The organism is Streptomyces sp. NBC_00019, assembly GCF_045041015.1.
Classification (GTDB): Bacteria; Actinomycetota; Actinomycetes; order Streptomycetales; family Streptomycetaceae; genus Streptomyces.
Genome location: NZ_CP108302.1, coordinates 9,100,361 through 9,156,945, shown reverse-complemented (window position 1 = coordinate 9,156,945; position 56,585 = coordinate 9,100,361). Strand labels below are relative to the sequence as shown.

Annotated in this window: 53 protein-coding genes (2 of these 53 running past the window's edge); 29 read left to right on the top strand and 24 right to left on the bottom strand. The window is 70.9% G+C overall.

What is annotated here, in order from left to right:
- The 7 genes in view from OHU89_RS42405 to OHU89_RS42375 are tightly spaced (at most 23 nt apart) and all read left to right on the top strand, a layout consistent with a single transcriptional unit that may run on beyond the window.
- Positions 1-183, top strand: partial view of a fumarylacetoacetate hydrolase family protein gene (locus OHU89_RS42405; protein ID WP_405650512.1) — the end only. Its footprint begins 801 nt before the window's first position; 183 of the gene's 984 nt are visible here — the last part of the coding sequence; its start codon lies beyond the left edge, outside the window; its stop codon occupies positions 181-183.
- Entirely contained in the window at positions 180-1,142 is a 963-nt protein-coding gene (locus OHU89_RS42400; protein WP_405650510.1) for a cyclase family protein, read from the top strand. Before OHU89_RS42405 ends, OHU89_RS42400 begins: the two co-directional genes overlap by 4 nt.
- A 23-nt stretch (positions 1,143-1,165) precedes the next feature.
- The gene (locus OHU89_RS42395; protein ID WP_405650508.1) at positions 1,166-2,296 is read left to right on the top strand and encodes an FAD-dependent oxidoreductase; all 1,131 of its coding nucleotides are present in this window, start codon (positions 1,166-1,168) and stop codon (positions 2,294-2,296) included.
- Positions 2,293-3,291, top strand: coding sequence for an amidohydrolase family protein (locus tag OHU89_RS42390; RefSeq protein WP_405650506.1), 999 nt, complete (start codon positions 2,293-2,295; stop codon positions 3,289-3,291). Before OHU89_RS42395 ends, OHU89_RS42390 begins: the two co-directional genes overlap by 4 nt.
- A gap of 4 nt (positions 3,292-3,295) precedes the next feature.
- Positions 3,296-4,228, top strand: a complete 933-nt coding sequence (locus tag OHU89_RS42385) for a VOC family protein (protein WP_405650503.1) — start codon at positions 3,296-3,298, stop codon at positions 4,226-4,228.
- Between the two features lie 7 nt (positions 4,229-4,235).
- Positions 4,236-5,165 (top strand): fumarylacetoacetate hydrolase family protein, encoded by a 930-nt coding sequence (locus tag OHU89_RS42380; RefSeq protein WP_405650502.1) that lies wholly within the window; start codon positions 4,236-4,238, stop codon positions 5,163-5,165.
- Positions 5,162-5,899 carry an SDR family NAD(P)-dependent oxidoreductase gene (locus OHU89_RS42375; RefSeq protein ID WP_405650501.1) on the top strand — a complete coding sequence of 246 codons (738 nt, stop codon included), beginning with the start codon at positions 5,162-5,164 and terminating at the stop codon, positions 5,897-5,899. Before OHU89_RS42380 ends, OHU89_RS42375 begins: the two co-directional genes overlap by 4 nt.
- A 383-nt stretch (positions 5,900-6,282) precedes the next feature.
- On the opposite strand, the gene OHU89_RS42370 is transcribed toward OHU89_RS42375, so the two are convergent.
- Positions 6,283-7,074: an SAM-dependent methyltransferase gene (locus tag OHU89_RS42370; RefSeq protein WP_365399044.1), complete on the bottom strand. Its 792-nt coding sequence runs from the start codon at positions 7,072-7,074 to the stop codon at positions 6,283-6,285.
- A gap of 145 nt (positions 7,075-7,219) precedes the next feature.
- Between OHU89_RS42370 and OHU89_RS42365 the strand changes: the two genes are divergently transcribed.
- Positions 7,220-7,420, top strand: a complete 201-nt coding sequence (locus OHU89_RS42365; RefSeq protein WP_405650500.1) for a hypothetical protein — start codon at positions 7,220-7,222, stop codon at positions 7,418-7,420.
- 210 nt (positions 7,421-7,630) lie between these two features.
- Here OHU89_RS42365 and OHU89_RS42360 read toward each other — a convergent pair whose 3' ends face one another.
- Positions 7,631-8,110 (bottom strand): SRPBCC family protein, encoded by a 480-nt coding sequence (locus OHU89_RS42360; RefSeq protein ID WP_405650499.1) that lies wholly within the window; start codon positions 8,108-8,110, stop codon positions 7,631-7,633.
- Between the two features lie 113 nt (positions 8,111-8,223).
- The gene (locus OHU89_RS42355; RefSeq protein ID WP_405650498.1) at positions 8,224-8,658 is read right to left on the bottom strand and encodes a hypothetical protein; all 435 of its coding nucleotides are present in this window, start codon (positions 8,656-8,658) and stop codon (positions 8,224-8,226) included.
- Positions 8,659-8,746: 88 nt separating this feature from the next.
- On the opposite strand from OHU89_RS42355, the gene OHU89_RS42350 reads away from it, so the two are divergent.
- Both OHU89_RS42350 and OHU89_RS42345 read left to right on the top strand, forming a co-directional pair.
- Positions 8,747-9,421 carry a helix-turn-helix transcriptional regulator gene (locus OHU89_RS42350; protein ID WP_405650497.1) on the top strand — a complete coding sequence of 225 codons (675 nt, stop codon included), beginning with the start codon at positions 8,747-8,749 and terminating at the stop codon, positions 9,419-9,421.
- Between the two features lie 50 nt (positions 9,422-9,471).
- Positions 9,472-11,025 (top strand): FAD-dependent oxidoreductase, encoded by a 1,554-nt coding sequence (locus OHU89_RS42345; protein ID WP_405650496.1) that lies wholly within the window; start codon positions 9,472-9,474, stop codon positions 11,023-11,025.
- 65 nt (positions 11,026-11,090) lie between these two features.
- Here OHU89_RS42345 and OHU89_RS42340 read toward each other — a convergent pair whose 3' ends face one another.
- The 3 genes from OHU89_RS42340 to OHU89_RS42330 all read right to left on the bottom strand — a co-directional run bounded on the left by OHU89_RS42340 (position 11,091) and on the right by OHU89_RS42330 (position 14,493).
- Positions 11,091-11,489, bottom strand: coding sequence for an SseB family protein (locus OHU89_RS42340; protein ID WP_405650495.1), 399 nt, complete (start codon positions 11,487-11,489; stop codon positions 11,091-11,093).
- 116 nt (positions 11,490-11,605) lie between these two features.
- Positions 11,606-12,097 carry a hypothetical protein gene (locus OHU89_RS42335; protein WP_405650493.1) on the bottom strand — a complete coding sequence of 164 codons (492 nt, stop codon included), beginning with the start codon at positions 12,095-12,097 and terminating at the stop codon, positions 11,606-11,608.
- Entirely contained in the window at positions 12,094-14,493 is a 2,400-nt protein-coding gene (locus OHU89_RS42330) for a molybdopterin oxidoreductase family protein (protein ID WP_405650492.1), read from the bottom strand. Before OHU89_RS42330 ends, OHU89_RS42335 begins: the two co-directional genes overlap by 4 nt.
- Positions 14,494-14,640: 147 nt before the next feature.
- Between OHU89_RS42330 and OHU89_RS42325 the strand changes: the two genes are divergently transcribed.
- Positions 14,641-15,204 (top strand): hemerythrin domain-containing protein, encoded by a 564-nt coding sequence (locus OHU89_RS42325; RefSeq protein WP_405650491.1) that lies wholly within the window; start codon positions 14,641-14,643, stop codon positions 15,202-15,204.
- A 503-nt stretch (positions 15,205-15,707) separates the two neighbouring features.
- Here the strand turns inward: OHU89_RS42325 and OHU89_RS42320 are convergent.
- Positions 15,708-16,823: a HoxN/HupN/NixA family nickel/cobalt transporter gene (locus OHU89_RS42320; protein WP_405650490.1), complete on the bottom strand. Its 1,116-nt coding sequence runs from the start codon at positions 16,821-16,823 to the stop codon at positions 15,708-15,710.
- Between the two features lie 236 nt (positions 16,824-17,059).
- On the opposite strand from OHU89_RS42320, the gene OHU89_RS42315 reads away from it, so the two are divergent.
- From OHU89_RS42315 to OHU89_RS42305, 3 genes are read left to right on the top strand one after another with little or no spacing between them, the layout of a single operon-like run.
- A complete protein-coding gene (locus tag OHU89_RS42315) occupies positions 17,060-17,998 on the top strand; it encodes a metal ABC transporter solute-binding protein, Zn/Mn family (protein ID WP_405650489.1) in 939 nt (312 codons plus the stop codon).
- Positions 17,995-18,846 (top strand): metal ABC transporter ATP-binding protein, encoded by an 852-nt coding sequence (locus tag OHU89_RS42310; protein ID WP_405650487.1) that lies wholly within the window; start codon positions 17,995-17,997, stop codon positions 18,844-18,846. Before OHU89_RS42315 ends, OHU89_RS42310 begins: the two co-directional genes overlap by 4 nt.
- A complete protein-coding gene (locus tag OHU89_RS42305; RefSeq protein ID WP_405650486.1) occupies positions 18,843-19,718 on the top strand; it encodes a metal ABC transporter permease in 876 nt (291 codons plus the stop codon). The genes OHU89_RS42310 and OHU89_RS42305 overlap by 4 nt, the downstream gene beginning before the upstream one ends.
- A 372-nt stretch (positions 19,719-20,090) precedes the next feature.
- On the opposite strand, the gene OHU89_RS42300 is transcribed toward OHU89_RS42305, so the two are convergent.
- Genes OHU89_RS42300 through OHU89_RS42285 form a run of 4 tightly spaced genes read right to left on the bottom strand, consistent with a single transcriptional unit; the run spans position 20,091 to position 23,858 of the window.
- Positions 20,091-20,753, bottom strand: a complete 663-nt coding sequence (locus OHU89_RS42300) for a response regulator (RefSeq protein WP_405650484.1) — start codon at positions 20,751-20,753, stop codon at positions 20,091-20,093.
- Entirely contained in the window at positions 20,750-22,075 is a 1,326-nt protein-coding gene (locus OHU89_RS42295; RefSeq protein ID WP_405650483.1) for a sensor histidine kinase, read from the bottom strand. The genes OHU89_RS42300 and OHU89_RS42295 overlap by 4 nt, the downstream gene beginning before the upstream one ends.
- A 26-nt stretch (positions 22,076-22,101) precedes the next feature.
- Positions 22,102-22,929, bottom strand: a complete 828-nt coding sequence (locus OHU89_RS42290; protein ID WP_405650481.1) for an ABC transporter permease — start codon at positions 22,927-22,929, stop codon at positions 22,102-22,104.
- Positions 22,929-23,858: an ABC transporter ATP-binding protein gene (locus OHU89_RS42285; RefSeq protein ID WP_405650480.1), complete on the bottom strand. Its 930-nt coding sequence runs from the start codon at positions 23,856-23,858 to the stop codon at positions 22,929-22,931. Before OHU89_RS42285 ends, OHU89_RS42290 begins: the two co-directional genes overlap by 1 nt.
- Before the next feature lie 425 nt (positions 23,859-24,283).
- On the opposite strand from OHU89_RS42285, the gene OHU89_RS42280 reads away from it, so the two are divergent.
- From OHU89_RS42280 to OHU89_RS42230, 11 genes are all read left to right on the top strand, one after another.
- Positions 24,284-24,883 (top strand): acyltransferase, encoded by a 600-nt coding sequence (locus OHU89_RS42280; RefSeq protein WP_405650479.1) that lies wholly within the window; start codon positions 24,284-24,286, stop codon positions 24,881-24,883.
- Positions 24,884-25,153: 270 nt separating this feature from the next.
- Positions 25,154-26,317: a hypothetical protein gene (locus OHU89_RS42275; RefSeq protein ID WP_405650477.1), complete on the top strand. Its 1,164-nt coding sequence runs from the start codon at positions 25,154-25,156 to the stop codon at positions 26,315-26,317.
- On the top strand, positions 26,314-27,084 hold the full coding sequence (locus tag OHU89_RS42270; protein ID WP_266885011.1) for a WecB/TagA/CpsF family glycosyltransferase: 771 nt from the start codon (positions 26,314-26,316) through the stop codon (positions 27,082-27,084). Before OHU89_RS42275 ends, OHU89_RS42270 begins: the two co-directional genes overlap by 4 nt.
- Positions 27,084-28,343, top strand: coding sequence for a nucleotide sugar dehydrogenase (locus OHU89_RS42265; protein ID WP_405650476.1), 1,260 nt, complete (start codon positions 27,084-27,086; stop codon positions 28,341-28,343). Before OHU89_RS42270 ends, OHU89_RS42265 begins: the two co-directional genes overlap by 1 nt.
- A gap of 3 nt (positions 28,344-28,346) precedes the next feature.
- A complete protein-coding gene (gene wecB, locus OHU89_RS42260; protein WP_405650475.1) occupies positions 28,347-29,480 on the top strand; it encodes a non-hydrolyzing UDP-N-acetylglucosamine 2-epimerase in 1,134 nt (377 codons plus the stop codon).
- A 51-nt stretch (positions 29,481-29,531) separates the two neighbouring features.
- Complete coding sequence (locus OHU89_RS42255; RefSeq protein ID WP_405650474.1) at positions 29,532-30,398, top strand: Wzz/FepE/Etk N-terminal domain-containing protein; 867 nt, start codon at positions 29,532-29,534, stop codon at positions 30,396-30,398.
- On the top strand, positions 30,361-31,908 hold the full coding sequence (locus tag OHU89_RS42250) for an oligosaccharide flippase family protein (protein WP_405650472.1): 1,548 nt from the start codon (positions 30,361-30,363) through the stop codon (positions 31,906-31,908). Before OHU89_RS42255 ends, OHU89_RS42250 begins: the two co-directional genes overlap by 38 nt.
- 10 nt (positions 31,909-31,918) lie before the next feature.
- Entirely contained in the window at positions 31,919-33,043 is a 1,125-nt protein-coding gene (locus OHU89_RS42245; protein WP_405650471.1) for a hypothetical protein, read from the top strand.
- A complete protein-coding gene (locus tag OHU89_RS42240; protein ID WP_405650469.1) occupies positions 33,040-33,849 on the top strand; it encodes a glycosyltransferase family 2 protein in 810 nt (269 codons plus the stop codon). Before OHU89_RS42245 ends, OHU89_RS42240 begins: the two co-directional genes overlap by 4 nt.
- A 66-nt stretch (positions 33,850-33,915) precedes the next feature.
- Complete coding sequence (locus OHU89_RS42235) at positions 33,916-34,587, top strand: class I SAM-dependent methyltransferase (protein ID WP_361557709.1); 672 nt, start codon at positions 33,916-33,918, stop codon at positions 34,585-34,587.
- A complete protein-coding gene (locus OHU89_RS42230; RefSeq protein ID WP_405650468.1) occupies positions 34,587-35,570 on the top strand; it encodes a class I SAM-dependent methyltransferase in 984 nt (327 codons plus the stop codon). The genes OHU89_RS42235 and OHU89_RS42230 overlap by 1 nt, the downstream gene beginning before the upstream one ends.
- A gap of 95 nt (positions 35,571-35,665) precedes the next feature.
- On the opposite strand, the gene OHU89_RS42225 is transcribed toward OHU89_RS42230, so the two are convergent.
- Complete coding sequence (locus tag OHU89_RS42225; RefSeq protein WP_405650466.1) at positions 35,666-36,565, bottom strand: glycosyltransferase family 2 protein; 900 nt, start codon at positions 36,563-36,565, stop codon at positions 35,666-35,668.
- Complete coding sequence (locus OHU89_RS42220; protein WP_267014191.1) at positions 36,562-38,595, bottom strand: O-antigen ligase family protein; 2,034 nt, start codon at positions 38,593-38,595, stop codon at positions 36,562-36,564. Before OHU89_RS42220 ends, OHU89_RS42225 begins: the two co-directional genes overlap by 4 nt.
- A 77-nt stretch (positions 38,596-38,672) precedes the next feature.
- Here OHU89_RS42220 and OHU89_RS42215 point away from each other — a divergent pair, with 77 nt between their 5' ends.
- Positions 38,673-39,344 carry a hypothetical protein gene (locus tag OHU89_RS42215; RefSeq protein WP_405650465.1) on the top strand — a complete coding sequence of 224 codons (672 nt, stop codon included), beginning with the start codon at positions 38,673-38,675 and terminating at the stop codon, positions 39,342-39,344.
- A 56-nt stretch (positions 39,345-39,400) separates the two neighbouring features.
- Here the strand turns inward: OHU89_RS42215 and OHU89_RS42210 are convergent, their stop codons facing one another.
- The 8 genes from OHU89_RS42210 to OHU89_RS42175 all read right to left on the bottom strand — a co-directional run bounded on the left by OHU89_RS42210 (position 39,401) and on the right by OHU89_RS42175 (position 50,679).
- Complete coding sequence (locus OHU89_RS42210) at positions 39,401-40,447, bottom strand: glycosyltransferase (RefSeq protein ID WP_365410938.1); 1,047 nt, start codon at positions 40,445-40,447, stop codon at positions 39,401-39,403.
- A gap of 56 nt (positions 40,448-40,503) precedes the next feature.
- Complete coding sequence (locus OHU89_RS42205) at positions 40,504-44,109, bottom strand: DUF4082 domain-containing protein (protein WP_405650464.1); 3,606 nt, start codon at positions 44,107-44,109, stop codon at positions 40,504-40,506.
- Positions 44,110-44,177: 68 nt separating this feature from the next.
- Positions 44,178-45,296, bottom strand: a complete 1,119-nt coding sequence (locus OHU89_RS42200; protein WP_405650462.1) for a DegT/DnrJ/EryC1/StrS family aminotransferase — start codon at positions 45,294-45,296, stop codon at positions 44,178-44,180.
- A 1-nt stretch (position 45,297) separates the two neighbouring features.
- On the bottom strand, positions 45,298-45,999 hold the full coding sequence (locus OHU89_RS42195) for an acetyltransferase (protein ID WP_405650460.1): 702 nt from the start codon (positions 45,997-45,999) through the stop codon (positions 45,298-45,300).
- Positions 45,996-47,135, bottom strand: coding sequence for a DegT/DnrJ/EryC1/StrS family aminotransferase (locus tag OHU89_RS42190; protein ID WP_405650459.1), 1,140 nt, complete (start codon positions 47,133-47,135; stop codon positions 45,996-45,998). The genes OHU89_RS42195 and OHU89_RS42190 overlap by 4 nt, the downstream gene beginning before the upstream one ends.
- Positions 47,132-48,148 carry an NAD-dependent epimerase/dehydratase family protein gene (locus OHU89_RS42185; RefSeq protein WP_266885046.1) on the bottom strand — a complete coding sequence of 339 codons (1,017 nt, stop codon included), beginning with the start codon at positions 48,146-48,148 and terminating at the stop codon, positions 47,132-47,134. The genes OHU89_RS42190 and OHU89_RS42185 overlap by 4 nt, the downstream gene beginning before the upstream one ends.
- 12 nt (positions 48,149-48,160) lie before the next feature.
- The gene (locus tag OHU89_RS42180) at positions 48,161-49,216 is read right to left on the bottom strand and encodes a Gfo/Idh/MocA family protein (RefSeq protein WP_405650456.1); all 1,056 of its coding nucleotides are present in this window, start codon (positions 49,214-49,216) and stop codon (positions 48,161-48,163) included.
- Positions 49,217-49,239: 23 nt separating this feature from the next.
- Positions 49,240-50,679 (bottom strand): sugar transferase, encoded by a 1,440-nt coding sequence (locus tag OHU89_RS42175; protein ID WP_405650455.1) that lies wholly within the window; start codon positions 50,677-50,679, stop codon positions 49,240-49,242.
- A gap of 254 nt (positions 50,680-50,933) precedes the next feature.
- Between OHU89_RS42175 and OHU89_RS42170 the strand changes: the two genes are divergently transcribed.
- The 3 genes from OHU89_RS42170 to OHU89_RS42160 are packed head-to-tail and all read left to right on the top strand — an operon-like array spanning position 50,934 to position 54,257.
- The gene (locus OHU89_RS42170) at positions 50,934-51,788 is read left to right on the top strand and encodes a glycosyltransferase (protein WP_405650453.1); all 855 of its coding nucleotides are present in this window, start codon (positions 50,934-50,936) and stop codon (positions 51,786-51,788) included.
- A gap of 25 nt (positions 51,789-51,813) precedes the next feature.
- Complete coding sequence (locus OHU89_RS42165; protein ID WP_405650452.1) at positions 51,814-53,184, top strand: MFS transporter; 1,371 nt, start codon at positions 51,814-51,816, stop codon at positions 53,182-53,184.
- A 23-nt stretch (positions 53,185-53,207) separates the two neighbouring features.
- The gene (locus tag OHU89_RS42160; RefSeq protein ID WP_405650450.1) at positions 53,208-54,257 is read left to right on the top strand and encodes a TolB-like translocation protein; all 1,050 of its coding nucleotides are present in this window, start codon (positions 53,208-53,210) and stop codon (positions 54,255-54,257) included.
- A 27-nt stretch (positions 54,258-54,284) separates the two neighbouring features.
- On the opposite strand, the gene OHU89_RS42155 is transcribed toward OHU89_RS42160, so the two are convergent.
- The 3 genes in view from OHU89_RS42155 to OHU89_RS42145 are tightly spaced (at most 35 nt apart) and all read right to left on the bottom strand, a layout consistent with a single transcriptional unit that may run on beyond the window.
- Positions 54,285-55,790: a tripartite tricarboxylate transporter permease gene (locus tag OHU89_RS42155; RefSeq protein ID WP_405650448.1), complete on the bottom strand. Its 1,506-nt coding sequence runs from the start codon at positions 55,788-55,790 to the stop codon at positions 54,285-54,287.
- 35 nt (positions 55,791-55,825) lie between these two features.
- Positions 55,826-56,326, bottom strand: a complete 501-nt coding sequence (locus OHU89_RS42150; RefSeq protein WP_405650447.1) for a tripartite tricarboxylate transporter TctB family protein — start codon at positions 56,324-56,326, stop codon at positions 55,826-55,828.
- Positions 56,326-56,585, bottom strand: the end of a protein-coding gene (locus OHU89_RS42145) for a tripartite tricarboxylate transporter substrate binding protein (RefSeq protein WP_405650446.1). 748 nt of this gene lie beyond the right edge of the window; only the last 260 of its 1,008 coding nucleotides appear in the window; the start codon falls outside the window, past its right edge — the gene reads right to left on this strand; its stop codon occupies positions 56,326-56,328. The genes OHU89_RS42150 and OHU89_RS42145 overlap by 1 nt, the downstream gene beginning before the upstream one ends.

The window sequence follows — 56,585 nt, the reverse complement described above, 5'->3', positions numbered from 1 at the left end:
CGGATCGTGTCGTACGCCTCCCAGACCTCGCAACTCCTCCCGGGGGACCTGGTGTTGACGGGTTCCCCGGCCGGAAACGGCATGCACTGGGGCCGGTTGCTGCGGGACGGCGATGTGATGGACGGGTCGATCACGGGTCTGGGCGCCCAGCGCACGCGCTGTACCGCGGAGGTTCCCCGGTGACGCTCGACCGGACCGACCCCGAGGGCGCGATCGCCGAGGCCGCCAAGGCGTACTCCAACTGGGGGCGTTGGGGCGAGGACGACGTGCTCGGCACCCTCAACTTCCTCGGCGAGGCCAAGCGGCGCGAGGGTGCCGCGCTCGTCCGGCGGGGCGTGAGCTTCTCCCTCTCGCAGTCCTTCGACGTGAACGGCCCGCAGAAGGGGTGGCGGCGGCGCACGAACCCGGTGCACACCATGCTCGACACCGGTACTGACGCGGCTCTCGGCAACCAGGGCTTCCCTCATGGCATCGGCGGCGCCGACGACGTGATCGCGATGCCGTTGCAGTGCTCGACGCAGTGGGACGGGCTCGGGCACATCTTCGACCACGGCAACGCCTGGAACGGACGGCGGGCCGAGAAGGTCGTCACCTCCGACGGTGACCTCGTCACCGGCATCGAGCACATGGCACCGCATGTCGCCGGCCGGGGCGTACTCCTCGACGTGGGCCAAGTGATCGGCACCGACGGCGAGTTGGCCGACGGTTTCGCCATCACCGAGGACCACCTGACCGCGACCGCCGAAGCCCACGGCGTGAGTGTCGGCCGCGGTGACATCGTCGCCGTCCGCACCGGACGCCTCGCCCGGGCCCGGCGCGAGGGCTGGGGGGACTACGCGGGCGGTGGCTCCGCCGGGCTGTCGTTCACCACGGCCGGCTGGCTGCACCGCACCGAGATCGCCGCGATCGCCACCGACACCTGGGGCTTCGAGGTACGGCCCAACGAGTTCGAGCACGCCTTCCAGCCGCTGCACCAGGTCGCCATCCCGCACATCGGCCTGCTGATCGGTGAGATGTGGGACCTCGACACGCTCGCCGCCGACTGTGCGGCGGACGAAGTGTACGAGTTCTGGCTCACCGCCGCGCCCCTGCCCATCACCGGGGCCGTCGGCTCCCCGGTCAACCCGATCGCCGTCAAGTAACCGGCGGAACAAGGGAGTTCCCCATGAGCACACCCCACAGAGTCCTCGTCATCGGCGGCGGCGCCTCCGGCAACGCGGTGACGATCCTGCTGCGCCGCGCCGGCCTCGCCGTGGAGTTGATCGAGGCCAGGCCGGACTGGAACGCCACCACCGGCTCCGGCATCACCCTCCAGGGCAACGCCCTGCGCGTGCTGCGCGAACTCGGCGTGTGGGAGGAGGTGTCGGCCTCCGGGTACGCCTTCGGCTCGCTCGGTGTGACCATCCCCGACGGCACCGTGATCCACGAGATCGAGGACATCCGCACCGGCGGTGAGAATCTGCCCGCCACGCTCGGCATGCAGCGGCCCCGGCTCCAGCAGATCCTCATCGACGCGGTCCGCGCCTGCGGAGCCACGGTCCGACTGGGCACCACGGCCAGGACCCTGGAGCAGGACGACGACGGTGTCTCGGTGCGCTTCAGCGACGACACGACCGGCCGCTACGACCTGGTGATCGCCGCCGACGGTCTGAACTCCACCACCCGCGCCGCGATCGGCATCGCCGACAAACCGGAGCCGACCGGCATGGCCATCTGGCGCACGCCGGCCCCGCGCCCCGAGGGCGTCACCCGCACCGACCTCGCCTACGGCGGCCCGGCATACATCGCCGGCTACTGCCCGACCAGCGAGAACACCATCTACGCGTACGTCGTCGAGGCCAACCGCGACCGCGCCTCCATCCCACCGGAGACGTACGCGGACGAGATGCGTCGGCTCGCGCAGGCGTACGGCGGTGTCTGGCCGGAGATCGTCGAGCACATCACGGACCCGGCGAAGGTCAACTACACGTGGTTCGACAAGCTGCTGGTGGAGGGCTCCTGGCATCGCGGCCGGGTCGTCCTCGTCGGCGACGCCGCCCACTGCTGCCCGCCCACCATCGCCCAGGGCGCGGCCCAGTCCCTGGAGGACGCCTCCGTCCTCGCGGAGCTGCTCTCGAGCGGGCGCGACTGGGACGAGGACCTGTTCCAGGCGTACTACGAGCGCCGTATCCCCCGGGTGCGGACCGTCGTCGAGGCGTCCGTGCAGATCGGGCAGTGGCAGCTCGACGGCGTGCGGGACGCCGACGTGCCCGGGTTGATCGGCCGCACGATGAACATCCTCAAGGAACTGCCGTGACCCCACCCACCGTCGACGTGCACGCCCACCTCCTGGTCCCCGAGGTCGAGGAGGCCGTCGCCGGACTCCCCGGCCTGGCCGAGGCCAAGGCACTGGACGCCCGCCGCAACGGCGCCGCGTCCCTCGCGGTCAGCGGCCCGATGGTCCGCTCCATCGTCCCGAAGGCGACCGACGTCTCGCTGCGGCTGGCCGCGATGGACGCCCAGGGCGTGGACATCCAGCTGGTCAGCCCCTCCCCCTCGCACTACCACTACTGGGCGGACGAGGAGACGGCCGAGAAGGTGTACCGCCTCGCCAACGAGGCGACGGCCGCGCACTGCGCGCAGGCCCCCGACCGGCTCCGCGGGCTGGGCATCGTCCCGCTGCAACATCCCGAACAGGCGGTGCGCGCCCTCGCCCACGCCCTGGATCAGGGCCTGTCGGGAGTGGAGATCTCGTCCCACGCCCCCGGCAGGGAACTCTCCGACCCGGCCTACGCCCCCCTGTGGGCCCTGGCCGAGACGACCCGCGCCATCCTCTTCCTGCACCCCTTCGGCTGCACCCTCGACGAGCGCCTGGACCGGTGGTACCTGTCCAACGTCGTCGGCCAGCCCACGGAGAACGCCGTCGCACTCTCGCACCTCATCTTCTCCGGAGTGCTGGACCGCCACCCCGGCCTGAAGATCGTCGCCGCGCACGGCGGCGGCTATCTGCCGACCCACATCGGCCGCTCGGACCACGCCTGGTCGGCCCGCTCCGACGCGGGCGCCGGCTGCGCACACCTGCCGAGCAGCTACCTCAGGCGGATCTGGTTCGACTCCCTCGTCCACGACCCGCACGTGCTCCGGGAGTTGATCCGGGCCGTCGGCGCCGACCGAGTGGTGCTCGGCTCCGACTTCCCCTTCGACATGGGCACCGAGGACCCCGTCGGCGCCCTGCGCGCGGCCCGGCTCTCCGACCCCGACTTCCACGCCGTACGGGGCGGCAACGCCGCCGCCCTCCTCCGGAAGGACTGACCTCATGCGTCTGCTCACCCACCTGCGGCACGTCGACCTCGCCGTGCCCGACTACGACAAGCAGCTCGACTTCTACGCCGGCGTCTGGGGCCTGACCAAGGTCGCCGAGGACTCCGGGATCTCCTTCCTCGCCGCCGAGGGCTCGCCGGAGCAGTACGTGGTCCGGCTGCGCAAGGCCGAGGAGAAGCGGCTCGACCTCGTCTCGTACGGCGCCGCCTCCACGGCCGACGTGGACACGCTCGCGGAGGAACTGCTCGCGGGCGGCGTCCGGTTGATCTCCCGGCCCGGCAAGGTCGACACCCCCGGCGGCGGTTACGGCTTCCGCTTCTTCGACGTCGACGGCCGCACCATCGAGGTCTCGGCGGACGTCGAGGTCCGGCAGCACCGCAGGATCGAGGAGAAGGAGGCGATCCCGGTCAAGTTGTCGCACGTCGTCCTCAACTCCCCCGATCTCAACGTCACCCGTGAGTGGTACGAGCGGCACCTGGGCTTCCGGCTCTCCGACACCCTCATGCACCCGCGCATGGGCGAGGCCATGCACTTCATGCGGATCAGCAACCAGCACCACTCCATGGCCATCGCCCAGGGCCCGCACACCGCCCTGCACCACGTCTCCTTCGAGATGCGCGGCATCGACGAGTACCTGCGCGGCTCCGGCCGGGTGATCCGGGCCGGCCACAAGAAGCTCTGGGGCCCGGGCCGGCACACCGCGGGCGACAACACCTTCACGTACTTCCTGGACCCGCACGGCAACACGGTCGAGTACACGACGGAGCTGGAGCTGCTGGACGAGGACACCTGGCATCCGCACGTCTACGACTTCTCCCAGCCCGAGATCGCCGACCAGTGGGGGACCGCCAACCCGATGAACGAACTGGTCGCCAAGGAGTCGTTCAACGACGTCGACCGCGGCGTGTTCGTCGCCCCGCCGGTGTGAGGCCCCCGTGCGCATAGCCACCTATCTCCACGAAGGCCGCCGTCGGGTCGGTGTCGTCGAGGACACCGTCGTACGTCATCTGCCCGACGGCATCTCACCGGTCGAGGCCGCGTTCGGCGTGCGCCCGACCGGAACCGCCGTGCCGCTGGCCGACGTACGCCTGCTGGCACCTCTCCAGCCCCCCACCGTCCGGGACTTCGTCACCTTCGAGGAACACGTCGAGGGCGTACGGCGCTCCATCGACGGCAACGCCGGGGTGCCGGAAGCCTGGTACGACGCCCCGACCTTCTACTTCACCAACCCCTACGCGGTCATCGGGCCGTACGACGACGTGCCCGTGCCCCCCGGTTCGCGAGTCCTGGACTTCGAGCTGGAGGTCGCCGCGGTCATCGGCCGCGAGGGCCGGGACCTCACGCCCGAGCAGGCCCGGGACCACATCGTCGGCTACACGATCCTCAACGACTGGTCCGCCCGCGATCTGCAGTCCCGTGAGATGCAGGTCAACCTCGGCCCCTGCAAGGGCAAGGACACGGCCGCCACGCTCGGGCCGTACCTGGTGACCGCCGACGAGTTGGAGCCGTACCGGGACGCGAACGGGTTCCTGCGCCTGTCCCTGACGGCCTCCGTGAACGGTGAGGTCATCGGCAAGGACCTGCTCTCCAACATGAGTTGGACCTTCGAGGAGATGGTCGCCTACGCCTCACGCGGCACCGTCGTCCGACCCGGTGACGTCCTCGGTTCGGGCACCTGCGGCAACGGCGGCTGTCTGGCGGAGCTCTGGGGTGTGAAGGGCCGCCAGGAGCCTCCGCCGCTCAAGCCCGGCGACACCGTGACGCTCACCGTCGAGGGCATCGGCACCGTCTCCAACACCGTGGTCGCCGGTGTCGACCGGGTGCCGCTGCCGACCGGCCGTCGCCGTACCCGGGAGCGGCCGTGAAGCGGCTCAAGGGCAAGGTGGTGGTCGTCACCGGCGCCGCTCGCGGCCAGGGCGCCGCCGAGGCCGAGACCCTCACCCGGGACGGCGCCCGGGTCATCGCCACCGACGTTTCGGACGCCCCGGGCTGTCGCCGCCTCGACGTCACCAGCGACGAGGACTGGGCCGAACTCGCCGCGGAACTGCGGGAGTCGTACGGCCAGGTCCACGGCCTGGTCAACAACGCGGGCATCACCTGGCGCGCCCGCATCGACGACGTACGCCCCGAGGACTTCGCCCGCGTCCATGCCGTCAACGTCACCGGCCCATTGCTCGGCATCCAGCATCTCGCCCCGCTGATGCCGCCCGGCTCCTCCATCGTCAACGTCGGTTCGACGGCCGCGCTCACCGGCCACTACCCGGTCGCCTACACGGCCAGCAAATGGGCCCTGCGCGGACTGTCGAAGGCGGCGGCCACGGAGCTTGGCCCGCGCGGCATCCGCGTCAACACCGTGCATCCCGGCTTCATCGAGACCGAGATGACCGCCTCCGCCGCCCCCGCCTTCCGTGAGGCCAACATCCGCGAGACCCCTCTCGGCCGCACCGGCACGGTCGCCGAGATCGCCCCGCTGGTGGCGTTCCTGCTCTCCGACGACGCCTCCTTCATCACCGGCGCCGAGATCCCCGTCGACGGCGGCCTCACCGCACACGGCGGCGTCAAGTCGATCTCCGACGCCCTGCGGGACGGGGCGGCATGAGGCGGCTCGGGCGGCGGCCCGCTGCATGAGTGCTCCCGCGCGGCGGCCGCTCCGTTCTCGTCGAATCCTCCTCGCGGGACATCCGTTTGACCGCGACCGCCGAACAGGAGGGCACGGGAAGCACCGGACAGGCTCCTGGCGGGTCGGCGGCCGGGAGCCCGTTGGGCTGCTGCGATGCCGTGTGCCGGATCCGGGGCGACGACCGACCGGACGGACGGCGGGCGGGCGGGCGGATGCCGTAGGGCGACTCGGACTGCCCACCTGCCCGCCAGTCGAGCACCGCGGCCAGGTCGTCGGTCGTCCCCCAACGGTGTGCTGCCATGCGCCGGCACCTCGCAGCATGCGGTGACCACTCCCTCCATCGAGGAAGAGGCGCGCCGCTGTCACGGCTTGCGGCCCACACCCCCGAAGTCGTCGACCTCCGGCCCCTCGCTCCCGGCCGGTCCCGGGCGCCAGCGGGACACCGAGACCACCCCTGGGTCGACCAGCTCCAGGCCGTCGAAGAAGCGGGCCAGCTCCTCGGGGCTCCGGTTGACCCGCGGGTTGTCGCCCGCCTCGTTCCACTGCTCGATCATGGTGCGCATGGCCTCGGGGTCGAGCACCTCGGTGTCGTCGCAGAGCACGACGTGGCTTCCGGAGGGCAGTGCCTCGACCAGGCGTCCGACGATGTCGTACGCCTGGTCGTCGACGATGTGGGCGGTGATCCCCAGCAGCACGAGCGCGATGGGCTGGGTGAAGTCCAGCGTCTCGGCGGCGGTCCGCAGGATGCCCTCGGGGTCGCGGATGTCGGCGTCGATATAGGCGGTAACACCCTCGGGCGAGCTGGTGAGCAGGGCCTCGGCGTGGGCGAGCACGACGGGGTCGTTGTCGACGTAGACGATCCGGGTCTCCGGGGCGATCCGCTGGGCGACCTCGTGGGTGTTGTCGGCGGTGGGCAGGCCCGTGCCGACGTCCAGGAACTGGCGTATGCCCACCTCGCGGACGAGGTGTTCCACCGTACGGACGAGGAAGGCCCGCTGGGCCCGGGCTATGTCGAGGATCTGCGGGTTCGCCTCGACGATCTGGTCGCCGACGAGGCGGTCGATCTCGTAGCAGTCCTTGCCGCCCAGCCAGTAGTTCCAGATCCGGGCGGAGTGGGGCACGTCGCTGTTGATGAGCTTGGCGTCAAGTGGCATGCGAACTCCCGGAGTTGATCTGATCTGGCCTCACCTCACCGCCTGCCGGTACGGCACGTCAAGCGCTGTCAGGAAACGGCCGGGTCAGAGGTGCGGGCAATGCATTAGTTGCACACATTTGAGCAATAACCTAAGTTGCACACCAGTGGGCAATCAGGCGCAGGCGGTGCTCGACACCGTGCACGAGTCCTTCGCCCACGGCGCCGCCCGGACCAGCCTCATCGGCGGGATCATCATGGCCGCCGGCACGCTGATCGTCCTCGCGGTCCTGCCGGGCCGCCGCAAGGCCGGCGCGGACGGCCATGCGGAGCCGCGGACCGCGCCGGAGGAGCGCGCGGGCGTCTGAGCGGACGCCACTGGAGACCGGAGCCTCGCCCCCGGTCTCCTCACCCCGATACGGGCCGTGCCTTGTGCGGCACACGGTCCCGGACGGTGCCGGGAAGGGACACCCGGCACCGCCCTGTTCCGCCGTCGGACAGCTGATCGCCGCTCCCGCGCGATCGATACGCTGCGACCGTGGAGAACAGGACCGGTGACTCCCGGGCTCACGAGCGGCTCAGGTGAGAGGTGAACCGGGCTCGTCGGGCCGGATACGGCCGCGCCAGGCACCGGACTCGCCGCCGCGGTGCTCGATGTAGTCCTTGAAGCGCCGCATGTCTCCCTTGATACGGCGGTCGAGCACACCCAGCATGTCCGCGCCCTTCTCGGCGACACCGCTGGGCTCGACGTCCATCGTGAGCTCCACGCGCGTGTGCGTCGGGTCCAGCTCCTGGAACCTGACCGTTCCGCGCTGGCGGATGTCGCCCTCGACGACCCGCCAGGTGATCCGGTCGTCCGGGAGCTGGTCGACGATCTCGGTGTCGAACTCGCGCCGCACCCCGCCGATCTTCGTCGTCCAGTGGTTGTGCTTGTCGTCGAGCTGCCGCACCTCCTCGACGCCCTCCATGAACTGCGGGAACTTCTCGAACTGCGTCCACTGGTTGTAGGCGGTGTGGACGGGGACCTCGACGTCCACCGATTCCTTGACCGTGCTCATCAGCTCTCCTCCTCAACTCTCGTCGTCCGCGCCGGGTACCCGGCGGAAACGGAGCGAAGACCGCCGGTGCGTACGGATGCGCGGAGGCTGTGAGTTCCACGGTCGGCGCCCGGCTAAGGCTGCTGACGCTCGCCGTGGTACCGCTGGGCGAGCCTGGCGAGTGCGACGGCGGCGAGCAGCAGACCGAAGTCGCGCAGGGCGATGTCGTAGTAGTCCGGGATGCTCAGCAGGTTGACGATGATGCCGCCGAGCCATGCGGCCACCAGCCAGCCGCCGAAGCGCGGGGCCACGGCGACGGCGATGCCCGCCACGATCTCGATCACCCCCACCGCGTACATGGCCGCCTGGTCGCTGCCCGGAACGATGTCGTCGATCCACGGGGCGAGGTAGCCGGGCCAGTCCACGAGCAGGTTGGCGAACTTGTCGAGGCCGAACAGGATCGGCGCCACCGTGAACCCGATCCGCAGGATCAGAAAGGCCTGGTATCCCGGGTCGGCGAGCGCGGCCCTCCGGGAGGCCTCGGGGGCGGTCGTTGCTTCGGGTGACATGACACCCTCCTTCTAAAGGCAACTTCTCTTATTTATAGAAGCGCTCGATTCTTCTTTAGTCAATGGCGATGGGTTTTACACTGGGGTCGTGGACGACCCGGAAACAGCCGCACCCGACGCCGACCTCGCCGCCGTCGCCGTACTCGACGAGCCCACCCGCCGCAGGCTGTACGAGCACGTGGTCCGGCAGGAGGCCCCCGTCGGCCGGGACGAGGCGGCCGCCGCCCTGGGACTGGCCCGGCAGACGGCGGCCTTCCACCTGGACCGGCTCGCCGACGCCACGCTCCTCGACGTGGTCTACGAGCGCCGCTCCGGCCGCACCGGACCCGGCGCGGGCAGGCCGGCCAAGCTCTACCGGCGCTCGGCGCGAGAGTTCGCCGTCAGCCTGCCCGACCGGCACTACGAGCTGGCCGGACGGCTGCTCGCCCAGGCCGTGGAGGAGTCGGCGGCGACCGGGGAGCCCGTACGGACCGTGCTGCACCGCAAGGCCGCGGAGTGGGGCGCGCGGTGGGGCGGGCGGAACACGACGACGGTCTTCGAGCTGCTGGAGCAGCACGGTTTCGCGCCGCGGCGCGAGGGCGGGGCCGTCGTGCTGGGCAACTGTCCGTTCCACGCGCTGGCCCGCGACCATACCGAGACGGTGTGCGGCATGAACCTCCACCTGCTGCGCGGCGCCCTGGAAGGTCTGGGCGGGCACGGATTCGAGGCGCGTCTGGCACCTCGGCCGGGCTTGTGCTGCGTACGCCTGGAACCCGCCGCCTGACCCGGACCCGCGAGCGCTTCACTCAGAACGCCCGGGGAACTCGGCTTCCCATGAACGCACCCGCAGCCGATCACCGGTCGTACTGGATCGACACCGCGCCCCCGGGAACCCTCGCCCCGCCTCTGGAATCCGACCTCACGGTCGACGTCGCCGTCGTCGGAGGCGGCATCGCGGGCCTCAGCACCGCCTGGGAACTGGCCCGCGCCGGCCGCCGGGTGGCCGTCCTGGAAGCCGACCGGATCGCCGCCGGGGTCACCGGGCACACGACCGCCAAACTGAGCGTCCTGCACACGCTCGTCTATGCCCGGCTGCGCCGGGCCCGAGGACCCGAGGCCGCGAAGCTGTACGCGCAGTCGCAGACGGAGGCCGTCCGGCATGCCGCCGAGATCGTGGACGAGCTCGGCATCGACTGCGACTGGGAGGACACGGCGGCCTTCACCTACGCCCGGGACCCGGCCGGCACCGAGGAGCTGAAGGCCGAGGCGGACGCCGCGCGGGAGGCGGGGCTGCCCGCCGAGTACGTGACCGGGACCGATCTGCCGTTCGCCGTCGCGGGCGCCGTCCGGGTGACGGAGCAGGCGCAGTTCCATCCCCGCAAATATCTCCTGGCACTCACCGAGGACCTGGTCCGGCAGGGCGCGGTGATCCACGAGCGGACCCGCATCGTGGACCTCGACGAAGGCCGTCCCTGCACCCTGCGGGCCGAGCGGGGAGCGACGGTACGGGCCGACGATGTCGTGGTCGCCACGCACTACCCCGTCTTCGACCGGGCGCTGCTCTTCACCCGCCTGTCCCCGCGCCGCGAGCTCGTCCTGACCGCGCCGATTCCCGCCGGCCTCGATCCGCACGGCATGTACATCACGCCCGAGCAGGGCACCCGATCCGTGCGCACCGCCCCGTACGAGGACGGACAGCGGCTGCTGATCGTCACGGGCGAGCACTTCACCCCGGGCACCGGCGATGTGAACGCCAGGTTCGAACGGCTCGCCGACTGGGCCACGGAGCACTTCGGCGACCTGGTCTTCACGCACCGATGGGCCACGCAGGACAACGACTCCACGGATGCCGTACCGCTCGTCGGACCGCTGCACGCGGGTGCCCATCACACCTACGTGGCCACCGGCTTCGGCGGTTGGGGAATGAGCGGCGGCATCATGGCGGGCCGTCTTCTCGCACAGCAGATCGCCGGCCGGAAGTCCGCCTGGAGCGACCTGTACGACCCCCGGCGCGTCCGCACCGTCGTCAGTGAGGCGCCCGCCTTCCTCAAGAACCAGGCCAAGGTCGCCCGGCACTTCGTCGGGGACCGTCTGGCGTCGGCCGCGGGGGGCTCGGTGGATGACATCGCCCCGGGAGACGGCGCCGTCGTCCGCGTCGGCGGACACCCCTGTGCCGTCCACCGCGACAAGAACGGAGAGCTCCACGCCGTCTCCGCCCGCTGTACGCACCTGGGCTGCCTGGTCGCCTTCAACTCGGCGGAACGCGCCTGGGAGTGCCCGTGCCACGGGTCCCGTTTCACCCCCGACGGAGACATCGTGCAGGGGCCCGCCGTACGGCCGCTGGAGAAACTGGACATCCGACCCCGACGGCTCCCCGACGAGAGGTGACGACGGCGCCCTCGGAGGGCCGGGATCAGCGGTCATGTCGCTGTCGGCGAGGCGCAGCCGGGGCGTCAGTCGTCGTCGCGGTCCAGGAGGGTCTTCACACCCTGGGCCGTGAGTGCCAGTTGCTCGGGAGTACCGGCGTCGATGACGAGCGCCAGGCTCTCCGAGGGCCACTCGTGGGCGAGGGCGCCGAGCACCACGCTGCGGTGCCGCCGGATCTGCGGCAGGGCCCGTTCCATGCGGGCGACGGTGGTGAAGACGGGGACCAGTTCGGTCCCGTCCTCCTGTTCGTACACGGGCAGGCTCAGGGCCTTCGGTCCCGGCCCCTCCCCGTTGAGCAGCGCGGGAACCAGCACCTCGGTGCCGGCGAGCGTACTCAGCGCCGCCTCGTCCGCGCCCTTGTCGACGACCGTGCGCAGGGCCTGCTGGGCCGCGGAGGCGGCACTCTCGCGAGAGGGCTCGGTCATGGTTCTTCCCGTCGCCGTAGGTGTGCCCGGCCGTCGGACACTAGCCGGAGCACACCGAGTACCCGGACCCCCGGTGTCGATGTGCGGGCCGCCGGCCGTCGGACCCGTAGCGATTCCTATGCGCTGGTCAGCAGCTGTGGGGACAGTTCCTTGATGAGGGTGTTGGTCCAGCGCATCTGCCGCAGGGTCCGCGGATGGCAGTCGCCGGCCAGGTCGAGGAGCCGTTGGTCGCGGGTGGCCTGCGCGGCCTGGGCGAGCATCTCCCAGTGCAGGGAGTTGCGGCTCGCGGCCAGGTGCAGATCGCACAGGTCGTGCAGGAGCAGCAGGCCGGCTCCGGGGCGTCGGCCGAGGGCTTCGGCGGCCTTCTCACGCAGGGCGGAAAGGGCGCCGGGTGACGGGTCGTCCTTCGGACCGTCGAGGTCGAGGCCGTAGTGGCGGCCGGTGTCGGCGAGCCGGGCGCTGTGCCGGCGGGACCACCGGGCGAGGTCGCTCGCCACATGGTGGACCTCGTGGTCGGTGCGGTGGCGTTCGGCGGTTGCCAGCAGGTCTCGTTCCAGCGCGCGTTCGCCGTCGTGCAGGGCGCGGAGGGTGTGGGCGATGCCGCTCATGTCCGGCTCCCGGCGTCGGCGTCGGTCCGCTCCCGGACCGGCGGCGCGGTGCGGCGGGCGACGAGGGTGACACGGGCCGCGCACGTCTTGAACAGGGGTTGCTTGGAGACCGGGTCCCAGTCGGTGATGGTGCCCTCGTTGGCGGCGCGGCCGGTGCTCCCGTCCGGGGGCCGGTGGCCCTCGGGTGTGTCCCAGTAGCCGTAGTGGAACGGCACGAACACCACGCCGTCCCGCATGGCGGTGGTCCGCAGCCGGGCGCGCACCGCTCCGCGCGGGGTGCCGACCCGGACCAGATCGCCGTCGGACAGACCCTGGTGGGCGGCCTCGGTGGGTGACATCTCCGCCCATACGTCGGGGGCGGCGGCGTTCAGCTCGGGGGCGCGGCCGGTCTTCGTGCGGGTGTGGAAGTGGTGGACGGTCCGGCCGGTGATCAGCTGCACCGGGTACTCCGGGGAGGTGTCCTCGTGGGGCGGCAGATACTCCGCCGCCCTCAGGACCGCCTTGCCGTCCGGGTTGAGCGACCGGTACTCGACGACCTCGGCGGACGCCCCGGTGACGAGGTCCTTGCCATAGCTCTCGCAGGTGTCGGGGTCGGCGAAGGTGATGCCGTCGGTGTAGAGGCGCGGCGTGCCGTCGGGCGCCTCCTCGGTGCAGGGCCACTGGATGCCGCCGCCCGCCCGCCGCAGCCGGTCGTGGCTGAGTCCGGTGTAGTCGCAGGGGCGTCCGGCGCTGCACCGCTGCCAGGCCGCGAACGCCGACTCCGGGTCGTGCCAGCTGATCAGGGGGCCGCCGTCCTTGTCGCGGAAGTCCATGCGGACGGCGTAGTCGAGGAAGATGTCCAGGTCGGCTCGCGCTTCGCCCGGTGGTTCCAAGGCCTTCTCCGACAGGTGCACGGTGCGGTCGGCGTTGGTGAGGACGCCCGTCTTCTCACCCCAGGTGGCCGCGGGCAGCACCACGTCGGCCAGCTGTGCCGTCTCGGTGAGGAACAGGTCCTGCACCACCACGAACAGCCGCTCCTGGCCGAGGATCGAACGGATGCGGGACAGCTCGGGCAGGGAGACCGCCGGGTTGGTGCCGGTGATCCAGAGCATGCGGACCGAGCCCTGCTCTGCGTAGCGGAAGATCTGCATCGCGTGCGTCGGCGGCGCGTGGTGCGGGATGTCCTGAGGGCGTACGTTCCACACCCGCGCCAGGTCGGCGACATGGCTGTCGTTCTGCCAGTTGCGGAACCCCGGCAGATCCCCGTCGGCGCCGCACTCCCGGGTGTTCTGTGCGCTGGGCTGGCCGTTCATCTGCAGCAGCCCGCAGCCGGGGCGGCCCAGCATGCCGCGGATCAGGTGCAGGTTGTTGACCTGGACGGCGGCGGCCGTGGCCTGGTGGGACTGGTAGACGCCCTGAAGGACCGTGGACGTCAGCCGCTCGGCGGTGCCGAGGAGTTCAGCCGCGCGTTCGATCGCGGCCGCCGTCACGTCGCAGACCCCGGCCGCCCACCGCGGGGTGCAGGACGCGACCGTGGCCGCCAGGTCGTCGAAGCCGACCGTGTGTGCCTCGATGTACTCCCGGTCGATCAGGTCCCTGCGGATGATCTCGTGCAGGAGCGCGTCGAGCAGGGCGACGTTCGTGCCTGGCCGTGGGGCGAGATGCACCTCGGCCTGCTGCGCCACCGGGGTGTACCGGGGGTCCACGCAGACCAGACGGGGCGGTCGGGCCCCGGCGAGCCGGTCCAGCACGCGCGTCCACAGCACGGTCTGGGTCTCGGCCATGTTGTGTCCGAACAGCGCGATCACGTCGGCGTGGTCGATGTCCTCGTACGAACCGGGCTGCCCGTCGCAGCCGAAGGTCTCCTTCAGCGCCTCGGCGGCGGTGGCCGTGCACAGGCGGGTGTTCCCGTCCAGATGGCTGGTGCCGATGCCGGCGCGGGCGAGCACGGCCAGCGTGTAGTACTCCTCGAGGAAGAGCTGACCGGTGGTGTAGAAGCCGATGGCTCCTGGTCCCCGCTGTTCCAGCAGTTCCCGTGAGCGGCCCGCGACCTGGTCCATCGCCGTGTCCCAGTCGCACTCCTCCAGGCGCCCGCCCCGGCGTACGAGCGGACGGGTCAGCCGGTCCGGGGAGCCGTTCGCCTGCCATCCGTAGAGATCCTTGGGGCCCAGTCGGCCACGGTTGACACGGTCCGCGGTCCGGCCCCGCACGCCCACGATCCGTCCGTCGCGCACGGCGATGTCCATGGCGTCACCGTTGGAGTGCAGCAGCGAGGCGGACGGCACCCACCTCTCCACGTCGTCCTCGTCGACACCGGGGGCCAGGTGCGCGTCGGCGCGGGAGGGCCAGGGGGTGCCGGGGTCATAGGGAGTGCGCGCTCCCCAGATGTCCTTGATGCGGTCACGGCCTTCGGTCACCGTGTCACCTCCACCTACGAGCGGGCTGCTCCGGCGAGTACCCCGCTGTGTCCGGCTTGCCCGCACCGTCGTGTGGGCCCGCCTCCGACGGGGCACTCGGGACCGCGGGCGGCCGTCCGGGCCGCCGTCTTCAGGGAGGTGGAGGACATGGGCCATGGTGGGAACGTCATCGACGAGCTGATGACCGATCATCGGGAGGTCGAGGAGCTCTTCGGCCGGATCGACGGTCTCGCGCCCGGTGACAAGGACCGCAAGCTGTACGCCGACCAGGTCACGATGGAGCTGGTGCGGCACTCCGTGGCCGAGGAGGCCTATCTCTATCCGGCCGTGCGCAAGCACGTGCCGGGCGGGGACGCCCTGGCCGACCAGGAGATCGGGGACCATGCCCGGGCCGAGCGGCTCATGAAGGACCTGGAGGGCTGCGACGCCGGGGATCCCGAATTCGACCGGCTCATGACGATGCTGATGACCGAGATCCGCTCGCATCTGGCCGACGAGGAGCAGAACCTCTTCCCCAGGCTCCGCGCGTCCTGTCCCCCCGAAGCCCTCGACGCCCTGGGCGACAAGGTCCGCCAGGCCAAGAAGGTCGCCCCCACCCGCCCGCACCCCTCCACCCCGAGCACACCCCCGGCCAACAAACTGCTGGCACCGGGCGTCGGGATGGTCGACCGGCTGCGCGACACCCTGACCGGACGCGGCAAGAAGGACTGACCCGCCCGGGACGGCCACTTGGGGGCGGCGGGCTTGCCCTTTGCTGAGCGCGTCCTCGTGGGCCCTGTCCCTGGATGCTTCTGCCAGCGGGATCAACCGGGCCTCGGTCGGGCCGACATGTGCCAGGGCGAGCTCGGGGACGATGAAGCCGACCTCCGTGCCGAGCATGTCGCCGAGGACGGCCCGCAGACAGTTCTGCACGTACGCAAGCACGTACGCGAGGCCCTCGCGCGGGGTGCCCGGAGCATGGCAACCGCCACGGCCGCCGTCTGCTCAGGGGGCAGCTCGGCGGGCCGCTCTGCGAGCCGCAGCCCACCGACCCCGCCATCAGTGACGTGGCCGCCGGCCACTACCCGGGCGCCGCCCTCCTACGGCCGTCCGCGAACGCAACCGCGCCGCCACCGAGGTCGCCCCCGCCGCGTGGCGACGCGGCATCGGCTTCGTCCTGGACGACCTGCGTACGGAGGCGGCCCACCCACGCCGGCGGACATGAGCCGCCCCGGTCAGCCCTCCTCGGCCGGCGAGAGCGCGGCGGGACGGGCCAGGCCCGCTGTCCACTTCTCCTCGATCCGGCCGACCTTCCACACCAGCCAGGCCACCGCCCACGTGGCGAAGAACAGTGCTACGACGACGTACCCGATGATGTTGAGGTCGAGGCCGGAGACCCAGTCCCAGAACGGGCCGTGCAGGTCGGCCTGTTCGGCGATGAGGCCGAGCAGTTCGACCGTGCCGATGAGGAGCGCGACGGCGACGGACAGTCCGGTGATGGTGAGGTTGTAGTAGACCTTGCGGACCGGCTTGGAGAACGCCCAGCCGTAGGCGAAGTTCATGAACGAGCCGTCGATCGTGTCCAGCAGGGACATGCCGGCCGCGAACAGGACCGGCAGACACAGGATCGCGTACCAGGGCAGCCCGGAGGCGGCGCCCGAGCCGGCCAGCACGAGCAGCGCGATCTCGGTCGCCGTGTCGAAGCCGAGGCCGAAGAGAAGGCCCAGCGGGTACATCTGCCACGGCTCGGTGATCGACTTCATCAGACGGCCCAACAGGCGGTTCATGAAGCCCCAGTTGTTGAGCTGCTCCTCCAGGGCGGCCTCGTCGAAGTGGCCGGTGCGCATCTGCCGGAAGACCTTCCAGATTCCGGCCATGATCACCATGTTGATGATCGCGATGAGGTACAGGAAGGTCCCGGAGACGGTGGTGCCGATCCAGCCGGTGACGCTGTGCAGTGCGGAGCCGTCGTCCGCGACGGGTCCGGCCAGCGCCTTCACCCCGAGCGAGAGCAGGAGGGCGAGCGCGAAGACGATGCTGGAGTGGCCGAGGGAGAACCAGAAGCCCACCGACAGCGGCCGCTTCCCCTCGCTCATCAGCTTCCGGGTGGTGTTGTCGATCGCGGCGATGTGGTCGGCGTCGAAGGCGTGCCGCATGCCGAGGGTGTAGGCGGTGACACCGATGCCGATCCCGAAGCTCTTCGCCCCCAGGCTGTAGTGCTCCGGCGCGACGATCACCACCAGCGTGAACCAGCCGATGACATGCAGCGCCAGGACGAACGCGGCCATCCCGCCGAGACTCACCCACTCCTTCCGGGTCATCGAGGTGCGGATGCGGTGAGCGGTGGTCATGGGGGCGCGGGCCTTACTCGTCGGTGAACGGCCGTCTTCAGCCGCGCCTCCCAGGCTTCTGCGAATGATGTGCAGGTACAACCAGACAGCGGCAAAGCCCGCGTCAGGTTTCAGCCAGCATTCGCGTCAAGTATTGGCAATGGTTTTCACATGGATCGGATTCGGCCATACTTCTGACATTCATTTTCATCTAGCGTGGCCTGCGTCCCCTTGCTCCACCCCCTCGCGGAGGATCCATGTCCACGTTCCCGTCCCGGCGCCTGGCCGCCCTGATCACCGGCGCCTCGCTGGTCGTCCTGGCAGGCTGTGGCAGCTCGTCGGACTCCGACAGCGGCGGGAGCGCCTCACAGAACCCGGCCGCCGCCTCCGTGATACCGGTCGTGACCTCGACGAACGTCTACGGCGACATCGTCGGGCAGATAGGCGGCACGAAGGTCGACGTCACCTCGATCATCAGCGACCCGGACCAGGACCCGCACTCCTACGAGGCCAACACCCAGAACCAGCTGGCCCTGTCGAAGGCCAAGGTCGTCGTCGAGAACGGCGGCGGCTACGACGACTTCGTGGACCGGATGCTGAAGAGCGGCAACTCCTCCGCCGAGGTCATCAACGCCGTCAAGATCTCCGGCAGGACCGCGCCGAAGGGCGGCGAGCTCAACGAGCACGTCTGGTACGACTTCCCCACCGTCTCCAAGATCGCCGACGGCATCGCCGCCGCCCTCGGCAAGGCCGACCCGGACGACGCGGCCGGCTTCACCAGGAACGCCGAGGCCTTCAAGGCGAAGCTCCAGCCGCTGGAGGCGAAGGAGGCGCAGATCAAGAAGGAGCACGGCGGTGAGGCCGTGGCCATCACCGAGCCCGTGCCGCTGTACATGATCGAGGCGAGCGGGCTGAAGAACGCGACGCCCGCGGAGTTCAGCGAGGCCATCGAGGAGGGCAGCGACGTCTCCCCCAAGGTCCTCCAGGCCGCGCTGGCACTGTTCTCCGGCAAGAAGGTCGAGGCGCTGGTCTACAACGCACAGACCTCCGGCCCGCAGACCGAGAAGGCCGAGGCCGCGGCCAAGGCGGCCGGCATCCCCGTCGTCCCGGTGACCGAGACCCTGCCCAGCGGCAAGGACTACCTCGGCTGGATGACCTCCAACGTCGACGCGCTCGCGGGCGCGCTGGACAAGTGAGGGGCCCGGGCCGGATCCCGGCACAGGGCGGAACCGGCGCGGTCATCAGCCTGCGCGGGGCCGCCCTGTCGTACGGCGAGCGGGTCGTCTGGAGCAACCTCGAACTCGACGTACGACCCGGCGAGTTCGTGGCCGTGCTCGGGCCGAACGGGGCCGGCAAGACCAGCTTCGTCAAGGCCCTGCTGGGCCGGCAGCCCCTGTCCGCCGGGACGCTGACGGTCCTCGGCCGTTCTCCCCGCGAGGCGGCACGGCGGATCGGATACGTGCCCCAGCAGGCGGAGCTGTCGGCGCAGGCCATGCTGCGCGCCCGCGACCTCGTGCGCTTCGGCATCGACGGGCACCGCTTCGGACCACGGCTGCGCACAACCGCCGTCCGCCGCCGGGTGGACGAGATCCTCGAATCGGTCGGGGCGTCGGCGTACGCGGACGTCCCGCTCGGCATGCTGTCCGGCGGAGAGCGCCAACGCGTGCGCATCGGGCAGGCGTTGGCGACCGATCCGCGGATCCTGCTGTGCGACGAACCACTGCTCTCGCTCGACCTGCACCACCAGCGGGCCGTCACCGAACTGGTCGACGCCCGCCGCCGTTCGCACGGCACGGCCGTGGTCTTCGTGACCCACGAGATCAATCCGGTGCTCGGCCTGGTGGACCGGGTGCTGTACCTGGCCCGGGCCGGTCACCGGGTCGGTGCGCCGGAGGAGGTCCTGACCTCCGCGTCCCTGTCGGAGCTGTACGGCACACGGGTCGACGTGGTCCGTGTCCAGGGGCGGGTCGTGGTCGTCGGCGCCCCCGACGAGACGGCCGCGCCGCCTCATCACAGCCCCGAGATCCAGGAGGTGCGCTCATGACGGCCGACGGGGTCTGGCAGCAGATCTTCAGCTTCGACAACTACGGCGAACTCCTCGCGCTGGTCCGCAACTCGCTCGTCGCCGGGGCCGCCCTCGGGCTGGTCGGCGGTCTCGCCGGGGTCTTCGTCATGATGCGTGATCTGCCGTTCGCGGTGCACGGCATCAGCGAGTTGTCCTTCGCGGGGGCGTCGGCGGCGTTGTTGCTCGACGCGAACATCGTGGTGGGCTCGATCGTCGGATCGCTGCTCGCGGCCGGCACGATCGGGGTCCTGGGGGCGCGGGCGCGGGACCGCAACTCGGTGATCGGCATCATCATGCCGTTCGGGCTCGGGTTGGGCGTGCTGTTCCTCGCTCTCTACAAAGGGCGGGCGGCCAACAAGTTCGGTCTGCTGACCGGGCAGATCGTCGCGGTCGACACCCCGCAGATGGCCTGGCTGCTGGGCACTTCGGCGCTGGTCGTGGTCGCGCTGGCGGTCATGTGGCGGCCGCTGTCCTTCGCCAGCGCCGACCCGGACGTCGCCGAGGCACGGGGGGTGCCGGTGCGCGCGCTGTCGTTCGCCTTCATGCTCGTGCTGGGTCTCGCGGTGGCCCTGTCGGTGCAGGTCGTCGGCGCGCTGCTGGTCCTGAGCCTCGTCGTCACGCCGGCCGCTGCCGCCGCCCGCGTCACGGCGTCGCCGGTGCTGCTCCCCGCGCTCAGCGTGCTGTTCGCGGTCCTCTCGATCGAGGGCGGCATCCTGCTCGCGCTCGGCAGCTCCATTCCGATCAGCCCCTATGTCACCACCGTGTCGTTCACGATCTACGTCGTCTGCCGCGTGGCGGGCAGGCGACGCGTACGCCGGTGGGGTGCGCGCGGGACGGCCTTGGCGTCCTAGGCGTCGGCCGCGGAAGGTACTTCCATGTCAGGGGCGGTCCCGTGGGACCGCCCCTTCGGGCATCGCTCAGGACCGGCCAGTCGTACCGGTCGCCGGCAGGCCGTTGACCACGAGCGTCGCTGCGACCGCGGCGTCGAGACAGGACACGGCCGTGAACACGCTCGACCTGGCGGGCTGCGCGGGCGTCCACCGCTACGACCGCACCACGGGGGCCAGGCTGCGAGTACCGGGCAATTCCCGGCGCAACGCCGGCGTGGTCAACGCCACCAGCCGCGCCGCCCCCGACGCATGGCGCCTCGTCTGCGCCCCGCCCCCGGGCATTGCCGCACGCATGCGCGTCCATGCCGGTCGGCGCCTGCCGCGGCGGGGCGCTCAGGACCGTGGTGTGACCAGGCCCGCGTCGTACGCCACGATCACCGCCTGGATGCGGTCGCGCGCCCCGACCTTGGCGAGCACCCGGCTGACGTGCTTCTTCACCGTGGACTCGGTGAGCATCAGCCGCTCGGCGATCTCCGCGTTGGTCCAGCCCCGGCCGATGGCGACCAGCACCTCGTGCTCGCGTCCGCTGAGCGCGGCGACGCGCGGGTCCGGGGCGGCGGTGGGCGGCGGGGCGACCTGATGGACGTAGGTGTCCAGCAGACGTCTGGTCAGGCTGGGGGCGACGACCGCGTCGCCCGTCGCGACGGCCTGGATGCCGGCGATGAGTTCCTCGGGGCGGGCGTCCTTGAGCAGGAAGCCGCTGGCTCCCGCGCGCAGGCCCGCGTAGGCGTACTCGTCGAGGTCGAAGGTGGTGACGATGAGGACGCGGGTGCGGCCGCCGGCGGCGACGATGCGGCGGGTGGCCTCGATGCCGTCCATGCCGGGCATGCGGACGTCCATCAGGACGACGTCGGGGCGCAGTTCGGCGGCCATGCGCACCGCCTCGGCGCCGTGTTCGGCCTCGCCGAGGGGGGTCATGCCGGAGGTGCCGGTCAGCAGCATGCGGAAGCCGAGGCGCTGCAGGGGCTGGTCGTCGGCGATGAGGACGGTGGTCATGAGACGCGCTCCCCGGGTTCGGGCCTGGCCGGGGCGTCGAGCAGGACGTCCACGACCCAGCCGCCGGTGCCGTCGCGCGGCCCGATGGTGACGACCCCGCCGTACATCGCGGCCCGCTGCCGGATGCCGACGACACCGTGTCCGGGCTCGGTCGCCGGCCGCGGTCCGTCTCCGTGCCGTGGCCCGCTGTCGGTCACCCGGACATGGACTCCGCCGTTCTCCACGGCGACGGTCACCTCCGCCGCGGCTCCCGCGCCGGCGTGCTTGAGCGTGTTGGTGAGGGCTTCCTGGACGATGCGGTACACGGTCAGCTGGACGCCGTCGCCGAGCGCGGCCGGATCGCCGCCCGTGCGGTACGTGACCTTCAGTCCCGCCGCGCGGACGCGCGTGAGCAGCGCGTCCAGGTCTCCGATGCCGGGCAGCGGGCTGAGCGAGGCGTCCTCCGGCTGGTCCCGCAGAACGCCGAGGGTGCGCCGGAGCTCGCCCATCGCCTGCCGTCCGGTGTCGCCGATGAGGCGCAGGGCTTCCACGGGTTCCTGGCCACCGTGTGCGGCGAGGGTGGCGGCGCCGTCGGCGAGGCCGACCATGACGGAGAGGTTGTGGCCGACGATGTCGTGCATCTCGCGGGCCACGCGCGAGCGTTCGGTGGCGGCCATGAGGCGCTCGCGCTGCTCCCGCTCGATCTCCAGCCGCTCGGCCCGGTCCTCCAGCGCCGCCATGTACAGCCGGCGCGTACGGAAGGTCAGGCCCAGGGTCACCGCGGCCGTCGTGGTGCCCAGCAGGAAGAACAGGCCGACCAGCGGCCGCTCCATCGGCACCAGGATGCAGACGGCCAGGGTGGTCTCCAGGACGATCAGTCCGGCCGCCCAGGCGAGCGTGCGCAGCGAGCCGCGCAACGCCAGGCTGTACAGGGCGACGAGCAGGCTGACGCCGGCCTGCTGCCAGATCCCCAGCGACCACTGGACCAGTGCGATCAGCGAGATCGCGAAGAAGGCGACCGCGGGCGCCCTGCGCCGCCACCACAGCGGCAGGACGAGCGCGGTCGCGCCGACGGCCATCACCCAGGTCGGCACGTCGGACCCCTGCCGGGCTCCGCCGAACGGGCCCTCGTCGCCGCCGGTGAACACATCGGGCAGGCTGACGGCGGCCACGGCCAGGACCACGACCGTGTCGAACAGCCAGGGATGACGTCGGTCCAGGCCCTGCTGGCGCCGCTGCCCGCGCAGCAGCCGGCCCAGGACCGGGTGCGCCCATGCGGCGTCGAGCCCGGAGGACGGTGACACCACCGCCTTCGGGCCCTGGTCCGCCTGCCGGGCTCTCATGCGTCCCATTGTCGGGTCTGCGTCGATCAGGCGTCGGTCCGCGCCAGCCGGTACGCCGCACCGGCGAGCGTCAGCGCCACCCACCCGACGAAGACCGCGAGGCCCGCCCCCGGGCTGAGGGAGTCCGAGGCCTCGTGCAGGGAGTAGACGGCGCTGCCGGCGTTGCCCGGCAGGTACGGCGTGACGGTGTCCTCCCAGGAGTCGGGCAGCAGAGTGGCCAGGCCGCCCAGGATGAGCAGGACGCCGACCAGGATGGCGATGCCTCCGGCGGTGGACCGCACCAGCGCGCCCAGGGCCACGCCCCACACGGCCACCAGACCGAGGTAGAGGCCGGCGCCCACGAGGCTGCGCAGCACACCATCGTCGCCGAGGGACAGTGCGATCGTCTCGCCGTCCAGGCCCAGACCGCCCAGCGTGAAGGCGGCCAGTGCGGCCACGGTCGTGATGACGAGGGCGACGGCCCCGAAGACGGCGCTCTTCGACCACAGCACCGGCAGTCGCCTGGGCACCGCGGCCAGGGTGGAGCGGATCATGCCGGTGCTGTACTCGCCCGCGGAGACCAGCACGCCGAGCACTCCGATCGCCAGCGAGGCGAAGGTCAGTCCGGTCAGGGCCAGGCTGACGGCGTCACTGGCACCGCCGCCGCCCGGTCCGGGCGGACCGTCGCCCGCGACCGCGTCGGGGCTGTAGGTGGCGGAGGCGATCGCGCCGATGGCGACGAGCAAGAGCAGGGCGACGCCCAGGGTGATCCAACTGGAGCGCAGCGACCAGAACTTGGCCCACTCGGCGCGCAGGACACGCGAGCCGGTGACCTTGTAGGGAGGGCGTACGACGGAGACGGTCGGGGCGGTCATCAGCCGGCCTTCCTGGCGGTCTCGGCCGGGGCGCTCTGGTACTCGACCTCGTCACGGGTGAGCTCCATGAACGCCTCCTCCAAGGAGACGGACTGGGGGGTGAGTTCGTACAGCGGCACACCGTGCCGCGCGGCGATGACGCCGATCTCGCGGGCGCCGCGTCCGGAGACCAGCAGTTCCTCCGTGGCGCCGGAGGAGATGAGGACGTCGGGTCCGGCCAGCAGCGCTCGCAGCTTCACCGGCTCGGCGGTGGCGACCTTCACTCCGCCGCCTCCGGCCTCCCGGGTGAAGTCGTCGACCGTGGTGTCCGCGAGCAGCCGGCCCCGGCCGATGATCACCAGGTGGTCGGCGATCAGCGCGGTCTCGCTCATCAGGTGCGAGGAGAGCATCACGGCCCGGCCCTCGTCGGCCAGATTGCGCAGCAGGTTGCGTACCCACAACACGCCTTCCGGGTCGAGGCCGTTGACGGGTTCGTCGAGCATGACGACGGCCGGGTCGCCGAGCAGGGCGGCGGCGATGCCGAGCCGCTGGCCCATGCCGAGGGAGAAGGCGCCGACGCGCTTTCCGGCCACGCTGGTCAGCCCGGCCAGCTCGATGACCTCGTCGACCCGGCGGCGCGGGATGCCGTGGGTGTGGGCAAGGGCCATGAGGTGGCCGACGGCCGAGCGGCCCGGGTGGACCGACTTGGCCTCCAGCAGGGCGCCGATCTCCTGGAGCGGTGCGGAGTGTTCCGCGTAGCGGCGGCCGTTGACGGTGGCCGTGCCGGTGGTCGGCCCGTCCAGGCCGATGATCATGCGCATGGTCGTGGATTTTCCGGCGCCGTTGGGGCCGAGGAATCCGGTGACCTCGCCGGGCTTGACGGTGAAGCTCAGTCCGTCGACGGCCGTCTTGTCCCCGTACCGCTTGGTCAGGTCGCGTACTTCGATCATCGGGAGTCGTCTTTCGCGTCGCACCGCCACGGCGGACCCGTGACGTCTCTCCTCGCTCACGCTAGGGGCGCCCTCGTTCCCGTCTCTGGGCCCGCGGATGTCACTTCGTGCCGTCACTGGTACCGCGGTACCAACGGCAGGTCAGCCTCGAGGATGACCTCGCCGGGACGCGTGGGATGCCCGGGATGCACAGAACCGGCCGACCTGCGCGGAATCCTTTCTTCGGCGCGTGTGGCGTAAGTATGGTGATCTCGTGAAGGCACTCCCGTTGTCCGGTGACTCAGGTACCCGTTCGCGCCCCGTCACCCGAACGTCGGCCGAGCAGCCGGTCGCGGTCCGGATCTCGTCGTGACGAGCCCTTCCCTCTGCACCCACCCTGGTGGGGCGACGCTTCCAGCTCTGTTCGAGAAGAGAGGCCCATCCCGATGAGCTCCAGGATCCAGCCGACCGCCCAGGTCGACGAGACGGCCACGATCGGCGACGGGACGACGGTCTGGGACCTGGCCCAGGTACGGGAGGACGCCCGGCTGGGCAGCGGATGCATCGTGGGCCGGGGGGCGTATGTCGGCCCGGGCGTGCGGATCGGCGACAACGTCAAGCTCCAGAACTACGCGCTGGTCTACGAACCCGCGGTGCTCGCCGATGGGGTGTTCGTCGGCCCCGCGGCGGTCTTCACCAACGACTACTTCCCGCGCTCGGTGGACCCGGAGGGGCGGCTGAAGCGCGGCGGCGACTGGGAGGCCGTGGCGGTGGTGGTGGCCGAGGGGGCGTCGATCGGGGCCCGTTCGGTGTGTGTGGCGCCGGTGCACATCGGCCGCTGGGCGCTCGTCGCGGCGGGCGCCGTGGTGACCCGGGACGTGCCCGACTTCGCGCTCGTGGCCGGCGTTCCGGCGCGCCGGATCGGCTGGGTCGGCCGGGCCGGCGTTCGACTGGCCGCGCAGGACGGCGAGTTGGGCGTGTGGGAGTGTCCCGAGACGGGCGACCTGTACGACGAGAAGGACGGCGAGCTCGTCGAACGCTCGTGACTCCCGTTTCCGTTGTTTCCCTAAAAACGCAAATCATCGAACATCTACAGTCATAACGTGTGTGCGATCTGTGCAGACCGAGCACAATGGGCACACGAACCAGTAGTACCCAGGGGGGGTTACGGGGTGGGGACACCTATGCCTGCTGCCAGGAGCGACGACCACTCCGGCACCTGACGTCCACCTTCTTCCGCCGTATGGCCATCCGTGCCAGCGGCGATCCCAGTCTGCGCAAAACAGGACCCACAGGGGGGTTGGTGTGCCCAAAAGATGACCAGCACACGTCTGGCGGCACTCGGTCATGAGGAACCGCCACTGCTCTCGCTCGCCCAACGGCTACTGTCAGTAGCCGAGTTGGGGCTCCCGGAGATGCTGCTCCCGGGTGGTGAAGCCTTCTCCTTCACCATGTCCGGGCGCAAAGCCTCCGACGGTTCCTGGACCCTGGACCGGCGCGGGACCAGCACCCGGTACGCGGCCATCACCGCACTGGGAGTCGAGTTCCTCCCCGAGGACCGCCAGCGCGCGGTGCTCGCGGGACGCACCGCCCAGGAGTTCACGGGTCTGCTGATCGAGTCGCTGCCCGCGGTGACCAACCTCGGTGACGCGGCGCTCATCGCCTGGGCCGCCGCCGAGACCGGGCACCCCAAACTGTCCGACGCCCTCGCACGGGTCGAGGCCCTGGACGAGGAGGGCCGGCCCCAGTACACCGTCGAGGTGGCATGGGTGCTGTCCGCGCTCGCGGCCGCTCGCGACACGGTCGACGTGGAGAGACGTTTCACCTCGGCCCGCGACCGTCTGCTGCGGGCCCGCATCGGCGACAGCCCGCTGTTCCCGCACGCCACCGGCCCCGGCCTGGTGCCCTGGTACCGGGCACATGTGGCCTGCTTCGCCGACCAGACATACCCGCTGCAGGCCCTGGCCCGCGCCCACGCCAGCGACGACCAGGGCGGCGACCCGGAGGCACTGGCCGCGTCCGAGGCGTGCGCGAAGCGCATCTGCGAGCTGCAGGGCGACGGCGGGCAGTGGTGGTGGCACTACGACGCGCGCACCGGCGCTGTCGTGGAGGGCTACCCGGTCTACAGCGTCCACCAGCACGCGATGGCCCCGACCGCCCTGTTCGACCTCACCGACGCCGGCGGCAGCGACTTCGGCGCGTCGATCCGCAAGGGCCTGCGCTGGATGTCGGACGTACCCGAACTGGGCGCCGGCCATGAGCCGTTGATCCTCGACGAGCTCGGCGCCACCTGGCGCAAGGTCTACCGGGGCGACCCGAAGAAGGCCGTACGCGCCGCCCGGGGCCTCGGCACCCGGGTCGTACCGGGCCTGCGGCTGAAGTCCCTGGACCGGGTGTACCGCCCCCTGTCCGTGGACCGCGAGTGCCGCCCGTACGAGTTCGGCTGGATGCTCCACGCCTGGCAGGGGGGCCGGATATGAGCGAGCGCCGGACCCTGTTCGGGGTCGAGCTGGACCCGCTGACCATGGACGAGACCGTGGAGCGCTGCCTCGACGCGGTCCGGGACGGCCGCCAGCTGGAGATCGGGGTGGTCAACGCCGCGAAGCTGGTGAACATGCGGCGCGACCCCAGGCTCGCCGAGGCCGTGTCCGGGTGCGATCTCGTCGTCGCCGACGGACAGGCCGTGGTCTGGGCCGGCCGGGTGCTGCGCGCCCCGCTGCCGGAACGGGTGGCCGGGATCGACCTGTTCCTGCGACTGCTGGGCGAGGCGGAGTCGGCGGGCATCTCGGTGTACTTCCTCGGCGCCAAGCAGGAGGTGCTGGCGGAGATGCTGCGCCGGGTGGCCGACCGCTTCCCCGGTCTGAAGGTCGCCGGCAGCCGCAACGGCTACTTCGACGACTCCCAGCAGGAAGCCATCGCGGACACCATCGCGGACAGCGGCGCCCAGATGCTCTTCCTTGGCATGACCTCGCCGAAGAAGGAGATCTTCACCGCCGCCCACGGCGCGCGCACCGGTGCCCGGGTCGTGCACGGGGTCGGTGGCTCCTTCGACATCCTGGCCGGTATCACCAAGCGGGCCCCCGCCGCCTGGCAGCGGATGGGGCTCGAGTGGCTCTACCGCACGCTGCAGGAGCCGCGGCGCCTGGGCCGGCGCTATCTCACCACCAATGCTGCCTTCGTCCTCATGACGGCGCGCGAGTTCATCCGGCTCTCCCCGCAGGCCGCTTCCGCGAACAGGAGTCACTGATGCGTGTCGTCGTGGTTGGACAGGGATACGTCGGCCTGCCGCTGGCCATCCGCGCCGCCGAGGTCGGACACGAGGTGATCGGCTACGACGTCGACGCCCGGCGGATCAAGAGCCTGGCCGCCGGTGAGTCCTTCGTCGAGGACGTCTCCTCCGAGCGGATCCGCGTGGCACTGGACAACGGCACCTACAGACCGAGCGAATCGGCCCGCGACTGCGGCGGGTTCGACGTCGCCGTCGTGACCGTCCCGACCCCGCTGCACGAGGGCACTCCCGACCTGCGGTACATCAAGGAGTCGGCGGTCACCCTCGCCCGCTATCTGCGCCCCGGGGCCACCGTCGTCCTGGAGTCGACCACTTATCCCGGCACCACCCAGGAGCTGTTCGGCCCGCTCCTGGAGGACGGTTCGGGCCTGGCCGCGGGCGCCGACTTCCACCTCGGCTACAGCCCGGAGCGCATCGACCCCGGCAACGCCGTCTGGGGCTTCCAGGAGACCCCGAAGGTCGTCTCCGGCGTCGACGCCGCCTCCCTCAAGGCCGTTCAGGACTTCTACGCCGAACTCGTCGACACCACCGTGCCGGTGAGCTCGCCCAAGGAGGCCGAACTCGCCAAGCTCCTGGAGAACACCTTCCGTCATGTGAACATCGCGCTGGTCAACGAGATCGCGATGTTCGCCCACCACCTGGACATCGACGTCTGGCAGGCCATCGAGGCCGCCTCCAGCAAGCCGTTCGGCTTCATGAAGTTCACGCCCGGACCTGGCGTCGGCGGTCACTGCCTGCCGATCGACCCCTCGTACCTGTCCTGGCGGGTGCAGCGCGAACTCGGCCAGAGCTTCCGGTTCGTGGAGCTGGCCAACGACATCAACAACCACATGCCCGAGTACGTGGCGCGCCGCATCAGCGACCTGTTCAACACCAGACGCCGTTCGGTGAACGGCTCGCGCATCCTGCTGCTCGGCCTGGCGTACAAGAAGAACACCGGCGACGCCCGGGAGTCGCCCGCCCTGCGCATCTCCCAACTGCTGCTCGACTTGGGGGCCCAGGTCAGGGCGGCGGACCCGCATGTGGTCGAGAGTCTGCCGGTGGACACCCGCCTGGTGCGGGTCGAGCCCACTCCGGAGGAGCTGTCGGCCGCCGATGTGGTGGTCCTGCTCACCGACCATGACGGCTTCGACTACGAACTCGTCGCCGAACACGCTCCCTTGGTCCTGGACTGCCGCCGCCGGCTGCCGTCGGGACCCACGATCGAGGTGCTCTGAACCATGCCGCGCATCGTCTGCGTCGCCGGGGCCCGCCCCAACTACATGAAGATCAAACCGGTGATGGATGCCCTGGAAAGCCGGGGCGCCGAGGTCGTCCTCGTCCACACCGGCCAGCACTACGACCCGGCGATGAACGACGTGTTCTTCGCCGACCTCGGCATCCGGCCGCCCGACCGCTTCCTCGGAGTCGGTTCGGGCAGCCACGCCGAGCAGACCGGCCGGGTGATGACCGCCTTCGAGCCGCTCCTGGACGAGGTGAAGCCGGACATCGTCGTGGTGGTCGGCGACATCAACTCCACGCTGGCCTGCGCCCTGGTCACCGCCAAGGCCGGACCGCTCCTCGCCCATGTCGAGGCCGGTCTGCGCAGCCGCGACTGGGGCATGCCGGAGGAGGTCAACCGCGTCGCCACCGACCGCGTCAGCGACTACCTGCTGGCCCCCTCCCCGGACGCGGTCGAGAACCTGCGCGCGGAGGGGTACCGAGAGGACCAGATCCACCTCGTCGGCAACGTCATGATCGACACGCTGCTGACCAACCTGGAGCGGGCCAGGGCCTCGGACGTCCTCGATCGATACGGCCTGGCCAGAGGCGAGTTCGGCCTGGTCACCCTGCACCGCCCCGCCAACGTCGACGACCCCGAGATCCTCGCCGGGCTCCTGAAGGCCCTGGGCGAGATCGCCGGCCGCTGCCCGCTCCTGCTGCCCGTGCATCCGCGGGCGGCGGAGCGGCTGGCCGAGATCGGTGTCCCCGGGGGCATCAGGCTCGTACCGCCCGCCGGGTACCTGGATTTCATCGCCCTGCAGGACTCCGCCCGTGTCGTGCTGACCGACTCGGGCGGGGTGCAGGAGGAGACCACCGCACTGGGCGTGCCGTGTGTGACCCTGCGCGACAACACCGAGCGGCCCATCACCGTCGAGCAGGGCACCAACGCGCTGGCCGGCCGGGATCCGGCACGCATCGTGGCCACGGTGAACCGCGTACTGGACGCGTCTCCCGCGCCGCGCCGGCCCGAACTGTGGGACGGCCGCGCGAGCGACCGCATCGCCGAGGTGCTGCTGGCCGGAGGCACCGCGAACACCCGCCCCAGACCCACTGATCAGCCGAGACCCGGTGACCCATCGCTCCCCATATGATCCGCCTGAAACATATGCTCGTCGAACATCTGGTCGCTAGGGGGGACCGTCATGGATCTCGCTGAGATCTTCCGGGTCATGCGCAGGCGTTGGTACATCCTGCTGCCCGGGCTGCTGCTGACCGTGGGCCTGACGGTCGCCGTGACGCTGGTCGTTCCCGTCACGTACCAGTCGCAGAGCACGGTGATCCTCCTCAACTCGGAGAAGGCCACCGTCGCCTACGACGGCAACCCGTTCCTGAGCACCCAGACCTCGCTCACCGGCATGGCCGACAGCCTGGCCCGCAACCTCAACTCCGACGACTCCGTCCGGGAGCTCAAGTCCCGCGGCGCGACCGGCACCTTCGAGGCCAAGCTCGCCGACAACGCCCAGGGGCCGCTGATGTGGCTCACCGTCACGGGCACGGACCAGCGTGCGGTGCTGACCTCGGACAAGATCCTGACCGCGTATGCGAACGAGCGGCTGGAGCAGTTCCAGGAGGACCAGTCGGTCGCCCCCAAGGCCATGATCCGGCTGACGACGATCGTGTCCCCGCAGCCACCGGTCGCGCAGACCAAGACCCGGCTCGAGTACATGATCATGGCCGGGGGCCTGGGCCTGGTACTCACTCTGGTCGCCGTCTTCTACGTGGAGGCGCGGCGCCGGTCGCGCCCGCGGACAGACGCGGGACCGGTCGAAGCACCGGAGACGACGACCGAGGCCCGCGCCCCCTCCCCCGCTCCGGCTTCCGAGGAGTCGGCCACGGAACAGACCATCGCGCTGCGCACACCGCCCGCCTGGGCGCGGTCCGCCGGGAACAGACCTGCCGCGGAGACGAAAGCGGGGCGGTCCGCCGTCGTCATGGCACCCGCCGCCGAGCCGCTCGACGAGGAGTCGACCAGTGGACAGCGTTCGCACACCGGACAGCGGGACCGCTGAGCCGAGCGACACCCCCGCTCCCGCGGCTGCCGCCTCCCTCGGCAAGAAGGTCCGTTCGGCGGCCCGTTGGAGCCTGATCAACACCGTTGTCATGCGGCTGGGCACCTTCGCGACCGGCATCGTGCTGGCGCGCTTCGCCCTTGGCCCCGCGGAATGGGGCGTGTACGGCATCGCCCAGACCGTGCTGCTGGTCCTGCTCTCCGCCAACGAACTGGGCGTGGGTCTGGCCATCGTGCGCTGGGAGGGGGACGCACGGCGGTTCGCGCCGACCGTACTGACCCTCAGCGTCCTCTCCAGCGGCCTGCTGTACGTGGCACTGTTCGCGGCGGCACCGACGGTGGCGGGCCTGCTCGGCTCGCCGGACGCCGCGGGTGTACTGCGGGTGATGTGCCTGTGCGTGGTGATCGACGGGGTCGCGCAGGTGCCCGCCAACTTCCTCACCCGGGAGTTCGCCCAGGGCAAGCGGATGATCATCGACGCGCTCAACTTCCTGATCAGCACCTCGGTGACGCTGCTGCTGGCCTTCGCGGGCTGGGGCGCGATGAGCTTCGCCGTGGGAGCCGTGGCGGGGAACGTCGTGACGCTGGTCGGCTGCGCGCTGGCCGCACCGGGCACCCTGAAGTTCGGCTGGAACCCCGAGCAGGCCCGGGCGCTGCTCAGGTTCGGGCTCCCGCTGGCGGGGGCGAGCATGCTGGCCCTCGCGGTGGTCAACGTCGACACCATGGTGGTGGGCGCGACGCTCGGCAATGTGGCGCTGGGCTTCTACGTGCTCGCCTTCAACATCTCCGGCTGGCCCGTGCGGATCATCTCCGAGGCCGTCCGCCGGGTCTCCTTCGCCGGGTTCTCGCGCCTGGCCGAGTCGCCCCAGGCACTCGCCCAGGGCTTCAGCCGGGCCCTGGGTGTGGTGGTCACCGCCACCGTCCCGCTCTGCGTCCTGCTGGCCGGCCTCGCGGGGCCGGCCATCGAGCTGATCTACGGCAGCCACTGGGCGCCCGCCGCCGCGGCACTGCCCTGGCTGATGGCCCTCGGCCTGATCCGCATCGGCAGCGAGCTCGCCTACGACTGTCTGGTCGCGATCGGACAACGCCGCTCGCTCTTCGTGGTGCAGGGCCTGTGGCTGGTGGCCCTGATCCCGGTACTCCTCGTCGGCGCCCGCACGAACGGCATCGTCGGCGCCTCCCAGGCCCATGTCCTGGTCGGCGGCGGCGTGGTGGTACCCGTCTTCCTGTTCGCCCTGAACCGTGGTGGCGTCGGTGTCGGCCTGATCGCCAGGGCCTGCGCCTGGCCCTTCCTCGGCGGGGCCGTGATGACCGCGATCCTCCTCGGCCTGGAGCGCCCGTTCGGCGACGGTCCGTTCGCGCTGCTCGCCCTCAGCACGATCGCCCTGGCCGGCTACACGCTGTGCGTCCTGCCCAGCCGCGACTTCCTGCGCGGCGTCGGCGGCGGCGACCGGCCCCAGCGCGGCCGCCACCGGTCCACCGCACCGGTCGGCCCACCCAACAGGACTTGAGGTGAACCCGATGTCACGGCGCATCAGCCGTAACTCGATCACAGGACTGCTGTTCGCGGCCTTGGTGGCCGTCTTGTGCGCGGCCTGCTCCAACTCGGGCCCGGACCGGGCCGCGTCGTCGAAGTGCCCGGGGGACGGGCCGACCTGTCGTACGAGCGGGTCCCCGGCGTCGCCGAGCACCGCGGCGTCGACCGCGGTCGGCAAGGCGACGGACCGCCCTGCCGCCTCGCCCTCCCCCTCGTCCTCCCCGACGAAGAAGCCCACCGCGACCGCGAGCGCCGGCGGCGCGTCCGGCGCCCCCGCGGCCAGGGTCAACTGCGCGTCACCCGGCGCCTGCGGGTTCCCCGACGCCGACACCACCGGTCCGCGGATCGCCCTCAAGCCCAAGAAGACCGGGTACTGGGCGATCCGTACCGACGGGCTCGTCATCCGGGGCCAGGACATCACCGGCTCGCTCGACATCTACGCGAACAACGTCACCGTCATCGACTCCAAGATCACCTCGGACAGCTGGTGGGGCATCAACCTGCGCCCCGGCTTCAGCGGCCTGAAGGTCCTGCACTCGGAGATCACGGCCGTCCCCGGCAAGGGGCCGGACAACGGCGGCGTGGACTACGCGGTGTCGAACATGGGAGGCAGCTCCATCGAGGTCGGCTGGTGCGACGTCTCGGTGTTCGGCGACGCCCTCTCCATGGGACAGGGCAATCTGCACGACAACTACGTGCACGACATCGAGCCGTTCATCAACCTGGGCGGCGAGTGGCAGCACACCAACACGGTGATCAGCGGCGGCGGCAACACCGGCCATCTGGTCATCCGCCACAACACGCTGCTCAACGCGACCAGCCTCAAGCAGGGAGCCTCGGGAAGCATCGGCCTGTTCGCGGACACCGGGGTGGTCCGCAACGTCACGGTGGACGACAACTGGATCGCCGGCGGCGCGTACGCCCTGTACGGCGGTTCCACGGGCGCCACCGGGATCAAGGTCACCGACAACATCTTCTCGACCGAGTACCACCCCGCGTCCGGTGGATACGGCGTGGTCGCGCACTGGAACCACAGCGGCGCCGGAAACGTGTGGCGCAACAACCGGCTGTCCGACGGCCGCCTGGCCAAGCCGGAGCCCGCCGCGTGAGCGCGGTCGTGCGCCGGGTCGCGCGGGCGCCCTGGACGCTGCTGAAGGGGGTGTTCGGCTGGCTGGTGCTCTTCGAGGCCAGGAACAAGGTCCTGCTGGCCCCCTCCGCGGTGCGGCTGCGCCGGATCGAGGACGCCGAGACCCGCCGGCTGGCCGCCGCCCTGCCGGCACCGCCCTCGGCGCTGGTCGCCACCGTCATCGCCACCCACCGACGCCCCGAGGCGCTGCGTGCCGCGGTGCGCTCGGCGCTGGACCAGACCGTTCGCGACCAGGTCGTCATCGTGGTCGACGACGGCGCAGGACTGCCCGAACTCCCGGACGACCCGAGGCTGTTCGCCGTCTCGCTGGCGCACAACACCGCAGTGGCCGGCGTCGTGCGCAACGTGGGCATCCGCCTCACCCGCTCCCGGTACGTGGCGTTCCTGGACGACGACAACCTCTGGGAACCCGACCATCTGGAACGGGCGTTGGCGGTCCTGGACTCCCCCGCCGGGCCCGACGGCGTCTACACGGCACTGCGCCGCGTCCTGCCCGACGGCACCGAGAACGACGTCCTGTCGGTGCCCTACGACCGGCGCCGTGCCGCCCGCGAGGCCTTCCTGGACACCAACGCCTTCGTCGCCCGCCGCAATCGCTCCCTGCACTTCAGCCGGCTGCGCCGGACACCGGAGGTGCTGCCCCGCGAGGACTGGGAGCTGATCCGGCGGTACGGCCGCCGGTACCGGGTGCGCCATGTGCCGCACCCGACCGTCCGATACCTGATGAACCCGGCCAGCTTCTACACGCGGTGGCGACAGCCCGGTTGAGGCCGGCGCACGCTCCGCTCCGACCGACGCCCAGACACTCCGCTCCGACCACAGGTGGTTGATCCGATGCCCCGATCCCGGGCCCTCAGAAACAAGTTCGTCGACGCGCCCGGCTCCCTGGGCGAACGCATGCGCGTCGCCCGCTGGGAGCGGTTCCGACGCTGCTTCCCCGGCATCGAGAACATGAGCGTCGTGGACCTGGGCGGCACGGCCGACATGTGGCTGCGCGCACCGGTGCGCGCCAAGCACGTCCACCTGATCAACCTGGAGGAACATCCCTCAGAGGTGCCCGACTGGATCACCACCGAGGTCGCCGACGTCACCGACCCGCGGGTCGCCGCCGAACTGAGCGCCAAGGGCGGCTACGACCTGGTGTTCTCCAACTCGACCATCGAGCACGTGGGCGGCCACAGCCAGCGGCAGAAGTTCGTCGCCGCCGTCGGGCAACTGGCCCCGCTGCACTGGATCCAGACCCCCTACCGCTACTTCCCCGTCGAGCCGCACTTCGTGGCGCCCGGCTTCCAGTTCCTGCCGCTGGCCGCCAGGGCCCGTCTCGTACGGCGCTGGCCGCTGGTGCACAGCCGCCCCGACAGCCCGGAGTCGGCGATGAACGCGGTGATCAACATCGAGCTGCTGACCCGCACCGAAATGCGCTACCTGTTCCCCGACTCGGTGCTCCTCAGCGAGCGGGTGCTCGGTGCCCCGAAGTCGCTCATCGCCGTCCGGACGGAGCGCTGATGCTGAACAACCTCATCAACAGACATGACGCGGACCGGCTGCTGCGCAAGGTGCGGAAGCTGGACCTGGACCCGGTGCTGGCCAAACTCCGGGTGCGCGGCGGCGCGCGCGTGGTCCAGCACTGGTCCCAGGTCGACCCGTCGCTGACCGAGTGGTGGGCGATACCGGCGGTCATCAAACGGTGGAACCTGCTGATGACCGGCGACGCGGAAACGTCCTTTCCCCAGTACGTGGCCGCCAAGCACTTCGCGCCGCGTACCGATCTGCGCGGCCTGTCCCTCGGGTGCGGCACCGGCGGCAACGAGCTGCTCTGGGCGAAGACCGGCGCGTTCTCCCTCCTGGAGGGCGTGGACGTGGCGCAGCAGCGGATCGACTTCGCCACCCGGGCCGCCGCCGAGGAGGGCCTCTCCGACGTCCTGCGTTTCCGGGTCACCGACGTCAACCAAATGGCCGCCGACGGGGAGCGCTTCGACGTGCTGCTGGGTCTGCAGTCGCTGCACCACTTCGACAACCTCGACGAGACGCTGCCGCGGCTGTCCCGACTGATCGAGCCCGACGGGACGTTCGTGATCGACGAGTTCGTCGGCCCCACCCGGTTCCAGTGGACCGACGGCCAACTGGACGCGGCGAACACTCTGTTGGCTCAGCTCCCCGAGGAGCGGCGGCGGCTGGCCGACGGGCGGGTCAAGCGGCGTGTGGTGCGGCCCAGCAGGCTGTCGATGGTGCTGGACGATCCCTCCGAGGCGGTCGATGCGGCGGCGTTGCTGCCGGGGCTGCGGCGGCTTTTCGACGTGGTCGAGGAGCGGCCGTACGGGGGGACGGTGCTGCACATCGCGTTCTCGGGGATCGCGCACAACTTCCGGGATCAGGAGCCGGAGACGTTGGCGTTGCTGGAGCGGTGCTTCGCTGCGGAGGACGCGGCGCTTTCTGATGTGGGGCACGACTTCGTTGCCATGGTGTGCCGGCCGCGTCGCGTGGACTGAGGGGGTGCCGGGCCATGTCGACTGTCGGCTGCGGCACCGTCGTGGCTGGTCGCGCAGTTCCCCGCGCCCCTAGGGAGACTGGGCGAGGTTCGTCACTATGGGCCCGGTGGCTTGCTCAGGGTGCCCGGGCGGGCGAGGGCCGCGGCGGCCGCTCGGCTCGCCTTGCGGCCCAGGGCTGCGCGTGAGGTCTCGCGGAGCAGGACCGCTGTGCGGAAGGCTGCTGTGGCCAAGGCGCCGTGGCGCTGGCGGTACAAGCGGACTCGGTTGACGGTGAGGAGGGTCCACAGGCGGGGGGACACCTGGGAGTCTCCGCCCAGGTGTACTGCCTCAGCTGTCGGGTCCAACTGCGTTGCGTAGCCCCTGTCCCGCGCCCGTAGGCAGTACTCGGTCTCCTCCGAGTAGAGGAAGAAGGACTCGTCCCACGGGCCGCACGCGGTCAGGCAGTCCGCCGATATCGCCATGAGCGCGCCGGTCGCCCAGTCCGCGCGGGTGGGGTGCTGGTAGGCGGCGGGGTCGGTGACGAGTTCGCTCAGGGCGGGGAAGCGTCCGGCCCGGGTGTTGCCGATCACGGCCTCGCCGAGGGCCCGGAGCACGGTGGACTCGCGGCGCAGTGAGCGGTGGGGCGTGTCGCTGCCCTCTTCGTACAGGAGGGGTACGGCGACCCCGACCCCGTCGCCGAGGTTGTCGACGAGGCGCTTGGCGCAGCCCTGCCGCATCCTGATGTCGGGATTGCAGATCAGCACCGCCCCGTACTCTCCGGCCGCGCCCAGCGCCGCGTTGATCCCGGCCGCGTACCCGGCGTTGCGGCCGGTCTGGACGATCGTGGTGTCCGGCGCCAGCTCCCGCAGCACGTCGACGGTGTCGTCGGCGGAGTCGTTGTCGGCGACGACCAGCCGCCAGTCGAGTCCGGCCATGCCCTCGGGAAGTGCGGCGAGGAACCCGGGGAGCACCGAGGCGCTGTTCCAGGTGACGACGATGACGGCGACGGGGCTCATCGGGACTCCACGAGTTCAGGGAGCTGGGCTTCGGACGGCTTACGGGGTGCGGGGACCTCGGCCGCCGCCGCTGCGGCCTCGCGGCGGATGAAGCCGAGGTAGCTGCCGCCGGCCCCCAGGGTCAGGAAGAACATCCCGGCGTACATGGGGAAGCTGAGCGCGTCGAAGGTGGCGCTGATGACCAGCGCGACCAGCGCCGAGGCGAGGAACGCCTGCCCGAGTTCGCGGTCCGAGTCGGTGCGGGCGAGGCGGCGGATGGTGCCGCCGGTGTGTATTCCGGTGATGAACAGGGCGAGCAGCGCGACCAGCCCCACGATGCCCATCTCGGCCAGGGTCAGCATGTACTGGTTGTCCGTGAAGAAGTACAGGTCGGGCGTGAACGTCCCGAATCCCCGCCCGAACCATGGGTGTTCGTCGAGGTAGGGGACGATCGCGCTGTACTTCACGGTGCGCGCCTGGGTGCTGCTGTCGGAGCCGGACAGGAAGCTCGCGAACAGGTTGGTGATGGTTCCGATCAGCCCCGGAATGATCACCTTGAAGCCGGCGACCGACCCCGTGATGATGGCGATGGCCGCCCAGCGTCGCTGCGGCTTCCAGCGGGGCACCATCACCAGGATCACGATGAGTGCGCCGATGATGGACGTCCTGGACACCGTCAGCGGCAGCGCGCCCGCCATGATCGCCACCGGGGCCCAGCGGCGCAGCGCACCGGCGTGCCGGCGTACCGGATCGAAGGCCTGGTGGACGGCGAAGGGAACGAGGATGGCCAGCATCCCGCCGAACTCCAGCGGATGGGCCGTGGTCGAGCGCGGCCGGGTGAAGGAGCCGCGGTCCATGGCGCTGATCCCCGCGGTGCTCGACTGCAGGCCGGGGATGTGGATGGAGTCGGCGATGTTGGTCGCGGCGAAGAAGTCGTAGTAGCCGATGAGGGCGACCACCGTGCCCAGGACGACGAGTCGGCGCATCAGGGTCTCCAGCCGGCTGCGCTCCTGGATGCCGGCCGATGCCAGCACCACCAGCGCCACCCAGACCCCGAGCCCGATGAGCCCGCGGTCGGCCCCGAGGACCTCCTCGTGCGTGCTGTTGCGGGTCGCGTCGGCGATGTAGGACAGCAGCACCGCCACGGCGAGCAGACACATCGCCACGCGCGGCAGCCTGGTGCCCTCGGCCGGACGGATGCGGCCGCCGAGCCAGGTCGCGAGGTACCAGAGAAGTCCCAGCAGGGCGAAGACGTTGGCCGGGGTGCCGACGCCGCCGAGCGCGGGCAGGGTGAGGTTCGACGGGACGAAGAAGGCCAGCGCCAGATAGCCGGTGAGGATCGTCGTGGCGTCCAGTCTCCGTGTCAGCAGGCCCTTGGGCGCCCGCTCCGGGGGCTTGGCGCGGTGGCGCCGGGGGACGTATCCCTCCCGGGCCCGTCCCCGGCGGCGGACCACCGCGACGCCTTCGGCCAGGATGGACAGCAGGAACGCGCTGACGACGCCGACGATGACGACCGACGCGATGTTCTGGTACCGGGCTTTCGGCTGCGAGACCGGTGTCTGCGGCAGCACGACCGGCGCGGCCTGCACGAGGTACCCGGTCGGCACCTTGGACGCGGCCTGCAGGGCCTTCAGTTGCTCCCCGGTGAACTTGGTGAGGGTGGTGGTCTCCTGGAGCACCTTCTCCCGGTCGGTTCCGGTGACGCTCAGGGTGAGCAGCGGGCTGTCGGCGGCCGGCGCGAATCCGACCGTGTACCGGTCCGTGACGCCTCGGGAGTGGAGTTCCTTGGCCGAGTCGCTCGACTGGAGCGTCCTGATCAGCACGTCGGCCGTGACGACCAGTGAACCGCCCGCGTTCGAGATGGGGTTGCCGAAGGTCGGCGCCAGCTCGGCGACCGCCGTGGAGTCCAGCAGGGTGACGGAGCTCTGCGACTGGTAGGAGACCGGGACGGTCCGGTACAGATATCCGCCCGCGAGAAGGCTGAGCAGGGTGAGGGGCACCATGAAGTACCAGCGCCTGCACATGATCGCCCAGATGTCGCCCAGGCTCATGAGAACTCTCCCCGGTGTGATTCGGTAGCGGCTCGCCCCAACGCCTGCGAGGATCGAGGCCGACGGAAGGAATCCCTGTGTCGCCTCGTGACGTCGCCGAAGCGCTGCTCCGCCGCTGGTACGTGTTGGTGCTCGCGCTCCTGCTGACGGCTGCCGGCGCCTATCCCGTGCTCCGCCCGACCCCGCAGTACCTGAGTTCGGCGGTGGTCGTCCTCAAGCCTCCGGCGACGGGCAACCAGCCGAACCAGCTGACGAATCTGCAGCCGCCGCTCGCCACGCTCTCGTACGGCGTCATCCAGCAGCTCGAATCGCCCGGCGGACGCAAGGAGTTGGCATCCGCCGGCGTCCACGGCACCTACCAGCTGATCCCGCGCAACAGCGGCACCAGCGCGACGCCCCGCTATCTGATCCCCTCGGTGCAGGTGCAGGCTCGCGGGGGCGATCCCGCCGCGGCCGACACCGCGGTCCGCCGGATCATCGCCGTCTACGCCGGGAATGTGGCGGACATCCAGGAGGCGCAGGGGATCGCGCCGGAGGCGCGGATCAACGCGTCCGTCCTGGTCACCCCGAGCGCCGCCCAGGTCCAGGGCACCAAGAGCCGTGCGCTGGCCGGTACGGCGCTGCTGGGCGGGCTCGTCGCGATCCTCGGCGCGCTGTGGTTCGACCGGTACGCGCTGCGTCGTAGGGGCAGGCAGGATGCCTCCCCGGAACCGCTTCCCCACGTCGGCGGGGTTCCGGTGGCGGGCTGAGCCGCCTTGCGGTGGGCCGGGGCGGCCGGTCGCGGCCCTCGGGTCGGGCGTGGTCATCAGATGCCGCGGCGCTTCCAGGACTCCCACCACAGCCACTCCCGCCCGCGCTCGGCCACGGCAGACCACACCAGCGGTTGCAGATACGGCATCGTCTTCGCACCGATGCGCTGTCTGAGGCGTAGCGCGCGGTACTCGGGCAGCCGCGCGTAGCCCGGCAGGCACTCCTGCGCGAAGGCCACGAGTTCGTCGACCGGGACGACGTCGGTGCGCCCCCGGTCGTAGGCGCGGTAGGCACGGCGCAGCGCGAAGCGGGCGAGGCGGGTGTGCACGGAGCCGGCCAGTCGGTCGGCCTGCGGCAGCAGGTCGGAGCATTTGTCGAGCACGGAGTCGTACGCCACCAGTCGCTGGCGCAGGTCGTCGAGCTGACCGCCGAAGTCGGTGGTGGACATGTTGTTGCCGTGGACGCGGTAGTAGGCCTGGTCGGCGCCGCGTACGTGGCCTACGTCGGCGCGGGCCGCGAGCCGCATCCACATCTCGATGTCGCCGGCGTGCGGAAGCGCGGGGTCGTAGCCGCCCACCTCGCGCTGGAGGCTGGTGCGGACGACGACCTCGGGCGAGGTGATGCAGCCGGTGCCTTCGCGGAACCGGCGCTCCAGCCACCAGTGCCCGGGGTAGACGACCGAACCGGTGCCGCTGGTGCGGGCCTTGGGCAGCGGGCCGCCGTGCTGGAAGCGCAGGGGACGGCCGTAGGCGAATCCCGCCTCCGGATGGGCGTCGAGGAGCGCGGCGGCGCGTACCAGTGCGCCGGGGACCAGGCGGTCGTCGGCGGAGAGCAGTGCCACGTAGTCACCGTCGGCCCACTCGAGGAGGCCCTCGTTGTAGGTGGCGATGTGGCCCTTGTTGGTCTCGTGGACGCGGACCTCGATACGCGGGTCGGAGGCCGCCAGCTTGCGCGCGGTCTCCGCCGAGTCGTCGGGCGAGGCGTCGTCGATGATGAGGACCCGGACATCGACGCCCTCCTGCTCGTCCAGAACGCTGCTGACGCAGTCGGCGAGGAAGTCGCCGTACTTGTAGCAGGGGATCACGACACTGACGGTGGACATCGGTGATGAGGCCAATCCCCGGTGCCGGCCTCCGCGGAGGCCGGCACCGGTGCGCACTAGTGCTTCTTACGGACGGTCTTGCTGGTCAGGGTCCAGTCACGGGACTTCACCGTGTGGTGCTTCTTGTCCCGGGCCGTGACCGTGATCTTGAACCGCGTGCCGTCCGGCAGCGGGGCGGACAGATGGACGGACACCTTGTGGGTGGCCCGGTCGTAGTTGAGGACGGCCTTGACGTGGAGCTTCCTGGCGACCGCGGCCTTGGCGCCCGGCAGGATGGTCACCGTCGCCTTCACCGACCCGACCTTCGTCGCGCTGGGCAGCGTCGTGACGAGCGGGTGCGCCGCGTCGGCGGTGCGTGCCAGCAGGGAGGCGGTCTCCTCCGACGTGGTGCCCGACGTCAGCGACGCGGACGGGTCCTCGGCGGTGAAGAGCGGCCCGACCCAGTAGTTCGCGGATCCGTAGGAACTGTTGGGGAAGGCCACGTCACTGCCGTACCGGTAGAGCCCGTTGTGGGCCGTGCTGATGTCGGCGGTGGCGGTCAGCGGATACGACTTGTGGGCCGACGCGAAGTAGCCGCCGTCCACCGCGTAGTTGCCGTTCGGTGCGTGGTAGGAGACGACGTACGCGGTGTCCGCGCTGATCGCCACCGGGGTGGCGAAGGTCATCGTCTGCCAGCCGGAGGCGGACTCGCTGGTGAAGGTGCCGGAGGCGAGGAGCGTGCCGTCGGTGGACCAGAGGCTGCCCGTGTGGGTGCCGGTGTTGGTCGCTCCCTTGTAGAAGGTGACGCCGGTGACCCAGCCGCTCGCCGAGGACTGGAACCGGGTGCCCAGTTCGAGGGAGTTGGGGTCGTCGGTGACGGCGGTCCTGGCCGGCACGGTGCTGGAGCTCCACAGCGTGCAGGGGCAGGTGACCGCGGGCGGGGAGGAACTGGTGGTGAACGTCCATGTCACCGGAGCCGCCATGGCATTGCCCCACAGGTCCTCGGCCTGCACCGAGGCGGTGTACGTGGTGTGCAGCTCCAGCTCCGTCGACGGGGTGAAGGTCGCCTTGTTCGACGCGGGCAGCGTCTTGGCACCCGGCACGGTGTTGCCGTTCGGGTCCTTCACCGTGAACGTCAGCGTGTCGCCGTCGATGGCGTGGTCGAAGACGGCCGACACCGGTGTGGTGATCGCCGCGCCGGTGGCCCCCGAGGTCGGGGACGTCGAGGTGACGACGGGCGGGGTCGTACTGGCCGTCGCGGTGTCCAGCACCACGTCCACCCAGTAGTTGCTGCCCGAGGACGCCGAGGACGGGAAGGCGCTGGTGGAGCTGTAGCGGTAGACGCCGTTGCCGCCGTCGGTGCCGGACTTCAGGGCCGTGAGCGGGGCCAGCCCGGCGGAGTTGTTCGCGAAGTAGCCGCCGTCGTAGGAGTAGCCGCCGTTGGGGGCGAAGTACGAGGCGACGTAGGTGGTGTTGGCCTTGACGGTCACCGGGGTGGCGAAGTTCAGCTGCTGCCAGCCGGAGGCCGTCTCGTTGGTGAAGGTGCCGGTGGCCAGGCGGGTGCCGGAGGCGCTCCACAGGCTGCCGATGTGGGTGCCGGTGTTGGCGGGTGACTTGTAGAAGCGGACACCGGTGATCGAACCGGCCACCGTGGTACGGATCTTGACGCCGAGTTCGAGCGGACCGGCGTCGCCCGCGTTGAGGGTGCCGGGGACGGCCGTGGCCGGCCAGATGGTGCAGGGGCAGGCCTGGGGGCCGACGGTCAGCGGGATGGTGGTGACGGCGCCGATGTTGACGCTGTCGTCCACCGCGCGCACCTTGATGGACGCGCTGCCCGGTGTCGTCGGCGTCCAGCTGTAGGTCCAGGACGTGAGTCCGGTCGCGGCGTTCCAGGTGGTTCCGCCGTCGGTGGAGACCTCCGTGCGGGCCACCACTCCCCCGCCGGAGTCGGTGGCGGTGCCCTTGACGGTGACCGGCTTCAGCGCCGGGACGGTGGCCCCGGAGGCCGGGGCGGTGACCGTGATGGCCGGGCCGGTGGTGTCGGTTGAGGCCGTGGCGGCGGTGAGGTTGCTCTGCAGGTTCTTCGGCTGGACGCCCATGTCGGCGAAGACGTTCACGGTCGCCTGCTGCATGCGGACGTCCTCGGTGACCACGACGTCGTCGGGGTCGTACGCCGGCAGGTTGGTCAGGCCCCACGACCACTGCACGGTGCCCGCGCCGAACACCAGGGCCCCGGAGTCCTGGTCGCGGAACTCGACGAGATTGTGCGTCGCCGTCCCGTTGCCGTACATGTTGCCCCAGTCCAGGCGGTACTTGCCGTCGTCGATGTCCACCGTCGTGGACGACAGATGGATCGCGCCGGCGGGCCTGGTGCTGTTGACGATGTCGCTGTCCCACTCGTAGCCGAGGGTGCCCGCCGGGAACGTGGCGGTCTGGCTCGACGTGAGGTTCGCGATGGAGGTGTTGCGCCACAGCCGGTTCTTGCCGTACGAGCCGGGGACCGTGATCGAGTCGGCGCGGTAGCCGTTCACGGTGAACATGGAGCCGGTGAGGATGTTCGGCGGCTGGTAGTCCATGCCGTACTGGGTGCTGGTCGGGTCCATCCAGGTGCCGGTCCATTCACCGCTGGGGTCGGCGATGCCGTTGCCCTGCACCATCTTCGTCATCTTGTAGCAGGTCATGGTGCGGTTCGAGGTGCTGGTGCCGTCGATGCTCGGGGCGAGCCGCGTCTTCCAGAAGACCTCGTTGCCGCTGAAGTAGCCCTGCCGCACGCCGGCCTTCCGGGCCGCCAGGACGTTGTTGTACTGGCTCTGTGTCCAGTACTCGTCATGGCCCGAGGACAGATACACGTCGTGGTTCTTCAGCAGGGTGTCACCACGGGTCGACACGTCCACGCCGGACAGATAGCTGACGTCGTAGCCGTTGCGCTCCAGCCACGACAGCATCATGAACTCGGAGCCGTAGATGCCGTTGTCACCGCCGATGTCCAGTGGCCGGTTGTAACTGACCTCGTAGGCACGGCCGTCCGGCGCCGGTCCGGTGCCTCCGTAGAGGTCCTGGCCGCCGTAGTCGTTGTACGCCTGCCAGGTCTGGTCGCTGGTCTGCACGACGATGTCGGAGGTGCTGGAGTCCTTGCGGACGACGAACGGGTACGGCATCAGGCCGTCGCCGTCGGTCTGCGTCAGGTTCGCGATGTACAGGCCGGACACGGCGTCGCTGGGCACGGTCCAGTTCACGGTCACGGGCCAGTTGCCGCAGTCGACCAGGCCGGTGCTCGCCTTGGTGGTGCAACTGGCGGCCTTGTTCGTGTAGTTGGCCGGGTAGGTCACGGCCGCCTGCGCCGTGGTCGACATCAGGCGCGCCCCGTCACCGCCGTACCAGCCCAGTCGGTAGATCTCCACGCGGTAGGTGACCGGCGACTGGATCTTGAACTGGACGGTGTCACCGGCCTGGACGCTCTCCTTGGTGGTGAACCCCTTGATGTCACCGTAGGAGTTGGGCGAGTACCAGTCGGACATCGGGCTGCCCGCCTTGGAGTTCTCGCAGACGACAGCGTTCGACCCCGTACCGCAGGGATCGGACACCGCCGCCTGGGCGGATACGGCCTGCGGGAGCACCGCCCATATCAATGCTGCTGCGACGGCGAGGCGCCCGCCCCGGAGCCGTCTGCCCCATCTGTTCATGTGTACCTCTCAGCGGTGCTGTGCAGGAGCGCCCCGTGCTGTGGGGGTGGAGCGTGTTGAGGGGCCGGTCAGCCGCGGAGGGCGTGGGCGAGGGTGTCCACGACTCGTCGCTGCTGGTCGGCGGTGAGGTGCGGGTGGAGCGGAAGCGACAGGATCCGGTCCGCCGTGTGCTCGGCGTTCGGGAAGTCGCCCCGGGCGTGGCCGAGATGGCGGTACGCCGGCGTGAGGTGGACGGGGGCGGGATAGTGCACTCCGGCACCGATGCCCTCGGCGTTGAGCTTGCCGACGATGTCGTCGCGGTCCGCGCCGGCGACCTGGACGACGTAGAGGTGCCAGACGTGGACGTTGCCCGTGTCCGTCGTCGGGAGCACCACCCGGCCGCCGGCCGCCAGGTCGGCGAGGAGTGTGTCGTAGCGGGCCGCGGCCGCCCGTCGGGCGGCGTTGCCGGCCGCCAGCCGGGCGAGCTTCGCCCGCAGGACGACGGCCTGGAGCCCGTCCAGCCGGCTGTTGAACCCCGGGACGTCGTGGCGGTACTTGGCGACGCCGCCGTGGTTCGCGATCGCGCGCACCAGGTCGGCCTGTTCCCCGTCGTCGGTCAGCACCGCGCCCGCGTCGCCGTAGGCACCGAGGTTCTTGCCCGGGTAGAAGCTGGTCGCCGCGATCAGGCCGCTGCCCGGTGACCGGCCGTCGCGGGTGGCGCCCTGGCACTGGGCGGCGTCCTCGACGATCCGTACGTGGCCCGGGAGTCGGTCGGACAGGGCCGTCACGTCGGCCATCTGGCCGTAGAGGTGCACGGGTACCACCGCACGGGTGGCCGGGCCGACCGCGTCCAGTGCCGCCTGGGGGTCGAGCAGATAGGTGTCGGGCAGACAGTCCGCGAGGACCGGTGTCGCACCGGTCCTGGCCACCGCGCCGGCGGTGGCGATGAAGGTGTTGGCGGGGACGACGACCTCGTCGCCGGGCCCGACTCCGCTGACCCGCAAAGCGAGTTCGAGGGCGTCGGTGCCGTTGGCGACACCCACGCAGTGCGCGACCGAGCCGAAGTCGGCGTACTCGCGCTCGAAGTGGCGGACCTCGTCGCCGCCGACGAACGCGGTGTTGGCCAGGACCCGTTCGAATCCGGCCCGTACCTCGTCGGCGACGTCCTCGTGGGCCGCTTTGAGGTCCACCAGCGGAATCTGGTTCATGTCAGTGGTCCCCCCACTGTTCGTGGCGCGAGCCCTGCCCGCGTCGCAGTTCGTCGAGCGCGGGCGCCTCGGCCGCGCGAAGTCGTCGGGCCGGGCTCCCCACCCAGACCTCGCCCGGCGGAACGTCGCCGAGCACGCTGCTCCCCATCCCGATCTGGGACCAGGCACCGACCGTCGCGCCCTCCCTGACGAGGGCTCCCGAACCCACATAGGCCCCGCGCTCCAGCCGTACGCCCCCGCCCAGGCGGACGCCGGAGGTGAGCGTGGTGTAGTCCTCGACCACGTCGTCATGGGTGAGGACCACGTGCGGCATCACCGCGACCTGCGCGCCCACCCTGACGGCGGCGGTCAGGACGCAGTGCGCGAGCAGGACCGAGCCGGGGCCGACCTCGGAGGTCGCCGACACCACCGCCGTCGGATGGACCACGGTGGCGTAGCGGTCCGCGGGCAGGCCGAGTCGGCGGACCAGCCGGGCGCGGGCCGCGTAGTCCCGGGGGTTGCCCACACAGATCACCACGCGGGCCCCGGGCAGACCGTGGACCAGGTCGCAGTCGCCGAGGACGGGGACACCGTCGACGTCCGTGCCGTGCAGGGCGGGGTTGTCGTCGAGGTGTCCGAGCAGCTTGAGCTCGCCCGCGGCGTGTACGGCCTGTGCGGTCTCCCGGGCGAAGCCGCCCGCGCCGATGATCACCAGTTCGTTCATCTACGGGCCTGTTCCCGCAGGGCCGCCACGACGCGGTCCTGCTGGGCCTCGGTCATCGTGTGGAACAGCGGCAGGATCAGCGAGTCCCGGGTGATCCGCTCGGTGACCGGCAGCGGCACGCGGGGGTGGCCCGCGTAGGCGGGTTCGAGATGCGAGGCCATGATCCCGCGCCGGGCGGAGACACCGGCCTCGGCGAGCGCGGCGAGCAGGTCGTCCCGGCCGACGGGGAAGTCCCCGTCCAACAGCACCCAGTAGGACTGGAAGTTGCTCTGCCCGTGCGCGGGGTCGCGCACGGGGGTGAGGCCGGAAACGTCCCGCAGCAACTCGTCGTAGCGGGCCGCCAGTTCGCGGCGGCGCGCGATCATCGCGTCGAGTTTGCCGAGCTGGACCAGACCGATCGCGGCCTGGACGTCCGTCATCCGGTAGTTGTAGCCGACCTCGAGGTAGCTCTCCAGGACCGGCTTGTTGCTCGCATGGCGGTCCGCCGCGGAGGCGTTCATGCCGTGCTCGCGCAGCCGGCGCAGACGTGCCGCCCACTCGGCGTCGTCGGTGGTGACCATGCCGCCCTCGCCGGTGGTGACGAGCTTGCGGGGGTGGAAGGACCACGCGGCGATCAGCGCGCCGTGTCCGACGGGCTTGCCGCCGACGGTGGAGCCGATGGCGCAGGCCGCGTCCTCCACGAGGGGAAGGTCCCAGTCGGCGCAGGAGGCGCGCAGAGCGTGCACATCGGCCGGCACGCCGCCCTGGTGGACGACGAGGACGGCTTTCGTACGAGGGGTGCGGACCGCGTCGACGGTGGCCGGGGTGAGGTTGCCGGTGGCCGGGTCGACGTCCGCGAACACCGGCTCGGCGCCGACGTACCGTACGGCGTTGGCGGTGGCGATGAACGACAGCGAGGGCACCACGACCTCGTCGCCGGGGCCGAGGCCGAGCGCGACGAGCGACAGGTGCAGGGCGGTGGTGCACGAGCTGACCGCGACGGCGTGCTCGGCGCCCACCCGCTCCGCGAAGGCCCGCTCGAACTCGGCGACCCGGGGGCCCTGGGCGACCCATCCGGACAGCACCGCGTCGGAGGCGGCCTTGGCCTCCTCCTCGCCGAGCCAGGGGATCATCACGGGGATGCGGTCGGTGCTCACTTGGCCGCCTCCCGCTCCGAACGCCACCACTCCACCAGGTCCTTGAGCCCCGTACGCAGATCGATCTGCGCCGTGAACCCGAGCCGCTCGGCGGCCTGCGAGGTGTCCGCGAGCCGCCGGCTCACTCCGTTGACGGCACGGGCCGGCCCGTGCACCGGCTCCAGTCCGGACGCGCCCATCGCCTCCAGCAGACCGTCGGCGAGTTCGCGCAGCGAGGTCTCCGTGCCGGACGCGACGTTGAACACCTCGTCGGTGAGATCCGACTCGGCGGCCAGCACATTGGCCCTGGCGATGTCGCGGACGTCGACGAAGTCCATGGTCTGGGTGCCGTCGCCGAGGATCAGCGGCGGCTCGCCCGACTCGATGCGCTCCATCCAGCGGATGAGCACCTCGGTGTAGAGGCCGTGGATGTCCATCCGCGGGCCGTAGACGTTGAAGTAGCGCAGCGCCACGTAGTCCAGGCCGTACATGGCGTGGAAGCTGCGCAGCATGCCCTCGTTGAAGGCCTTCGCGGCGCCGTAGAACGTGTCGTTGTTGTACGCGTGGTGGCGCTCGGTCGTCGGAAAGGCCTCGGCCATGCCGTAGACGGACGCCGACGACGAGGCGACGACCTTGGTGACGCCGGCCGCGGCCGCCGCCTCCAGGACGTTGAACGTGCCGTCGACCAGCACCTCGTTGGCGAGCCGGGGCTCCTCCGCGCACTGGGTGATACGGATCGCGGCGAGGTGGAACACCAGGTCGGCGCCCTCGGTGACCTTCTTCACGGTGTCGATGTCCCGGATGTCGCCCTCGACGACCTCCACGACACCGCTGGGCAGGGCCCGGGCGAGGTTGGCCCGCCGTCCGCGCACGAAGTTGTCCAGCACCACGATCTCGCGGGCGCCGCCTTCGGCCAGGAGGTCGACGAGGTTGGAGCCGATGGTGCCCGCTCCTCCGGTGACCAGGATCTTCTTGCCTCGTACGCTGCTCAACTGCACTTCCTTCTCACCGGACTTCTCGAGGAATGTCTCCATGCGTGCGAACGGTCAGTGGCCGGCGCGCAGGCCGACGACCGCACCGCGGAACTCCAGGCTGCGGGAGGCCGCTTCGAGGATGTCCAGCACCCTGAGGCCGGCCCGGCCGTCGGTCAGCGGCGCCCGGCGCCGGCGGATCGCGTCGCCGAACTCGTCGACCATGCTGCGCAGCGCCTCCTTCTCGCCGATGGCGGGGGCGACCATGTCGCCGGAGCGGTACGAGATGAGCATGTCCCGGCGTTCGTCCGCGCCGATCTCCTGAGGCGAGGCCAGGTCCACGCCCCGGTCGAAGATCGCCACGCGCTGGGCGGGGTTGAGGTCGTCCCAGACGAGGGTGCGCTTGGAACCGCCCACCATGGTGGTCCGCACCTTGGTCGGCGACAGCCAGTTGACGTGCACGTGGGCGATGGCACCCGTGTTGAGCGTGAGCGTCAGATAGGCCACGCAGGCCTGTCCGGCGCCGATCGGGTCGGCCCCGTGGGCGGCGACGGCGACCGGCTCGACGGTGTCGGGGAGGATGAAGTCCAGGATCGACAGATCGTGCGGGGCCAGGTCCCACAGGACGTCGATGTCCTTCTGGACGAGCCCCAGGTTGATGCGGACCGAGTCGACGAAGTGGATCTCGCCGAGTTCACCGGAGCGAACGAGTTCCCGGATGCGGCCCACCGCGGGCGTGTAGCAGTAGGTGTGGTCGCACATCAGGGTGAGCCCGCGCTCCTCCGCCTCGGTCACCAGGCGCAGCCCGTCGGCGTAGGTCGCCGCAAGGGGCTTCTCCACGAGGACGTGCTTCCCGGCGCGCAGGGCGGCCAGGGCGATGTCGAGGTGGGTGCCGGCGGGTGTGGCCACGGCGACGGCGTCGACGGAGGGGTCGGCGAGGACGGCCGCGTAGTCCGCGGTGGGCCGCACGGTCGAGTAGCCGCCCAGGACCCGCTGGGCCCGCTCCACGTCGAGGTCGCACAGCCAGCGCAGCCTGAAGCGCTCGCTGGCCTGGAAGTTACGGACAAGATTGGGACCCCAGTAGCCGGCCCCGACGACTGCGACTCCCAACGGCTCCGCGGTCTCGGTCACTTGGTTCCTCTTCTTCCGGTCCATCAGTAGGCCCCCGTTCCGCGCACCACCGCGGATCCGGTGCGCGCCAGGATCGACAGGTCCAGGCCCATCGACCAGTTGTCCACGTATCCGAGATCGAGCCGGACCGCCTCGTCCCAGGGCAGGTCGGAGCGGCCGCTGACCTGCCACAGCCCGGTGAGGCCGGGTTTCACGAGCAGCCGCCGCTTGACCTCCGACGGGTACTCCTCCACCTCCTCGGGCAGGGACGGGCGGGGGCCGACGAGCGACATGTGTCCGCCGATCACATTGAGCAGCTGCGGCAGTTCGTCGAGCGAGGTGCGGCGCAGGAAGGAACCGACCCGGGTGATCCGCGGGTCCTCCTTCACCTTGAACAGCAGGCCGTCGCTGTTCTGGTTGAGGTGTTCCAACTCGGTCCGCAGGGCTTCCGAGTCGGGTCGCATCGTGCGGAACTTGAACATGGTGAAGTGATCGCCGAACCGGCCCACCCGCTGTTGTCTGAAGAGTGCGGGGCCGGAGCTGTCCAGCCGGACGATCAGGGCGATCGCCAGCATGGGCAGGGCGAGGAGGAACAGGAGCACCGCCGCGAGCGCGCGGTCCAGGAGTTCCTTGGGCAGCCGGGAGAGCCGGGAGAGGTTCGGCGCCTGGATCCGCATCAGCGGCACCCCGTTGGTGGGCCGTACGGTCAGCCGGGCGGCGGAGACGTCGGCCAGCACGGGGGCGAGCAGGAAGTCGACGCCCTGCACGGCGGCCGTCCAGGAAATGCGGCGCAGTACGGAGGCGTCGTACTCGGGCGCGGGCAGCACCACGACGGTGCCGATGCCCAGGGCCCGGATGACGTCGTCCATGGTGTCGACCCCGCCGAGGACCGGGAGCCCGAGCCTGCGGATCTCCGCCGCGTTCTGCGGGTCGCTCAGGCACACCCCGGCGGCCTGCAGTTCCTGGACTCCGCCGCGCCGCAGCACGGCGACCAGTTCCACGATGCCGTGCGACGGACCGACCAGGAGGGTCGCGCTCCCGCCCCGCTCCCGGGCCCATCGCCGGTGCAGGCGGCGACGCAGCGCGTACCGGACCAGCAGGGCAAGGGCGGCGGCCGGCACTGCGGCCATGGTCATGTCATGGAAGAGGCCCGGGTCCTGCGTGAACGTCCAGTGCGCGACGGCGGCCAGCGCCGGCAGGGCGACAGCGCCCCGGAGCACACGCCGGTACTCCTCGGTTCCCAGTCCCAAGGCCCTGCGGTCGTAGGACCGGTGGGCCGCCATGGCCGCGAGCCACACCGGGGGCAGCACCAGAGCCACCGCCCAGCGGCCGTACACCGCGTGGATCACCAGAGCCGCGACGACGGCCGCGAGGCCGTCAGCGACCAGCAGGACTATCCGGTACTTCTTTTCCCAAGGTCTTCGGCGGTCTTGTGGATTCCTGCGTTCCACATCCAGTTGCTCATGCGTGACCTCAATGGTCATGCGCCCCCCACCACGTGCGCGGTTACCCCTGACCGAACACCGATGTACCCCCGGCACAACGGCAGATGAAAGAAAGAAGCCTCAGCGGTTCCCCAACCGCCGCATGTCCCCTACATGTTGGCCCGTGCCTCGCGGCCTCGCATTCCCCACCCAAACCGGCTCGGCGGCCCTCAATCTAGACCACCGGACACAGTCACGGGAACAGTTGGACGAAACACACATCGCATTAGTGACATCGACTGCATACTGCCCAGGTGACGAGCATCGTGATCCCGGCCCACAACGAAGCGCAAGTCATCGCCCGGTTACTGGATTCACTTCTGGCCGATTCCGAATCCCGCGAGGATGAAACCGACATCGTGGTCGTATGCAATGGCTGCACGGACGACACCGCGCGGATCGCGGCCGCCCGCGGCCCACGTGTGCGGGTGGTCGAGATCCCCGTCCCGTCCAAGCACGCCGCCCTGCGGGCCGGTGACGATCACGCACGCGGCTTCCCCCGCGTCTACGTGGACGCCGACGTCGTGATCACGGGAGCCGACGTACGAGCACTGACCGAACCCCTGGACGACGGCGCCTCGGGCATCCTCGCCACCGCGCCCGAACGGCGGATCCCCCTGGACGGCTGCGCCTGGCGGGTGCGCGCCTACTACCAGGTGTGGCAGCAACTGCCGGTCGTGCGCGAGGGGTTGTTCGGCCGGGGCGTCATCGCGGTCTCCAAGGCCGGACACGCCCGGATCGCCGCGCTGCCGCCGCTGATGGCGGACGACCTGGCCGCGTCCCTGGCGTTCGCCCCCGCGGAGCGGCTCGTGGTCGGCGCCGCCGGAGTCGTCGTCCGTCCGCCGCGTACGTGGCCGGATCTGATCAATCGGCGGATCCGGGCCGCGGTCTCCACCACCCAGGTCGAGCAGCATCGGGGACCGGAGGAGGCCACCGCCCGCACGAGCAAGGCGGATCTCTCAGCCCTGCTCCGCAGGGAGCCGAAGCTCCTCCCGGCGGTCCTGGTCTTCGTCGCCGCGGCGGTCGTCGCCCGACGCAAGGCCAAGAAGGCCGTCAGGGCCCAGGACTTCGGCACCTGGCTGCGGGACGAGAGCAGCCGGCAGAACTGAACGCAGCGCACCTGGAGTCCTGGACATGTACCTCACCGACCGCTCCGCACCAGCCGGGGCGGACACCGAGCGGGGCCGAAGACGCGGCCTGCGGCCCAAGGTCGCCCCGGTCGTGCTCGTGCTGGGCACGGTCAGCCTCATCACCGACATCTCCTCGGAGATGGTCACCGCCGTCCTGCCGCTCTACCTCGTCACCACACTCGGCTTCAGTCCACTGGGATTCGGCGCCCTCGACGGCGTCTACAACGGCGTCAGCGCGCTGGTCCAGCTCACCGGCGGTCACCTCGCCGACCGCGTCCGCAACCACAAGCTGATCGCCGGGCTCGGATACGGCCTGTCCGCGCTGTGCAAACCGCTGCTCCTGCTCACGAGCAGCATCGGCGCGCTCGGCACAGTCCTCGCCCTGGACCGCACCGGCAAGGGCCTGCGCACCGCCCCGCGCGACGCGATGATCTCCCTGTCCACACCGTCCGACCGCCAGGGCCGGGCCTTCGGCATCCACCGGGCGATGGACACCACCGGCGCGATGCTCGGCCCGCTGGCGGCGTTCCTCATCCTGAACGCGGCGGCCGACGGCTACGACGCCGTGTTCGGGGTGAGCGCGTGCGTGGCCGTGCTCGGCGTGGTCGTCCTGGTGCTGTTCGTACCGGGCAGACGCCAGGACACTCGGCCCGACGGGGCAGGCGCACGGCTGGACGCCCCGCGCGACGGCGCAGCCACGCGGCAGGACATCGCGCCGCCCAGGCCAGGCACACACCAGGGCACTCCCCCCGATGCAGCGGGCGCGCCGCAGGGCAGGCCGCCCGTCCGCGTCCGCGAGGCGCTCGCCCTGCTCCGTCTGCCGCGGCTGCGGGCCCTCGCCGGCTGTGCCGCGCTGCTCGGGCTGACCACCGTCAGCGACGCCTTCGTCTACCTGCTCCTGCAACGGCGCGCGGGCCTCGACGAGGAGTGGTTCCCGCTGCTGCCGCTGGGCACCGCCGTCGTCTTCCTGCTGCTGGCCGTACCCCTCGGCGCGCTGGCCGACCGGGTCGGACGGCACACCGTGTTCCTCGCCGGGCACATGGCCCTGCTCACCGCCTACGCGCTGCTGCTGTGGGCCCCGGCCACACCCGCCCTGCCCTTCCTCGTCCTCGCCCTGCACGGCGTCTTCTACGCCGCCACCGACGGGGTGCTGCCCGCCGCCCTGGCCGCCACGGTGCCCGAGCATCTGCGTGCCAGCGGTCTCGCCATCGTCGGCACCAGTCAGGCGTTGGCCCGGTTCTGCTGCTCGCTGGGGTTCGGCGCCGCCTGGACGATGTGGGGCTACGGCCCGGCGCTGGCCGGCTCCGCGGTCGGACTGCTGTGCTGCGCGGTCGTCGCGGGCCTGGTGCTGAGGCCGACGGGCGGCACCCGATGACCACCACGGCGAAGGGGGACCCGATGACGACTCCGGCGAAGAGGAACCAGATGACACCGCTCCGCCGCCGCCTGATCGTCCTCGTCACGGCGGTGCTGCTGCTCGCGGGGCTGGGGACCGGCATGGTCCTGCGCGCCGCCGACCGCGCGGACCGGGCGAACCGGCCGCAGGCGGGCGGCCCCTCCGTCAGCGGGGGCAAGGTGACGCTCGGTCAGAAGGACCGGCTGATGTTCGTCAACGCGGCCGCCGGCCCGCACCGCACCGCGGTCGCCTCGGTCCCGTCCACCGAGCCCGAGAGCGGGCGGACCGCCTCGGACCTGAAGTGCGCGCGCTTCTACGCGGCCGCCGGCACGGGCGTGTGCCTCCAGTCCGACACCGGTGTCCTCAAGCAGAACAACCGGGCCCTGCTCCTGGACGCCGACCTCCGTACCCGGCACACCTACTCGCTCGCGGGCACCCCCAGCCGGGCCCGGGTCTCCCCCAGCGGCCGCTTCGTCGCCTGGACCGTCTTCGTCTCGGGCGAGTCCTACGCGTCCGCGTTCTTCTCCACCAGGACCTCGATCCTGGACACCCGCACCATGAAGCTGATCCCCAGCCTGGAGACGTTCTCCATCGAGCTGGACGGCAGGTCCTACAAGGCGGCGGACGTCAACTTCTGGGGTGTCACCTTCGCCACGGACGACGACACCTTCTACGCGACCCTGAACACGGACAACAAGACCTACCTGGTCCGCGGTTCGATCTCCCGGCAGACGGTGACGACCCTGATCGAGAACGTGGAGTGCCCGTCCCTCTCCCCCGACGGGACCCGGGTCGCCTTCAAGAAGCGGGTGCTGTCGCGTACCGACCTCTGGCGCGAATACGTCCTCGACCTGCGCACCCTGAAAGAGACGTCCCTGGCCGAACGCCACAGCGTCGACGACCAGGCCACCTGGCTGGACGACGAAACCGTCGCCTACGCGCTGCCCGCCGAAGGCGAGGTCGGCACCAGCGACCTGTGGAGCGTGCCCGCGAACGGCACGGGCACGCCCCGTCTGCTGATCGCCGGTGCCTCTTCCCCGGCGCCGCTGTAGACCCGGCCCGACGAGGCGGTCACACCGTCACACCGTCTCCTTGTCCCGGTCGGAAGACGCCTTGCGGTGGTGCCAGGCCTTGCGTACGGCGGGAGTCAGCGCCACGGCGAGGAACAGCACGAGCAGGGTTCCGGAGATCGGGCGGGTGGCGAAACCGCTCGGGTCCCCGTCGAACAGCAGCAACGAGCGGCGCAGCGAGGTCTCCAGCAGGGATCCCAGGACGAAGGCCAGCACGAGCGGGCCCGGGTCGAAGCCGAGCTTCTTCATCAGGTATCCGATGGCACCGAAGAAGACCACCAGACCCATGTCGAAGACGCTGTTGTTGACGGTGTACGCGCCGATGAGCGTGATGAGCACCGTGATCGGGGCGAGGATCGACGGCCGTATCCGCAGGATGCGCACGAACAGCCCGACCAGCGGGATGCTCATGATCAGCAGGAGGATGTTCCCGAGGTACATCGAGTTGACGACGCCCCAGAACAGCTCGGGATGCTCGGTGACGAGCTGGGGGCCCGGGGTGATGCCCTGGATCAGCAGGGCGCCGAAGATGACCGCCATGGTGGCGTTGGCGGGTAGGCCCAGGGACAGCAGCGGGATGAACGACGAGGTGGCGGCCGCGTTGTTGGCGGTCTCCGGGGCGGCCACCCCTTCGACGGCGCCGTGGCCGAACCGCTCGGGATGGCGTGATCTGCGTTTCTCCAGGGCGTAGGCGGCGAGCGAGGCGAGGACCGCGCCGCCTCCGGGGAGGATGCCGAGGAGGAAGCCGAGGACGCCGCCGCGGCCGATGGCTCCGGAGGACTGCCGCAGGTCGGTCCGGCTCGGCCAGACGTTGGCGACGACGGTCGGTGCGTGCACGGCGCGGTGGCGCTCCTCCAGGGCGTGGAGGATCTCGCCGAGGCCGAAGAGGCCCATGGCGATCGGCACGAAGTCCAGGCCGTCGGCGAGCGACAGGCTGTCGAACGTGAAGCGTTCGGTGCTGGTGAATCCGTCGCGCCCCACGGTGGCCAGGAGCAGGCCGACGGTCGCGGCGATCAGGGCCTTGAGCAGGCCGCCGTTGGAGACCGTGGCCACGAGCAGGATGCCGATCAGGGCCAGCAGCGTGTATTCGGGCGGGCCGAAGTCCAGGGCGAACTCGGAGACCAGGGGCGCGACCAGGGTCAGTGCGATGACCGAGAGGGTTCCTCCGACGAAGGAGCCGATCGCGGCGATGCCCAGGGCCGTGCCCGCCCGGCCCTGAAGGGCGAGTGCGTGTCCGTCGAAGACGGTCACCACCGAGGACGCCTCGCCCGGCAGACGCAGGAGCACGGAGGTGACGGTGCCGCCGTACTGCGCGCCGTAGAAGATGCCCGCCAGCATGATGATCGCGGTCACGGGTTCGATGCCCAGGGTGACCGGAAGAAGGATGGCGATGGTCGCGGCCGGTCCCAGACCGGGCAGGACACCGACCAGCATGCCGATGAGCACGCCGATGAGGCAGTACAGAAGGTTGGCCGGTTCGAGCACGACGGCGAAGCCGTCGAGCACGGGGGACATGTCCAACTGGCCTCCCAGGCAGGGGCGGTATCGGGTCAGAACAGGTGAGGGACGGTGACCTCGAGCGCGCCGACGAACAGCACGTAGAGGGCGATGGTGAGGCCGAGACTGACGGTGGTGGAGGTCCGCCAGCTCTCCCGTCCGAGCACGCGGAGCCAGAAGAAGGCCAGGAGCGCCGCGGGGATCTCGAAGCCGATGACGCCGACGAGCGCCACGAACGCGACCATGCTGCCGACGGCCACGAGGACGTGCAGGCCGGTGCGGGTGAACTGCTCGGCGTCGTCCATGTGCCGGGCGCGGGCGGCCAGGAGGACGCCGAGGGCGGTCAGTGCCGCGCTCACGAGGGCGGGCCAGGTGCCGGGGCCCGGCTTGGCGGGGCTCCCGACGCCCAGGTTCAGCGCCCCCGTGAGCGTGGTGGCGCCGAGTGCAACGACGACGAGGGCCGTGACGAGCTGGGTCACCGGGCCCGCCGCCGGTGGCCGGTTCTCGTCGACGGGCTCACCTGCGGCCGACGGGGTGTCCGTGGGCGAGTTCATCAGTTCTCGCTCAGGTCGATCTTGTACTGGCCGACGAGGTCGCGGTAGTTCTTCAGCGCGCCCGTCCACTGGCCGAGCACGGTGGGACCGTCGACCTCGTTGGGAGTGAGCAGCCGCTGGGTGTTGAAGTCCTTGTACCCGGCGGTGGCGAACGCCTTCCGGAACGCTGTGCGCAGCCGCGCCACGACATCCTCGGGGGTGCCCTTGGGGACGACGATCGAGCGTGACTGCTGGACGGGGACGTCGTAGCCCGCCTCGA

Coding starts and splice junctions, on each gene's coding strand:
- OHU89_RS42185 (WP_266885046.1), bottom strand. CDS start 48,148: ATGGAGACATTCCTCGAGAAGTCCGGTGAGAAGGAAGTGCAGTTGAGC.
- OHU89_RS42255 (WP_405650474.1), top strand. CDS start 29,532: ATGGATCTCGCTGAGATCTTCCGGGTCATGCGCAGGCGTTGGTACATC.
- OHU89_RS42295 (WP_405650483.1), bottom strand. CDS start 22,075: ATGAGAGCCCGGCAGGCGGACCAGGGCCCGAAGGCGGTGGTGTCACCG.
- OHU89_RS42165 (WP_405650452.1), top strand. CDS start 51,814: ATGTACCTCACCGACCGCTCCGCACCAGCCGGGGCGGACACCGAGCGG.
- OHU89_RS42230 (WP_405650468.1), top strand. CDS start 34,587: ATGCTGAACAACCTCATCAACAGACATGACGCGGACCGGCTGCTGCGC.
- OHU89_RS42195 (WP_405650460.1), bottom strand. CDS start 45,999: ATGAACGAACTGGTGATCATCGGCGCGGGCGGCTTCGCCCGGGAGACC.
- OHU89_RS42300 (WP_405650484.1), bottom strand. CDS start 20,753: ATGACCACCGTCCTCATCGCCGACGACCAGCCCCTGCAGCGCCTCGGC.
- OHU89_RS42150 (WP_405650447.1), bottom strand. CDS start 56,326: ATGAACTCGCCCACGGACACCCCGTCGGCCGCAGGTGAGCCCGTCGAC.
- wecB (WP_405650475.1), top strand. CDS start 28,347: ATGCCGCGCATCGTCTGCGTCGCCGGGGCCCGCCCCAACTACATGAAG.
- OHU89_RS42210 (WP_365410938.1), bottom strand. CDS start 40,447: ATGTCCACCGTCAGTGTCGTGATCCCCTGCTACAAGTACGGCGACTTC.
- OHU89_RS42370 (WP_365399044.1), bottom strand. CDS start 7,074: ATGCCACTTGACGCCAAGCTCATCAACAGCGACGTGCCCCACTCCGCC.
- OHU89_RS42285 (WP_405650480.1), bottom strand. CDS start 23,858: ATGATCGAAGTACGCGACCTGACCAAGCGGTACGGGGACAAGACGGCC.
- OHU89_RS42235 (WP_361557709.1), top strand. CDS start 33,916: ATGCCCCGATCCCGGGCCCTCAGAAACAAGTTCGTCGACGCGCCCGGC.
- OHU89_RS42225 (WP_405650466.1), bottom strand. CDS start 36,565: ATGAGCCCCGTCGCCGTCATCGTCGTCACCTGGAACAGCGCCTCGGTG.
- OHU89_RS42385 (WP_405650503.1), top strand. CDS start 3,296: ATGCGTCTGCTCACCCACCTGCGGCACGTCGACCTCGCCGTGCCCGAC.
- OHU89_RS42345 (WP_405650496.1), top strand. CDS start 9,472: ATGAACGCACCCGCAGCCGATCACCGGTCGTACTGGATCGACACCGCG.
- OHU89_RS42340 (WP_405650495.1), bottom strand. CDS start 11,489: ATGACCGAGCCCTCTCGCGAGAGTGCCGCCTCCGCGGCCCAGCAGGCC.
- OHU89_RS42205 (WP_405650464.1), bottom strand. CDS start 44,109: ATGAACAGATGGGGCAGACGGCTCCGGGGCGGGCGCCTCGCCGTCGCA.
- OHU89_RS42320 (WP_405650490.1), bottom strand. CDS start 16,823: ATGACCACCGCTCACCGCATCCGCACCTCGATGACCCGGAAGGAGTGG.
- OHU89_RS42200 (WP_405650462.1), bottom strand. CDS start 45,296: ATGAACCAGATTCCGCTGGTGGACCTCAAAGCGGCCCACGAGGACGTC.
- OHU89_RS42160 (WP_405650450.1), top strand. CDS start 53,208: ATGACGACTCCGGCGAAGAGGAACCAGATGACACCGCTCCGCCGCCGC.
- OHU89_RS42360 (WP_405650499.1), bottom strand. CDS start 8,110: ATGAGCACGGTCAAGGAATCGGTGGACGTCGAGGTCCCCGTCCACACC.
- OHU89_RS42265 (WP_405650476.1), top strand. CDS start 27,084: ATGCGTGTCGTCGTGGTTGGACAGGGATACGTCGGCCTGCCGCTGGCC.
- OHU89_RS42245 (WP_405650471.1), top strand. CDS start 31,919: ATGTCACGGCGCATCAGCCGTAACTCGATCACAGGACTGCTGTTCGCG.
- OHU89_RS42395 (WP_405650508.1), top strand. CDS start 1,166: ATGAGCACACCCCACAGAGTCCTCGTCATCGGCGGCGGCGCCTCCGGC.
- OHU89_RS42275 (WP_405650477.1), top strand. CDS start 25,154: ATGACCAGCACACGTCTGGCGGCACTCGGTCATGAGGAACCGCCACTG.
- OHU89_RS42305 (WP_405650486.1), top strand. CDS start 18,843: ATGACGGCCGACGGGGTCTGGCAGCAGATCTTCAGCTTCGACAACTAC.
- OHU89_RS42325 (WP_405650491.1), top strand. CDS start 14,641: ATGGGCCATGGTGGGAACGTCATCGACGAGCTGATGACCGATCATCGG.
- OHU89_RS42335 (WP_405650493.1), bottom strand. CDS start 12,097: ATGAGCGGCATCGCCCACACCCTCCGCGCCCTGCACGACGGCGAACGC.
- OHU89_RS42220 (WP_267014191.1), bottom strand. CDS start 38,595: ATGAGCCTGGGCGACATCTGGGCGATCATGTGCAGGCGCTGGTACTTC.
- OHU89_RS42270 (WP_266885011.1), top strand. CDS start 26,314: ATGAGCGAGCGCCGGACCCTGTTCGGGGTCGAGCTGGACCCGCTGACC.
- OHU89_RS42315 (WP_405650489.1), top strand. CDS start 17,060: ATGTCCACGTTCCCGTCCCGGCGCCTGGCCGCCCTGATCACCGGCGCC.
- OHU89_RS42355 (WP_405650498.1), bottom strand. CDS start 8,658: ATGTCACCCGAAGCAACGACCGCCCCCGAGGCCTCCCGGAGGGCCGCG.
- OHU89_RS42175 (WP_405650455.1), bottom strand. CDS start 50,679: ATGACCATTGAGGTCACGCATGAGCAACTGGATGTGGAACGCAGGAAT.
- OHU89_RS42290 (WP_405650481.1), bottom strand. CDS start 22,929: ATGACCGCCCCGACCGTCTCCGTCGTACGCCCTCCCTACAAGGTCACC.
- OHU89_RS42280 (WP_405650479.1), top strand. CDS start 24,284: ATGAGCTCCAGGATCCAGCCGACCGCCCAGGTCGACGAGACGGCCACG.
- OHU89_RS42155 (WP_405650448.1), bottom strand. CDS start 55,790: ATGTCCCCCGTGCTCGACGGCTTCGCCGTCGTGCTCGAACCGGCCAAC.